Consider the following 56,725-nt stretch of genomic DNA (forward strand, 5'->3'; position numbering starts at 1 on the left):
GGGCGAGGGTGCCGAGGGCGGGCGTGGGATGATCTTGTTGCCGCAACCGGTGAAAAGATCGGGCGCGGGCGGGGCGGAAAGTCTAAGCTTCCGTGCCATGGTCGCGACGGTCCTGCATGAGATTCCCTTGCAGGGCGGGGATGTGACTGACGGGGTGGTGCGCGTCGGTGACACCGTGCGCAGACCGGCCAGTACGTCCACGCCCTCCGTGCATGCGCTGCTCAGGCACCTTGAGGCGGTCGGGTTCGAGGGGGCGCCACGGGTTGTGGGGATGGACGAGTTCGGGCGCGAGGTGCTCACCTACGTGCCGGGCTCGACCGGGTTGCGGCGGGAGAGCGTAAGTGATGAGGCGCTGGCCGGTCTCGCGGTGCTGGTGCGGGAGTTCCATGATGCGACGGCGGGGTTTCCGCTGACGCTGGACGGCTGGGAGGGGGGTTCGAATGACGATAAAGCGCCGGAAGTCATCGGGCATTGTGACTTAACCATGGATAACGTGGTTCTTCGGGCGGGGCTGCCCTGTGCGTTGATCGACTTCGATCTGGCCCGGCCGACCACGCGGCTCTTCGACATCGTCACCGCCCTTCGCCACTGGGCCCCGATCTCCGACCCCGTCGACCGTCCCGCGCTCCTCCGCTCTCTCGACGTGGGCGAGCGCCTGCGCCTGTTCTGCGACGCGTACGGCGTCCTCCCCCGCGACCGGCGCCGCCTCCTCGAACTGGCCAGGCTCCGCTTCCACCGGTCCTACACCGTCATGCGCACCCGCGCCTCGGCCGGCGGCAACTGGGCGAAGATGTGGGCGAGCGGCGCCGGCGAGCGCATCCGCCGTGCCGCCGCATGGCTGGACGTGCACGAAGATGAACTCCATGCCCACCTGGTCTGACCCCCTCGGCCTCGCCCTCGGCGTGGCGCTCGACCGGCTCGTCGCCGACCCGCGGTCCCCCGCCCACCCCGTCGCCCTTTTCGGACGTGCCGCGGCGAAGCTGGAACGTACGCTCTACCAGGACGCGCGGTCGCGCGGAGCCCTGCACGTCGCCGTGTGCGTGGGCGGTGCGACCGCGCTCGGCGTGCTGGCCCAGCGTGTCCCGGGCCGGCCCGCGCGTACGGTCGTGACCGCCGTCGCCACCTGGGCCGTGCTCGGAGGCACCACGCTGGCCCGTGAGGGCGCTTACATGGCCGCCGCCCTGGAACACGGCGACCTCGGCCGGGCCCGGGCCCGGCTCCCCCACCTGTGCGGCCGCGACCCGTCCCGGCTGGAGGCCGAAGGACTGGCGCGCGCCACGGTCGAGTCGCTGGCCGAGAACACCTCCGACGCCGTCGTGGCCCCGCTGTTCTGGGGGGCGGTGGCGGGCGTGCCGGGCCTGCTGGCGTACCGCGCCATCAACACGCTGGACGCCATGATCGGTCACCGCTCCCCGCGTTACGAGCGGTTCGGCTGGACCGCCGCCAGGCTGGACGACGCGGCGAACTACCTGCCCGCGCGGCTGACCGGTCTGCTGACGGTCCTGACCGGCCCGGACCCGCGCGCCGCACTGGCCGCGCTCAGGAGGGACGGCCACCGGCACCCCAGCCCGAACGCCGGGCGCTGCGAAGCCGCGTTCGCCGGCGCGCTGGGCGTCACGCTGGGCGGCACGAACGTCTACGAGGGCAGGGTCGAACACCGCCCGACGATGGGCGACGGGCCGGAACCTGACGTCAAGGACATCCGCCGAGCCGTCCGTCTTACCCGGGCCGTCAGCCTGGCCGCCGCGGCAACGACGGTCCTCGCCGCCTGGGCCCTGTCCCGCCGCCCTGGCCGCCATCGCCGCTGAAACAGCCCAGTCGTCGGTACGCGACCGACCGCCCTCGCGCGCCCTCCCACGTGCCCAACCGCCCCCGTGCCACCCCACCACGTGCGGGAGCGTGCGGGCGCCCGTGCGTGCCCGCATCGATGTTATTCGTAGCAAGGCCGCGCATTCATTGCTCCACCCCGTGCAATTGCGCGGCCTTTTCACATGACGCGATTCAGGTTGAGCACGAGCCAGATGACGATTATCGCGAGCAGAGTAATTCCGATCATGGACTTGGCGGCGTTGTTGGCGACGGTCTTCCTGGCGCTGACCTGCCGGGCGCTCTGCTTCCACACCTGGCGCATGATGACCATGGTCTGGAAGCGGCGGCCGAGGGCGAACACGGCGAAGGCGATGAGGATGAAGAGAATGACACGGCCGTCTGCAGGTTCCACGGAGCTCCCCCTGTGGGCCTTGATGGTTCTGAGCACCCCCGAGACATTCGAGAAGACACAATACTCGGATGGCCGTGATTTGGTATTAGTTCATGGCCGCAGATCCACGACGATGGGCGCGTGGTCGGACGGGCCCTTGCCCTTGCGGGCCTCGCGGTCGACGTACGCCGACCGCACCCGCCCCGCGACGTCCGCGCTCGCGTAGACCAGGTCGATGCGCATGCCCTTGTTCTGGTGGAACATCCCGGCCCGGTAGTCCCAGTAGGTGAACGGGTGCGGCCCTTTCATCGGCGTCGGCACGACGTCGTGGAGTCCCAGGGCGCGGAGGTCGGCCAGCGCCTGGCGTTCTGCCGGGGTGACGTGGGTGGAGCCGGCGAAGAGCGCGGGATCCCACACGTCGGCGTCGGTGGGGGCCACGTTGTAGTCGCCGCAGGCCACGACGGGCCCGGCGGCCAGCTCGGCTTGGAGCGCGTCCCGCAGCGCCGCGAACCAGTCCAGTTTGTACGCATAATGCGGCGAGCCGACCGTACGCCCGTTGGGCGCGTACAGAGACCAGACCCGTATGCCGCCGCAGGTGGCGCCGATGGCGCGGGCTTCCGGGCGGGCGGCGCCGACCCCGTCGAGTTCGGCGAACCCCGGTTCGCCGGGGAAGCTCAGGGTCACCTCGTCCAGCCCGGCCGTGGACAGCAGCGCGACGCCGTTCCACCGCCCGTCGCCGTGGGCGGCGACGGCGTAGCCGAGGGCGCCCACCTCCTCCGCGGGGAACGCGTCCGCGGAGCATTTGGTCTCTTGGAGGCAGACGATGTCGGGCCGGACCTCGGCCAGCCAGTCGAGCAGGCGGGGCAGCCGTGCCTTGACCGAGTTCACGTTCCAGGTAGCCAGGCGCATACTCCCAGCCTGCCACCGCACGGCGTCGGGGGTCCCGGGCGGGCCGCGCCACGCGGGCCGACCCGCCCGTCGCCCGTTCCCGCCGCCGTGCGTCTCCGAGCAACGCATCCCACCGGCCCAAAGCGGACGCCCGTCGCCGTGCGTCCCCGGTCAGCGCATCTTGCTGTTCCAGAGCGGCTTGTTGGCGGCCGAGTAGATGATGACGCGGCCGTCGTTGCTGACCGACAGCCAGGCGCCGGGGTTGCCCGCGGTCTTGGTCGTCCACAGCGCCTTGTCGTTGCGGTCGACGACGACCCAGTTGCCTTCCTTCTGCATGATCGAGCGCGCGCCCGGGTGCCCCGCCGTCGGCGTGGTGAACAGGCTGCGCTTGCCGTCGTACAGGACGGCGTTGCCCTCCTTCTGCTGGAGCAGCTTGTAGCGGCCGTTGCTCGACTGGACCCACTGCCCGGGCCGCAGCACCTGGCCGGAGGGCAGCTTGCTGATGTAGGCGCTGGAGGACCACAACGGCTTGTTGTCCCTGGAGTAGATCACCAGGTTGCCGCTCTGATTGGGCAGCTTGAGGTAGGCCCCGGGGTTGCCGGCGGTCTGCGTGGACCACAGCGGCTTGTTGTCGAGCCCGTAGATGACGAGGTTGCCCTCCTTCTGCATGGTCGCCCGGGCGCCCGGCTTCCCCGCGGTGGGCGAGCTCCACAGCGCCTTGGTGCCGTCGTAGAAGACCAGGTTCCCCTGCGCCTGCTGGATGAGCTTGAACCGGCCGTTCTTCAGCGACTGGCCGGGCAGCAGCCAGTCGCCGGGACCGAGGCGGTCCTTCGCGACGACAGCGGCGTTGCTCGGCTGCGCCATGGCGACGGTGGCCATCGGTCCGGCGACGAGGGCGCCAGCCATGACGGCGATGGCGGCCTTTTTCGTGATCACTCTATTCTCTTCCTGTTCAGCCGAAGATCGTGAAGGGTAGACCTTGACAGAAGCGGTTGGCGTTCTGTTGGTGCGGCGGTGAGGCCCGCGCACCAGCGCGGTGTTTAGCCGTCTTTTAGCGCGCCCCACCAGGCTGGGGGGAATGGATCACTTGGAGTTTCGCCTGCTCGGGTCCATTGACGCCTGTGTTGGGGGACGCCGCCTGGACATCGGGCCGCGTAAGCGTCGTTATGTACTGGCCGCGCTGCTGCTGGACCTGAACCGTCCTGTGCCGGTGGAGCGGTTGATAGACGCCGTGTGGGAGGGTGATCCCCCGGACAGTGCGCGGATGACCGTGCAGGGACACGTGTACCGGTTGCGCAGGACGCTGGTCGGCGCCCGGGTGGAGTCCGACTCGTCCGGCTACCTGCTGCTGGCCGACCCGGAGTCGGTGGACGCGCTGCGGTTCCGCCGCATGGTGGACGAGGCGGCGCGGCGCGACGACAGGTCCGGCGCCGATCTGCTGGACGAGGCGCTCGCCCTGTGGCACGGACCCGCGCTCGGCGACTCGGGGGGCGGCAGGTCGCTGGAGGTGGCGGCGGTCGAGCTGGAGGAGGCGCGGCTGGCCGCGGTCGAGGAGCTGGCCCGCAGGAGGCTGCGGCTGGGCGAGCCGGAACGGCTGGTCGCGCCGCTGCGCGCGACCGTCACGGCCAACCCGCACCGCGAGCGGCTGGTGTCGCTGCTGATGACGACCTTCTACCAGGTGGGGCGGCAGGCCGAGGCCCTGGAGCTGTACGAGCGCACCCGCCGCCTGCTGGCCGACCAGCTCGGCGTGGACCCGGGCAGGGAGCTGCGCAGCACGTTCGAGTCGCTGCTGTCGGCCCAGGCCTGAGGGGCAAGGCAGGCCCGCAGGCCCGAGGCAGACCCGCAAGCAGACCCGCAAGCAGACCCGAGGCAGGCCCGAGCAGACCCGCAGGCCCGAGCGGGCTCACAGTTCGTCGAGCACGGCCCGCGCGGCGGCTTCGTCGAACCGGTGCCCCCATTCCCTGTGCACCTCGGCGGCCCGCGCGGCGCGTTCGCGCGCCGCGTCGAGGCGCCCGTCGAGCAGGTCGGCCCGCGCGAGCAGGGTGAGCGCCAGCCCTTCGAGCCGTCGCAGGCCGTGCCGGGTGGCCGCGTCGAGCGCCTGCTCAGCCGCTTCGACCGCCTCGGCGCGCCGGCCGCCGCGCAGGCAGACCTCGGCCAGCCAGACGCGCGCGCGGGCGTCGAGGTAGGGATAGCTGCGGTGGCGGTAGGAGGCGACGACCTCCTTGAGCGTGGCGATGCGCACGCCGAGCTCGATGGAGTCGTCCACCAGGGCGAGTGTGCTGCGGGCCTCGTCGTACTCGCTGCGCAGCCCGCCGGCCCTGGCCGTCTGCACGGCCCGCCTGGCCAGGTCGGCCGCCCTGGCGGCATCGCCCTTCAGGTGGTTGGCCATGGCCGCGCTCGACAACGTTCCCGGCAGCCGGCTCGCGTGGGCCGACTTCAGGCTCTGCTCGAACGCCTGGACGGCCGCGTCGAGGTCGCCCATCGCCAGCCGGATGTCGCCGACGATGGAGCCGGCCCTGGCCCGCCAGGCGGGCGGCTCGCCGAGCGTCTCGCGCATGCGGTTGGCGCGCAGCTGTTGTTCCAGGGCCTCGCGGGGGCGGCCGGACCACAGCAGCACGATGGCGTGGTTCTCCAGCGTGGCGGCCAGCTTCGTCGAGGGCTCCAGCGCCTCCCACAGCTTGACGATGCGTTCGTGCCTGGCGGCGCCCTCGTGGAAGTCGCCGAGGCTGGAGGTGGCCACGACGAAGTTGGTCAGCGTCAGCAGCGTGCCCGTGCCCCAGCCGATCCGCTCGTAGAACTCGGCGGCGAGCTCGTAGTGGCGCAGGGCGGCGCGGGGTTCGTTGAGGACGAAGCGCGCGTTGGCCTGGGTGTGGTGCATGCTGGCCTGCCCGGCGAGGTCGCCGTCGCGTTCGGCGGCGGCCAGGCCCCTGGCGGCCAGGGCGGCGATCACCTCGGGCTGGTACGTGCCGTACATGAAGGCCCGCAGGGTCTCGATGAGCCGCCAGAGCACGCGCCCGGAGGCGTGGTCCATCACCGCCAGCAGGTTGTGCTGCTCGGCCTCCATCCAGGCGGTGGCAGCGTCGGCGTCGGCGAACTCCTCCGCGTCGTACGGCGGGTCCTCGGGCGTGAGCGGGAGCAGCTCGATGGAGGGCGCGAGGAGCGGCGCGGCGGCCCTGGCGGTGTGCAGGTAGTAGGCGTGCAGCCCGGTGGGGTCGTCCTCGCCGGCCGTGCAGTGTTCGCGGGCGTAGAGGGCGACCAGGTCGTGCAGCCGGTAACGGCCGGGCGTGTGCTCCTCGACGAGGTGGGCGGAGGCGAGCCTGGTCAGCAGCCGGGTGGCCGTGGCCGGGTCGGTGCCGGCCAGCCTGGCGGCGGAGTGCGTGGTGAAGTCACAGCCGGGGACGAGCCCGAAGCGCCTGAAGAGCATCCGCGCGTCGTCGGGGAGCGCGGCGTACGAGCTGGCGAACGCCGTGGCTACCGTGGCCTGCGCGTCGCCTTCGACGGCCAGCGTGCTCCAGCGGTCGGTGTGCAGTTCCTTGATGTATTCGCGCAGGTCGGCCCGGCCGATGAGGTTGGCGCCGGCGATGGCCAGGGCGAGCGGCAGGTGCCCGCAGAGCTCGGCCAGCTCGGCGACGGCCTCGGGGTCGGTGTGGACGACGTCCTTGCCGACCAGGTCGGCCAGCAGGTCGCGGGCCTCGCCGGGGGTGAGCGTGGCCAGCCGTACGCTCTGCGCGCCCTGCAGGGTGAGCCCGCGCAGCGTGTCTCGGCTGGTGACGATGACCCCGCAGGAGCCGCCGGGCAGCAGCGGGCGCACCTGCTCGGCGTCGGCGGCGTTGTCGAGCAGGAGGAGCACCCGCCGGGTGGCCAGCGTCGAGCGGTAGAGGTCGAGTTGTTCGGCGGTGCTGCCCGGCGCCGGCACCCCGAGCGCGCCGAGCAGGCGGGGCAGCACCCGCTCGGGCGGCAGCGGCTCGCCCTGCCCGTAGCCGTTGAGGTCGACGTGGAGCTGGCCGTCGGGGAACTCGGGGGCGACCTGGTGGCCGACGTGCACGGCCAGCGCCGACTTGCCGATGCCGGCCGCGCCGGTCACCACGGCGACGCGGCCCTCGCGGACCAGCTCGCGTACGCGGGTGATCTCGGCCTGCCTGCCGACGAAGCCGGCGACGTCGCGCGGGAGCTGGCGCGGCACCACGGGGCGGTGGCCTTCGACGATGCGCTGGTGGAGGTCGCGCAGCCGGGGCCCGGGATCGACGCCCAGCTCGCCCGCCAGCAGCCGCTGCACCCCGTGGAACAGCTCCAGGGCCTCCGCCGTGCGTCCGTCGTGCCAGAGCGCCGTCATGGCCAGGGCGTGCGGGGTCTCCCTGAGCGGCTCCTCGTCCCTGAGCTCCTGCACCAGCGCGGGCACCTCGCGGTGGCGGCCCAGCTCGATGAGGGCGGAGGCGTACTCCTCGACGAGGTCCGACCGCTCGCGGGTCAGCGGGGCGCGTACGCGCTGGTCGACCCAGGCGGTGCCGACGCCCTGCAGGGGCTGCCCGCGCCACAGTGAGAGGGCTCGCTCCCAGGCCGCTGCGGCGTCCTCGGGCCGGTTCGCCGCCCGCCCCTCGGCGGCCAGGCGGCGGAAGCGGCACACGTCGACCTCGTCGGCGGGCACGGCGAGGGAGTAGCCGGCCGTGGTGCTGGCGATGCGCCCGCCCAGGGTCTTGCGCAGTTGTGAGACCTTGAGCTGGACGATGGTCTTGGCGGTCTTGGGCGGGTCTTCCTCCCACAGAGCCTCGATCAGCCGGTCGACCGGCACGTAGGCGCCGTGCGAGGCCGCGAGGAGCCCGAGCACGCACTGCTGCTGGGCGCCCTCGATCGGGATCTCAGCACCGCTGTCGCACACTTCGACCGGGCCGAGCACGCGGATGTCCATTGCGCCGAGCCTAATGCGTCAAACCTTTGTCATCTTCGCTGTTTACGCGGAGAGCGCGTCCGGCGGCCGGGTTCCGCGGGCGCGGCGGCCTTGCAACGGGTGCGTGCTTTGCCCGCTTTTTACCGTCGGCCGGCGCGCTCGACTTTTACCGTCGGCCGGCGCGCTCGACGCCCACGGTGATCTCGTTGCCGAGCCGGTAGCCCTGCAGCAGCCCCAGGTCGTCGCCGCTCCAGAACCTGCCGGGGTCGTACCAGTTGGGCCGGCGGCCGGCGGGCAGCAGCCCCATCTCCTCGTACGTGACCGCCACGACCTCGGCGCAGTAGGCGCTCTCCAGCGTCTGCTCCCTGCGGCCGCGGCGCGGGACCCGGCCCCTGAACCAGCGGGCGGCCAGCCGGGTGGTGGAGGGGAACGGGGTGCCGTCGAGCCGGGCGACCGTGCGCAGGGCGGCGTCCTCCATCTCGTGCGTCGCCTCGGGGTCGAGCTGGCGCAGCCAGGGCCGCTGGTCGTACCGGTCGGCCCAGACGGTCACGGCGTCGCGCAGGTCGTGCAGCTGCACTCCGCGGTGGTGGGTGCCGGCCCACAGGTCGGGCAGCGACCGGCCGAGCTCGGCGTGCCACATCATGGGCGGCAGGTCCTCGATCACGATGGCCATGCCCACGTGGTTGACCGGGCTGTTGGTCATCGTCTGGATGGCGCGGTCGGGCACCGAACGCCCGCGGAAGATCCACAGGTCACCGGTGCGCGTCACCTTGACGGCCTCGTCGAGAGTCAGCACACCGTTAGCCTAGGCACATGCGCTGGTGGAAGATGCTGGGTCTGGCCGGAATCATGGGAGTGGCGGCCACGGGGGTGGTGATCGCGCGGGCCGAGCGGCGCCGCCGCGCCTACACCCCTGAGGAGATCAGGGCCCGCCTGCGCGATCGGGTCGACGCCGCGCGCGGTGACGACCCCGGCGGGGTCACGCCGACGGCCTGAGGCCGTGGACGAAGACCACGTCGGGATAGGCGGGGTTGTCGTCATAGCCCTCGACCCCGCCCAGGTAGGCGCGCTGGGAGTAGACCACCCAGGGCAGCGCCGCGGCCACCCGCTGGTCGAGCACCCTGTCGGTGGCCTGCTCGTACACCCGCTGCGCCGCCGCCTTGTCCGTCACGGTCAGCTCGGGCACGGAGTCGAGCAGCGCGTCCAGGTGGTGGTCGCGCAGGTAGGACAGGTTGAACTCCGGCTTGTCGGCGCTGTGGAAGACGTTGCCGAAGTAGGAGTAGCCGTCGGCGTAGTCGGGCCACCAGTACATGATGAAGATGTCCTGGCCGCGCTTCTTGCCCAGCTCCCACTGCGCGTTCCAGTTCATGGGGCGGGCGTCGAGGGTGACGTTGAGCGGGCGCAGCGCCGCCCGCAGCTTCGAGACGAGCACGTGCTGGTCGGACTGGCCCCGCCCGTACGTCACGCGCAGCCGCAGCGGCTCCCCGCCGGGCCCGTGGCCGGCGGCCCGCAGCAGCTGGGCGGCGCCTTCCAGGTCCTGCTTCGGCTCCTTGCCCGGCACGTGGCCGAGCAGCCCGTCCGGTACGATGCCACTGGCCGGGCCCACGGCGCCGCGCAGCGCTCGCACCACACCCTGGTAGTCGACGGCCTTCTGGACCGCGCGGCGCACCCGGATGTCCTTCATCGGGCCGCGCGCGGTGTTGAACAACATCATCGCCGTGGTGAACGAGCGCCGCTCCGACGTGCGGATGCCCGCCGTCGCCGAGGCCCTGGCGAACCACGCCGGCGAGAGCCGGTCGACGAAGGTGGCCTCGCCGTCCAGCAACATCTGGTACGCCCGCTTCGGTTCCGGCACGGCACGGTACTTCACCGTGTTGTAGTGCGGCCGGTGCCAGCCGCCCCAGTAGCCGTCGTACGCGGTGAGCGTGAGCTCCTCCTCCGCCCCCTTCTGCCACTGGGCCACGGTGTACGGCCCTGAGCCCGCGTCCTTTCCCTGCGCGAACCACTTCGCCAGGTCGGGGGCGGCCTTGGTGTCGTAGATGTAGGCGGCGTACCCGGCGGAGGCCACGAGGTCGAGCGGGACGGGGTAGCGCAGCGTGAAGGTCACCGTCAGCGGGTCGTCGGCCCTGATCGAGGAGACGGCGTTCCAGATGTAGGAGGCGCCGGTCTTGGCCTTCATGGTGCGCTCGATCGAGGCCTTGACGGCCGCCGCGTCCAGTGGCCTGCCCGTGTGGAAGGTGACGCCCGAGCGGAGGGTGAACGTCCAGGTACGGCCGTCGGCCGAGGTCCGCCAGGACGTGGCCAGGCGGGGGGTGGCGAGTTTGGTGACCGGGTTCCAGAGAGTGAGGGTCTCGTAGATGTTCTGGAAGGCGATGATCTCGTTGGAGTAGGAGCGGCTCGGGTCCCACTCGGTGATCACATCGGTGTTGTAGACGTGCACGAAGGGGGCCGTGCCCTGTGGAGCCTGGCGCACCTCCGTGGCAGGCGAGCACGCCACGAGGAGGACCAGCGCCGCGGCCGCAACGAGACGACTGCGCAACGCGTCCTCCTCCGTCACCGATGTACCCGGGGAAACCTACTGCATGATCATGAAAACATGTCCAAAACTCCCGGAAAATTGGGCAATCTGGTGATCGAATTGCTATCCTCGGGGCTTGTCCCGTCCGGGGTTGCCAGCAGGGGACCGACCGGAGTGAGGTGCCATGGGTCGTAGCCGAACGATCCGCATGAAGATCATCGGAATCCTACTGGTGCCTCTGACCTCCATGGTGGTGTTGTGGGGCGTCATCACCGCCGTCACCGCCACCGAAAGCTTGGAGCTACGGGAGTACAAGACACTCTGGACGAACCTCCGCCATCCAGCGTACAAACTGATCAACGAGATCCAGCGAGAGCGTCTCGTCTCGGCCAAGCACCTGCGTCACATGGCGGCCCAGCCCGCAGTGGAGACGCAGCGCAGCCGTACCGACGCCGCCGAGATCACTTTCCGGCGGCTCTCGGACAACTCCAAGGACCGATCGGAAGAGATCCGCACGCAGGTGAACGCGGTGTACACGCAACTGAACAGGCTCGACGTGATCAGAGGAGAGATCGACACGAGCCTGAGCGACCGCCTGCACGCCGTCGAGTCCTACGACGCGATCGTCGACACCCTGTTCGGCCTGCACCGCCGGGTCGCGCTCATCGACGACATCCCGATCTACGAGCAGTCGCGCGTGGTCATCGACATGAGCTACGCCAAGGAGCTGCTCACCCGCGAGCAGGCCATCGCGCTCGGGCCGACCACGGCGGCGGAGCGCAGGACGTTCACGCAGATCGTCGGCAACCGGCGCTTCCTCGTCGACCAGGCACTCGGTGAGCTCGACCCGCCGCTGCGCGACCCGCAGGTCACCCTGATCACCTCCGCGACCTACCAGCGGATGCGCATGATGGAGGACCAGATCATCTCGGGCCGCTCGCCGAACGACTGGCTGAGCGTCACCGAGGAGCTGGCCGAGTCGTTCCAGGACGTCCAGATGCGGGCCAGCGCCAACCTGAACGCGCGCGCCGACCCGGTGGCCGACGAGGTGCTCAACCGGGCGCACCTGCTGGCGGGCACGGCGCTCGTCCTCGTGATCGTCTCGATCGTGTTCTCGCTGCGGATGGGCAACCGGCTGTCGCGCGAGCTCGGCGCGCTCCGGCTGGCCGCGCTGGAGGTGGCGCAGGAGCGCCTGCCGCACGTGGTCGGCAAGCTGCGCGGGGGCGAGCGGGTCGAGCTGCCCGAGGTGTCGGTGGCGAGCTCCACCGTCGAGATCGACGACGTCGGGCAGGCCTTCTCCACGGTGCAGCAGACCGCCGTCGAGGCCGCCATCGGGCAGGCGCGGCTCAACGACGGCGTCGGCCACGTCTTCCGCAACCTGGCCAGGCGCAGCCAGACGCTGCTGCACCGCCAGCGCATCCAGCTGGAGGACATGCAGCACCGCGCGACCGACCCGGACGCCCTTGAGGACCTGTTCAAGCTCGACCACCTCACCACCCGCATGCGCCGCCACGCCGAGGGACTGATCATCCTGTCGGGCGCCACGCCGGGCCGCGGCTGGAGCCGCCCCGTGCCGCTGCTCGACGTGGCCCGCGGCGCGGCCGCCGAGGTGGAGGACTACCCGCGGGTCACCGTCGAGCCGATGTCGGGCCAGCGCCTGGCGGGCCCCGTCGTCGGCGACGTGATCCACCTCGTGGCGGAGCTGATCGAGAACGCGACCGTCTACTCCCCCGCCCACACCCAGGTCATCGTGCGGGGCGAGGAGGCGGCCAGGGGGTTCGTCTTCGAGGTGGAGGACCGAGGGCTCGGGATGAGCGCAGAAGTGCTGGCCGACCTCAACGAGCGGCTGGCCAGCCCGCCGGAGTTCGACCTGGCCGACAGCGACAGGCTGGGCCTTTTCGTCGTCTCCCGCCTGGCCGCCAGGCATGACATCCGCGTGACACTACGCGGTTCACCATATGGAGGGACCACCGCGATCGTGTTGATCCCGGCTGAGCACGTGGCCGATCCGGACCCGGAGCCCCACGTCAAGGAACCCGCTCGACCCATGCGGGTGGTGCGCAGTGAGTGACAACAGCCCAGAAGAGCGCTGGCTGGACGAGGACGCCGGTCCGATCGTCCCCGCCTATCTGCTGACCAGGGGCCGTACGGTGCCCGCGAGCGAGGCCATCGACCTCATCGCGGTCATCATCACGTCCGGCGGCCTGACGACGCCGCGCGGCCTCGACCCCGAGCACCTGATCATCCTGCAGAAGTGCACCCAGCCGACCCGTCTGGTGGACGTGGCGGCCGAGCTCAACCTGCCCATCGGCGTGATCAGGGTGCTGGTCGGCGACCTGCACGCGCGCCAGCTCGTGCAGGTCGAACACCCGCCTCCCGCGCCCGACGCGAAGGTGCTGCTCGAGGTGATCAGCGGGCTCAAGGCACTGTGACCGCCCGTCGGCCCCGCCACCCGTACGTGGCCGGCCGGCGGGGCCGTCGTGCCGGAGCACCAGCCACAACACCGAACGTGTCGCAAGTCAACTGCCGGCACGAGGCTTCTTGCTGAAACTTTCACCTCCGCGGGAGTACGGCACGATCCTCCGTGGAGGCGTATGTCCAGGCGAGAAGGCGTTGCGGCGACAGCACCCAGGCCGGCAGGACCGGCCCTCGTTGACGCCGGGCCGGACCGTCGGATGTACTCCGCGACAACGCGCTCACCGGAGCAGGCCCATCCATCGACGAAATGTTAACGCTAACCATCCGGCTCGGCACCGTGCGGACAGTCGATGAGGAGAGACATCGATGAGCAGGAAACGACTCGCTTTCACCGTCTCCGTGCTGCTGGCCCTGACGACGGGCACCTCGGCGGCCACGACCCTTCCGGCGCAGGCGCTGGACAACGGCGTCGGCCGTACCCCGCCGATGGGCTGGAACACCTGGAACACCTTCGGCTGCAACATCAACGAAACGCTGATCAAGCAGACGGCCGACGCGCTCGTCAGCAACGGCATGCGCGACCTCGGCTACGAGTACGTCGTGGTGGACGACTGCTGGTTCGACCCCAACCGCGACTCGGCGGGCAACCTCCAGGCCAACCCGTCCCGGTTCCCCAGCGGCATGAAGGCGCTCGGCGACTACCTGCACGCCAGGAACCTCAAGTTCGGCCTCTACCAGGCGCCGCTGGACAGGACCTGCGCCCAGTACTTCGGCAGCTACCCGGGCGCGACCGGCAGCCTCAACCATGAGGTCCAGGACGCCCGGCAGTTCGCCGCCTGGGGCGTCGACTATCTCAAGTACGACTGGTGCTCGCCCACCGGCACCATCGACGACCAGGTGCGCACCTTCGCCAAGATGCGGGACGCGCTGGCGGCGACCGGCCGGCCGATCCTCTACAGCATCAATTCCAACAGCATTCACGAGAAGACCGGGCCGCAGCGGAACTGGGGCGACGTCGCCAACATCTGGCGCACGACCGAGGACATCACCAACGCCTGGAACACGGGTCAGACCAACGGCTACCCGATGGGCATCCAGAACATCGTCGACGTCAACGTCCCTCTGGCGGGCAACGCCCGGCCGGGGCAGTTCAACGACCCCGATATGATGGTCGTCGGCCGGGGCGGCATGAACGACACCGAGATGCGCAGCCACTTCGCCCTCTGGGCCGTCATGGCCGCCCCTCTGATCGCCGGGAACGACCTCCGGAACATGGACGACGCGACTGCGACGATCATGAAGAACCAGAATCTGATCGCCATCAACCAGGATCCGCTCGGCCTCCAGGCCACCCAGGTCGGCAACGACGGAACCCGCCGCGTCCTGGCCAAGCGGCTGAGCAACGGCGACGTCGCGGTCGCGCTGTTCAATCAGGGCGGCAGCACCACCACGATCAGCACCACCGCGTCCGCCATCGGCCTGACCGGTGGCCCGTTCACACTCCGGGATGCCTGGACGAACGCCGTCACCACGACGACCGGAAGCATCTCGGCGAGCGTCCCGCCCCACGGCACCGTCGTGTTCCGGGTCAGCGGCGGCACCCCCTTGCCGCCCCCCACCCGGATCCAGGGTGTCGGCTCGGGGAGGTGTCTCGACGTGTCCGGCGCCTCCCAGGCCAACGGCACCCACGTGGTGATCTGGGACTGCCACCAGCAGAACAACCAGCAGTGGACCTCCACCACCGCAGGTGAGCTGCGCGTCTACGGCAACAAGTGCCTGGACGTCAACAACGCTGCCACCGCCGACGGCACCAGCGTCATCATCTGGGACTGCAACGGTCAGAGCAACCAGCAATGGCGCTTCAACCCCGACGGAAGCATCACCGCCGTCGGGGCGGGCAAATGCCTGGACGCGACGGGCAACGCCACGGCCAACGGCACCAGGCTCCAGATCTGGACCTGCACCGGCGCGTCCAACCAGCGCTGGACCCGCGCGTGAAGGACCGTTCACCCGCCTCCCGCGCCCGGCGCGAAGGTGCTGCTCGAGGTGGTCAGCGGGCTCAAGGCACTGTGACCGCCCGTCGGTTGAGCCACCCGTACGTGGCCGCGAACAGCGCGGCCACCGCCCCGGCCGCCGCGGCCACGCCGAAGACCCACTGGTAGCCCCGCACGCCGGGGCTGGCGGCCAGGATGGCGGCGATCGCGGCGCCCGCGGTGCTGCCGCCCACGATGCGCACGAGCGCGTTCACGCCCGCGGCGACGGCCGTCATGCCGGGCTCGACGTGCTCGACGGCCATGGTGCCGAGCGCCGCGTAGCCGATGCCGAAGCCGATGCCCATCAGTGAGGTCGCCACGTAGAGATCGGCGGGGCCGTCGTGCCGGAGCACCAGCCACAACGCCGCGAGACCCGTCACCGCCGAGCCTGCGGCCACCATGGACGAGGCGTGGAAGTGACGCATCAGCCGGCCCGCGAACAGCGAGATCACCAGCATGAACAGCGTGCTGGGCAGCAGGTAGACGCCGACCTGCAGGGTGGAGGCGGCCAGGCCGTAACCGGAGGCGGCGGGCGCCTGGGCGAAGCCCGAGATGCCGGTCAGCAGCGTGAAGAACGCGAGTCCGAGCAGCATCGAGGCCACCGTCGCGCCGACCGTACCGCGGTGGACCAGCATGGACATCTGCACCAGCGGCTCGGCCACCCGGCGCTCGACCACGACCCACACGCCCGCCAGCACCGCCGCGGCCGCGAACAACCCGAGCACGCCGGGCGAGGTCCAGCCCCACGGGCCGCCCTCGCTGATGGCCAGCAGCAGGGCGACCAGCCAGGCGGCCAGCAGCGCGGCGCCGAGCAGGTCGGGCCGCCCCCTGACGGCGGGCGCGTGGTCGCGTACGAGGAAGGCCACGAAGACGGAGGCCGCCAGGGAGATGGCGGCGGTGATCCAGAAGACCAGGTGCCAATCTCCTGAGGCGAGCCCCGCGAGGATCATGCCGCCACCCGAGCCGAACCCCATGGTCGCGCTGAGCACGCCGATGCCGGTGGCGAGCTGGCGGCGGGGCAGTGTGTCGCGCACCACGCCGATGGACAGCGGCACGAGTGCGGCCACGAACCCCTGCAGCACCCTCGCCACCATCAGCCAGGTCAGCGACGTCGCCAGCGCAGCCATCACAGAGCCCGCGACCAGCAGCGCGAGGGCGCCGAGGATCATGCGGCGCCTGCCGTACATGTCGCCGAAGCGCGACAACAACGGCGTCGCGACCGCGGCGACCAGCAGGCTCAACGTCAGGGTCCAGCTCACGGCGGTCAGAGAGGCGTGCAGCTCGCGTTGCAGCACGGGAAGCAACGGCACGACCGCGGTGTTCTGCAGGGCGGCGATGGACGCCGCGAAGGCCAGTGACACCACGGCCGGCCAGGGGTTGCGCACCGACGACGTGTCAGGGCGCGCGGGTGCGACGGCTGTCGCCATGTTCCGCTCCTTTTAGATACTTTGGGTAAGTAGTCGAGGAACGATGATACATACCTAAGTTAGGTAAGCAACCCGATGGACGACGATCTCATCAAGACGGTCTCCGCCTACCGCCGGCTCGCGGCCACGCTCCACCGTGCCAAGACGCATGAACGGCTGACCGAGGCCGCAGGCGTCCGGCTCGACCGGCCCGACGTGCAGATCCTCGTTCACCTGCTGGACGCGGGCGAGCCGTGCAGGGTCGGTGCGATCGCCCAGGGACTACAGGTGGAGAGCCCTCACGTGACCCGGCACGTCGCCGCGCTGGAAGGGCGCAAGCTCGTCGAGCGGGTGCGCGACCCCGACGACGGCCGCGCCTGGCGCATCGCACTCAGCGAGGACGGCGCCAAGGCCGCGCGCAGGTGCCGCCAGGTGACGGCCGCGTGGTTCGAGGGCGCCATGGCCGGCTGGCCCGCCGAGGAGCGCGCGGAGCTGGCGAGGCTGATGGACAAGCTCAGCGAAGACTTCACCGCGCACCTCAGGGAGCTCTTCCCGGTTACGTGACCAGCACGTCCTCCGCCCGGTGGCAGGCCACCTGACGCCCCCGCACCTCCCTGAGCGCGGGCGGCCGCTCGCACTCGGGCGCGGCCAGCGGGCAGCGCAGCCTGAACGGGCAGCCCGTCTCCGCCGGCACGGCCTCCGTCACGCCACGGGCCTGCGGCGGCGGGCCGCCGAGTTTCGGCACCGCGTCGCGCAGCGCCCGGGTGTAGGGGTGGGCGGGTTTTGCCAGCAGGTCGCGCGTGGGCCCCGACTCGACGACCCGGCCCGCGAACAACACGTGCGAGGTGCGGCAGAGCCGCTCCACGACGGCGAGGTTGTGGGTGATCAGCAGGCGCTCGGTGTCCAGCGAGGCGATCAGGTCGAGGATCCGCGCCTGCACGGTGACGTCGAGCGCGCTCGTGGGCTCGTCCAGGATGAGCAGGCGGGGGCCGGCCGCCAGGGCCCTGGCGATCACCACTCGCTGGCGCTGGCCTCCCGAGAGCTGGTGCGGCCTGCGCGTGGCCAGGCCGGGGTCGAGGCCGACCTGTTCGAGCAGCTCCGGCACCCTGGCTCTGGCGGCGCGGTGCCCTCGCACCGGCAGTGCCTCGGCCACGGATGCGCCGACGCGCATCCTGGGGTCGAGGGCCTCGGCCTGGAAGACGGGCTGGACGTCCTTCCGGAACTTCCGCATGTCCGCCTTTTTGAGTGTTTGGTCGCCGTACCAGATATTTCCGGAGATGGGGGCGAGGAGGCCCAGGAACGCGCGCGCCAGCGTCGTCTTGCCGGAGCCGCTCTCCCCGATCAGCCCGACCCCGCCCGCGGTGATGTCCAGGCTCACGTCGTGCACGACCGCGCGGCCGACGTCGCGCCCCGCGTACCCGAGCGTCACCCGCTCGGCCCTGAGCATGGTCACGGCAGCGCCTCCAGCAACTCGCGCGTGTACGGGTGCGACGGCTCGGTCAGCACCCTCGCGGCGGGCCCCGACTCCACCACCTCCCCCTCCTTCATGACGAGCACCCGGTCGGCGATCGTCGAGACCAGGGCCAGGTCGTGGGAGACGAGCAGGAGGGCCAGGTCGCGTTCCTCCCTGAGCCGGCTCAGCACGCCGACCACCTCGGCCTGCACGGTCACGTCGAGGGCGCTGGTGGGCTCGTCGGCGAGGATCACCTCGGCGCCCAGGGCGATGGCCAGCGCGATGGCGAAGCGCTGGGCCTGGCCGCCGGAGATCTCGTGCGGGTAGCGGCGCAGGATCGCGCGGTCGAGCAGGACCGCCGCCACGGACTCCGCCATGATCTCGTCCAGGCGCTCGCCCTCGCCGCTCCCGACGCCGTGGAGCCTGAGCGCGCGGCGCATCAGCACGCCGAGCCGGGTGGCGGGGCTGAGCGCCGACTGGGGCGACTGCATGACGAGCGCGGCCCTCGCGCCGCGGATCTCGCGCAGCCGGCGCGGCGAGGCGGTCAGCACGTCGACCCCGCAGACCCTGACGTGTCCCGAGACGTCGGCGTTCTCGGTGAGGCCGAGGAGCGACAGCAGCGTGGTCGACTTGCCGGAGCCGCTCTCCCCCACGATCGCGACGCACTCGCCCGCGCCCACGTCCAGTTCGGGAACGCGGGCCACCGGCCGCCCCGCGTAGCGCACCTCGAGATCGCGTACCTCGATCACGTGACCTTCCTCGCCCTGGGGTCGAGCGCGCCGCGCAGCCCTTCCCCCAGCAGATTGAACGCGAACGCCGTCACCAGGATCGCCAGCCCGGGGAACGTGCCGATCCACCAGTTCGTGGTGAACAACGTCTGCCCCTGCTGCACCATCAGCCCCCACTCCGCCGTCGGCTCCTGCGCGCCGAGCCCCAGGTACGACAGCGCCGCCGCGGTGAGGATCACGCCGCCGGCGTCCAGCGACATCTGGACCAGGACGGGCGTGAGGGAGTTCGGCAGCACGTGCCGCAGGACGATCAGCGGCGCGGGCACGCCGAGGCACCGGGCGGCGTCCACGTACGGGCGGGTGGCGATGGAGGCGGCCACGGACGCCGCCAGCCGGGTGTACCACGGCCACCAGGTCACCGCGATGGCCAGGATGACCGTGGTCACGCTCGGCGGCAGCACGACCGCCAGCGCCAGCGAGAGCAGCAGCGCGGGGAAGGCCAGGAACACGTCCGTGACCCGCATGATCACGTCTCTGACCCAGCCGCCCGCGTAGCCGGCCACCACGCCCAGCGTGACACCGGCCAGCGCCGAGACCGCCAGCACGGACACGGCGATGGACAACGACGTGCGGGCGCCGTACAGGATTCTCGTGAGCACGTCGCGGCCGAGCTGGTCGGTGCCGAACCAGTGCGCGGCGCCCGGCGGCAGCGACCCCTCCAGGGGGCGCGGCTCGTCCGGGTACGGGGCCAGCCACGGCGCCATGACCGCGGCCAGCACGATCAGCACGATGAGCACCGCCCCGAGGGCGGCGAACCGGTCGGGGACCTTCGGCAGCCGGCGGCGCGGCGGCACCTCGGCGGTGGCTTCCTGGCGGCTCGTCATCGCGTCCTCGCCCGAGGGTCGAGGAAACCCTGGAGCACGTCCACGACCAGGTTGGCCAGTACGTACACCAGCGCGACCAGGAGGGTGACGCCCGCGATGGCCGGCGTGTCGCGCGCGCGGATCGCCTCGGCGGCGTAGCTGCCCAGGCCCGGCCAGTTGAAGATCGCCTCGACGAGGAAGCCGTTGACGATCGAGTAGGCGAAGACCAGGGCGATCAGCGACAACACGGGGCTCAGCGCCGGCCGCAGGGCGAACTTGGTCAGGATGGACGTCTCGCCGAACCCGAGCGCGCGTGCCAGCTTGGCGTGGTCCTGGCCGGACTCCTCGATGAGGGTCGCCCTGGTCATCTGGGCGATGACGCCGGTGGGGTAGGCGGCCACGACCAGGGCGGGCAGCACCAGATGGTGGAGGGTGCTGGTGAGGATGGGCCAGTTGCCGGTGATGAGGGCGTCGACGACGGTGATGTTGGTCCACAGGGTGAGAGGGCTGGTGGTGTCGAGCGAGGAGTCGTACTCACCGGCCACGGGGAACCAGTCGAGCCGGCCGGCGAAGACGAGCTGGAGGGCGAGGGCCAGCCAGAAGACGGGGACGGAGACGGCCAGCATGCTGCCGAACCGCACCCCGAAGTCCGGAAATTTCGTCTTGTAGCGGGCGGCGAGCACGCCGATCGGGATCCCCACGACCACCGCGATCAGCAGCGCCGCCCCGACGAGTTCGAGCGAGGCGGGGAAGGCGAGATAGAGGTCGTCGACCACGGGCTGCCGGGTGTGCAGGCTGACACCCCAGTCGCCGGCGAACAGGTCGCGCACGTAGGCGACGAGCTGCGCCGGCAGCGGATCGTCCAGCCCGAACCTCTCGCGCGCCGCGTCGAGCTCCCCTGGCGTGGCCTTCGGCCCGGCGAACGCCACCGCGGGATCCCCCGGCACCAGCCGCATGACGGTGAACGTGAGCACGACCACGCCGGCCACGACCAGGAGGGCCTGACCGAGCCGGCGGGCCAGATAGCGCAGCATGCGGTCAGCGCGCGCGCTGGAGGTCGTAGAAGAACACGACGTTGGGATAGGCGGGGTTGTCCACGTATCCCTTGACGTCCGCGGACAGCGCGCGCTGGTAGGTCTGCACGTACGGCACCGCCACCGCCGCCTGCTCCTCGATGATCTTCTTCTGCAGGTTCTTGAACGCGTCGTCCGCCTTGATCGCGTCGGTCGCCATGAGCGCGGGCAGCTTCTCGACGGCGGCGTCGATCTCACGGTCCTTCAGGTACGACAGGTTGAACCGCGGCTCGTCCTCGCTCTTGAACACGTTGAGGAACCACGAGTAGGCGTCCGGATAGTCCGGATACCAGTACATGACGAAGATGTCCTGCCCCCGTTGCTTGCCCTGGTCCCACTGGGCGCTCCACGTCATGGGCTTGGCCTGCAGCGTGATGTTGAGCTTCTTCAGCGCCGAGCTGAGCAACGTGACCAGCATCTTCTGGTCCTCGTCGCCCTGCGCGTAGGTGAGGGAGAGCCGCAGTTCGGGGTTGTCGGGGCCGTACCCGGCCTCGGCGAGCAGTTCCTGGGCCCTGCCCAGGTCGTGCTCGGGCTCCATGCCGCTCACGTGGCCGAGCAGCCCTTCCGGCACCAGGCCGCTGGCCTTCGTCCCCGAGCCCTTCAACGCCGCCGCCAGGCCGTCGTAGTCGATCGCGAGCTGCAGCGCCTGCCGGATCCTGACGTCCTTCGTCGGGCCCGCGGCCGTGTTGAACAGCACCAGCAGGTTCTGGAACGACGGCGACTGCGCGGTCTGGACGTCGTCGGTCATGCCGGCCTGCTCGAACAACTGCGGGTTCAGCCGCTCGACGAAGTTGACCTCGCCCTTCTGGAGCAGCTGCCACGCGGTGGTGATCTCGGGGGTGACCCGGAAGGCGATCTTCTTGTACTGCTCGGGCGTCCAGCCGCCCCAGTAGTCCTCGAACGCCTTCAGCGTGAGCTCGGTCTCCTTGCCCTTCTGCCACGAGTCGATCGTGTACGGGCCGGTGCCGGCGGTCGTCTCGCCGTCGGCGTCCACGGCGCCCACGTCGTAGATGTGGGCCGCGTAGCCGGAGGAGGCGATGAGGTCGAGCGGCGCGGCACGCTTGAGGGTGAACTTCAGCGTGGTCGCGTCCACGGCCTCGATCGTGTCGACCGGGTCCCAGATGTAGGCCGCGCCGCCCTTCTTCTTGATCGTGCGCTCGATCGCCTTCTTCGCCGCCTCGGCGTCCATCGTGGCGCCCGAGTGGAACTTCACGCCCTGGCGGAGCTTGAACGTCCACTCCTTGCCGCCGTCGGCCGAGGTCCACTCCGTGGCCAGGCGCGGTTCGGCCTCGCGGGTCTGGAAGTTGTATCGGGTCAGGCCCTCGTAGATGTTCGACAGGGCGACGATCTCGTTGGAGTAGGAGGTGGCCGGGTCCCAGTCGGTGACGACGTCGAGGTTCGGCGCGTAGACGAACGTGCTGTCGTTGGCCTTCGCGGTCTGCCTGGTGGCCGGTTGGGTGCTGTCCGCGGGCTGCGGTGTGCCTCCGGCGCCGCGCACCTGACCGCCCGCGCACGCGGCCGCGGTCAGGGCCAGGACGCCGGTGAGCCCGGCTACGAGCAAGCGCTTGTGCCAGCGCATGGTGGGGGGATCCTTTCGATCTGTCACCGGGCGAGGGGTCCGGCTGCTTTGACGTGTACGCGTACGGCGGGCTCGGAGAGATAGCTCAGCGGCACCTCGAGAAGATCCACGATCTCGACGCCGGAAGGGTCCGCCCCCGCCGCCACGGCTCGCGCCGCCGCCTCCTCCTTGGCCCTTTCGATCGCTTTCAGCCGACTATCTCCCGCAGGCAAGATCGTATCCACTCGGCCGCTCGCGAGGGCGATCGCGGCGCCCACGGCGTTGGCCACCTCGGCGTGCTCGGGACGGATCACCCTGCTCACGCCCGGGATGCGGCCGGGCAGGATGAACGCGCCGCCGCCCACCGCGACCAGGGGCCGGTCGGTCCTGCCGAGCGTCATGCGGTCCACCGCGTCCAGGACCATCTCGTCGGCCACGAGCACCGCCCTCGCCAGGACGTCCGCGATCGTCTCCCGCTCGTCCCCCGCGTGGGATCGTCCCTCCGGCCAGGAGTGCGCGGCCGCGCGGGCCAGGACGGCCTCGGGCAACCGGCCGCGCCAGCCGGCCGCCCCTGGCGGGGTACGTCCCGCCGCCACCGCCGCGTCGGTCATCGTGGCCGTCTCCCCGCCGAAGACCAGCGCCTCGCCGGCGATCCGGTAGCCGACGGAGTCGGGGCCGACACGTCCGCCGCGCACCACGCTCCCGCCGCCGAGGGCGATGGCGAGGATGTCCGGCATCCGGAAGTTGGTCAGCACCCCGCCGATCTCGACCGCCGCAGCCGACTCGCGGGGGAAGCCGCCGGCCAGCACCCCGAGGTCGGTGGACGTCCCTCCGACGTCCACCACCACCGCGTCCGCCACGCCGGACAGGAACGCGGCGCCGCGCAGCGAGTTGGCCGGGCCCGAGCCGATCGTCGCGACCGGCATCCGCTCGGCGTGCTCCACCGTCATGAGCGTGCCGTCGTTCTGCGCCAGGTACGGGCGCGCGCCCAGGCCGCGCTCGGCCAGGGCGGCGGTCAGCGCGGCGGTCACGTGGGCGGCGACGCCATACAGGGCGGCGTTCAGCACGGTGGCGTTCTCCCGTTCGAGCAGCCCCAGCGTGCCGATCTCGTGGCTGAGCGAGACCGGCAGGCCGTACTCGGCGGTGACCAGTTCCGCGACGAGGCGCTCGTGCTCGTCGCTCGCCGGGCTGAAGACGCTCGTGACGGCCACGGCGTCGGCCTGCACGCCGTCCAGGAAGCGGCGTACGGCTCCGAGGCCGGGCGGGCCGATCTCGCGGCCGTCGACGTAGTGCCCGCCGGGGACGATGGCCTCCCCCGCCGACACGGCCGCGCACAGGTCGCCGGGCCAGCCCGACAGCGGGGGGACGGCGGTGGTGGCGGGGGCGCCGAGCCGGAGCACGGCGACCCGGCCGAGGTTCCTGCGTTCGAGGATCGCGTTGGTCGCGTGCGTGGTGCCCAGCATGACCCTGGCCACCCGGCCGCGCGCGCCGCCGCCCTGCCCGTCCCCCGGGGCGGGCGGGTCCCCTGCGCCTTCCAGGTCCGCCAGCACCGCGTCCATGGCCGCCCGCAGCCCGCCGGTGACGTCCGGGGTCGTCGGGCGCTTGGCCTTGGCCACCACCCGGCCGCCGGGGCCGAGCACGACCGCGTCGGTGTTCGTACCGCCGACGTCGATCCCGATGCCGAGGTCAGGCAGGTCGGCCATGCGCGGTCAGCTCCTCCACGGGTACGTAGTCGTGGTCGTAGCCGAACGCCCTGGGGCCGGCCGTCTCCAGTCCTTTGGGCGTGCGCCAGAGCGGGTCGCACGGCCAGGCGAGCACGCTGACGCGCTGGCCGTACCGCAGGCTCTCGGTCTGGACGGCGGCGGCCGTCTCGGTGTCCACGACGGTGATGAGGTCGGGCACCATGGCCCGCACGGCGCCGTCCTCGACGGCGACGAGGTTCTCGTTCTGCAGTTCCACGGTGAGGCGGCGGCCGCGGTCGTCGCCGGTGCCCTCGATCGTGGCGGTCCCCCTGACGAAGCCGCCGGTGGTGCGCCGGTCCACGTCGGTCAGCTTGCCGGTGATCAGGCGTACGGCGCCGAGGCGGTCCTGGAGCGCGCCGAGCGGGTCGGCCGCGCCCTCGGTGGCCGTGCCGATCTCGATCGCGCGGGTGACCGTGCCCTCGATGACCGCGCCGCGGGCCCGGCCGGCCGTGAGGACGTAGTCGGCCATCAGCGCGTGCGAGCCCGCGGCCACGCACACGGCCCGCGCCAGGCGCTCCGACCAGAGCCCGTCGATCGGGCGGATGGTCACGACGTTCCCCACGATGTCGGACATGATCACAAGGTCGGCCGGCAGCCCGGCCACGTACATCGACACCATCTGCACCTCGGGGAACGCCCGGCCCATGCCGTCGGCGTCGAGCAGCGGCACTCCGAGGCGGGCGGCCCAGGCGACGGGCGCGACCCCGTTCGAGCCGCCGATCTCGGAGGACATGATCGCGCTCGGCGGGCGGCCGAAGAGCCGCTCGACCTCCTCCGCGACGCGCTGGGGCTCGTCCTCCCCGTGGATCATCTCGTGCCCGACCGTCGGCGCCCCGATCCCGGACAGCGGCACGACCAGCGCGTCGTCGGGCAGGTCGGCCAGATCGACCAGCGGCACCTCGCCGTACGCGCGGATGGCCCTGACCGCGGCCAGCGAACCCGCGCGTACGTCTCCCCCGCCACCTGTGCCGAGGATCGCGCACCCGCGGGCGAGCGCGGGGACGTCACTCTCGTCAATTCTCATATGGCTGCACAACCAAGCACATACCGCCTCAATGCGCCAGTCTGACACGTGCCAGACAAACAGGTTGCGCCATCGTACGGGCCGCCGCCATGCTCGATACCGGCACCCGAACCAGCGGAAAGGACCTCCCATGACCACCCGGCGAATGCGCGTGCGGCGCCGTACGGGCGTGTCCTGGGTGCGCCGAGGCTGATCCCCGGCCCCCGGACCGTCTCCCAGGCGGGTGGGGGCGCTGGTGTGCCCGGCGATTTCATACGTCGCTCCAGGCGGGTTCGATTCCCGCACCCGCCACGCACCCTGTTTCCCGGACAGCGGGCCGCTGGTTCGATTCCGGCCGGGGGCGCTGGTACATCTGAAGGTGAGCAACCGGGAGGACGCATGCGGATTTCCGTGGCCGCCGACAGCAAGGACGGCGTGGCCGAGCGGGTCGTCGACGAACTGCGCAGGCGGGGGCACGACGTGGTCACCCACGGCGCGCTCGGCGACGGCGAGCGCGCCGACTGGGCGTGGGCCTGCGAGCTCGCCGCGAGAGACGTCAGCGAGGGGCGGGCCGACCAGGCGGTCGTCTGCTGCTGGACGGGCACGGGCGCCTCCATCGCCGCGAACAAGGTGCCCGGCGTACGTGCCGCGCTCTGCGTCGACGCCTACACCGCCGACGGTGCCCGCACCTGGAACGACGCCAACGTCCTCGCGCTCAGCCTCCGGCTGACCTCCGACGTGGTGCTCGGCGAGATCCTCGACGCCTGGTTCGAGGGGCGGCCCAGCACCGGCGCCGCCGACCTCGCGAACGTCTCTCATCTCGACGAAATCTGACTACGCTTGGGACGCATGTCCATTTTGCGGTGCACGCACTGCGGCGAACAGGCGCTGGAGACCGGGTTCATCATGGACTCCGGCCAGAGCTCCCAGGGATACGTCAGGTGGGTCCAGGGCGCACTCGAACGCGGCGTGTTCGGCGGGGCCAAGCTCTTCGGCCGGCCCAAGTGGCAGGTCGAGGCGTTCCGCTGCCGTAGGTGCCACCACCTCGAACTCTTCGCCCGCCAACCCGGCTGAGCCCGCACACCGGGCTCCTCCGGCAGGCGCCCTTCGGGTTCCGTGCTGATCGCACGTCGCCTCCCCGCGGTCCGGAACCGTCACAGCGGCGACACGGAAATCGTCGGTACGGGCGTTTAGGGTGCTGGGCATGACCGACGTGCTGCTCCGTGGCGGGCTCCCCTGGGGGCGCGGCTCAACCGCCGACGTTCTCGTCCGCGACGGCCGGATCGCCCGCGTCGGCGAGGGCATCGACGCGCCCGGCGCCCGGGTCGCCGACGTCGGGGGCCGGCTGGTGCTGCCCGGTCTCGTCGAGGCCCACTGCCACCTCGACAAGACGCTCTACGGCGGGCCGTGGGTGCCCCACTCCGCCGACGACACGCTCGCGGGCCGCATCGGCAACGACCTCGCCCGCCGGGGCGAGCTGGGCGTGCCGAGCGTCGAACGGATCGGCGCGCTGCTGGAGCGCATGAGCGCGGCCGGCACCACCCATGTGCGCACCCACACCGACATCGACCCCGAGGTCGGGCTGCGCGGTGTCGAGGCCGTGCGCGAGGCGGCCGCGCGGTCCCCGGTCGACGTGCGTCAGGTCGCCTTCCCGCAGCACGGCGTGCTGACCACCCCGGGCACCGCCGAGCTGCTCGAAGAGGCGCTGAAGGGCGGCGTCGAGGCGGTCGGCGGCATCGACCCGGCAGGCATCGACCGTGACCCCGTGCGCCACCTCGACCTGGTCTTCGGCCTGGCCGAGCGTTACGGCACGCATCTCGACCTCCACCTGCACGACGGCGGCTCGCTGGGCGGCTGGGAGCTGGAGCTCATCACCGAGCGCACCCGCGTGCTCGGGCTGGGCGGCCGCGTCACGGTCAGCCACGCCTACGCGCTCGGCCAGCTCGACGAGGCCTACGTCGACCGGCTGGCGCGGGGCTTCGCGGAGGCGGGCGTGGCGCTCGCCACCGGGGCCGTCTACAACTACCCCGTGCCGCCGGTCAAGAAGCTGCGGGCCGCGGGCGTCACGATCGCGTGCGGGCACGACGGCATCCGCGACCTGTGGGGCCCCTACGGCAGCGGCGACATGCTGGAGCGGGCGATGCATCTCGCCTACCGCAGCACGTTCCGCACAGACGAGGACATCGAGCTGGCGCTGGAGGCCGCCACCTACGGCGGCGCCCGCGCGCTGGGGCTGACGGGCTACGGCCTGACCGAGGGTGACCGGGCCGACCTGGTGGTCGTGCCCTGCGCGGGCCCGGCGGAGGCCGTGGTCGTTCACCCTGCGCGCACTCTGGTCATGAAAGACGGCGTAGTCCTGCACAATTGACCGGCGGGACCATCGAAAGGCAACCAAGTGCTCTCTATTCACCAGCGGATCGCGGCAGAGCTCGGCGTACGCGACGGGCAGGTGCAGGCGGCCGTCGATCTGCTCGACGGCGGCGCGACCGTGCCGTTCATCGCGCGATACCGCAAAGAGGCCACCGGCGCTCTCGACGACGCTCAGCTGCGCACGCTCGAGGAGCGACTGCGTTACCTGCGCGAGCTGGAGGAGCGCAGGGCGGCCATCCTGGAGTCGATCGAGTCGCAGGGCAAGCTCGACGACGAGCTGCGCCAGCAGATCATGGCGGCCGAGACCAAAGCCAGGCTGGAAGACATCTACCTTCCTTACAAGCCCAAACGGCGCACCAAAGCACAGATCGCCCGGGAGCTGGGGCTGGAGCCGCTGGCCGACCAGTTGCTCGCCGATCCCTCGATCGACCCGGCCGCCGCCGCCGAAGGCTTCGTCACCGAGGGGGTGGCCGACGCCTCCGCGGCCCTCGAAGGCGCCAGGGCGATCCTGATCGAGCGCTTCGCGGAAGACGCCGACCTCATCGGCGCCCTGCGTGAGCAGCTGTGGAACCGCGGGCGGCTGGTGTCGAAAGTGCGCGAGGGCAAGGAGGAGGCGGGGGCCAAGTTCTCCGACTACTTCGAGTTCGGCGAGCCGTTCACCAAGCTCCCCTCCCATCGCATCCTGGCCATGTTCAGGGGCGAGAAGGAAGAGATCCTCTCCGTCACGCTCGAGCCCGACGACAGCCCCGACTACGAGATGCGCATCGCCTCCCGGTTCGGCGTCTCCGACCAGGGCAGGCCGGCCGACAAGTGGCTGACCGAGACCGTGCGCTGGGCCTGGCGCACGCGCATCCTCGTGCATCTCGGCATCGACCTGCGCATGCGGCTGTGGCAGACGGCCGAAGAGGAAGCGGTGCGGGTGTTCGCGGCCAACCTGCGCGACCTGCTGCTCGCCGCCCCGGCCGGCAGCCGGCCGACGATGGGCCTCGACCCCGGCCTGCGCACCGGCGTGAAGGTCGCCGTGGTCGACGCCACGGGCAAGGTCGTCGAGACGGCCACGATCTACCCCCACGAGCCCAAGCGGCAGTGGTCCGAGTCGCTCGCCGTCCTCGGCGCGCTCGCGCAGCGACACGGGGTCGAGCTGATCGCCATCGGCAACGGCACCGCCTCGCGCGAGACCGACAAGCTGGCCGGCGAGCTGGTCCAGCACATGCCGTCGGTGACGAAGATCATGGTCTCCGAGGCCGGCGCCTCGGTCTACTCCGCCTCCCCCTACGCCTCGCAGGAGCTGCCCGACCTCGACGTGTCGCTGCGCGGCGCGGTCTCCATCGCCCGCCGGCTGCAGGACCCGCTGGCCGAGCTGGTCAAGATCGATCCCAAGTCGATCGGCGTCGGCCAATACCAGCACGACCTCGCCGAGTCCAAGCTCTCCCGCTCGCTCGACGCGGTGGTCGAAGACTGCGTCAACGCCGTCGGGGTCGACGTCAACACCGCGTCGGCGCCGCTGCTCACCCGCGTGTCCGGCATCGGCTCCACACTGGCCGAGAGCATCGTCCGCCACCGCGACGCCAACGGCCCCTTCCGCACGCGCTCGGCGCTGAAGAGCGTGCCCAGGCTCGGGCCCAAGGCGTTCGAGCAGTGCGCCGGCTTCCTGCGCATCCGCGGCGGCGACGACCCGCTCGACGTCTCCAGCGTGCACCCGGAGGCCTACCCCGTGGTGCGGCGCATCCTCGGCGCCGTCAAGAGCGACCTCAAGTCACTGATCGGCAACGCCGCGGCGCTGCGCTCGTTGCGGCCCGGCGACTTCACCGACGACACGTTCGGCCTGCCCACGGTCACCGACATCCTGCGCGAGCTGGAGAAGCCCGGCCGTGACCCGAGACCCGCGTTCAAGACGGCCACCTTCAAGGAGGGCGTCGAGAAGCTCTCCGACCTGACGCCGGGCATGATCCTGGAGGGCGTCGTCACCAACGTGGCCGCGTTCGGCGCCTTCGTCGACGTCGGCGTGCACCAGGACGGCCTCGTCCACGTGTCGGCCATGTCCCGCACCTACGTCAAGGACCCCCGCGACGTGGTCAAACCCGGAGACATCGTGCGGGTCAAGGTCCTCGACGTCGACATCCCCCGCAAGCGCATCTCCCTGACGCTGCGCCTGGAAGACGAGATCACCGGCCAGTCGCCGTCCGACGGCCCCCGCCGCGGCGCCGACCGCCGGGGCACCCGTGGCGCCGACGATCCCAGAGGCGAGACCCGCGACGGCAACCGCGGCACCGGCAACCGGGGCGACGGCGGCAGGGGCAACGCCGGGCGTGGCAACGACGGCCGCGGCCAGGGCGGGCGTGGCGACGGCGGTCGCGGCGGCCAGGGCGGTCGCGACGACCGCCGGGGCGACGACGGCAGAGGCAACGGCCAGCGCGGCGACGGAGGCCAGCGCGGACGCGGCGGCCAGCGCCGCCCCGCACCCACGGGCGCCATGGCCGAGGCCCTGCGCAAGGCGGGCCTCACCGGCGACAACTGACCACCGCAGCGATTCACCGCGCCCCCGGCCAGGAACCATCTGACTCACCGGACGAGCCAACCCCGACCAGTTGACCCGACCGGACGGGGGCGCTCGGCCAGGTGAAGCAGCAGGTCCAGAGCGGCAAGCAGCTATCGCGTCACTCTGCGATGCCCGCACGCCGGCGACTAGAGGTACTTCGAGATTTCGCATTTCGGGTCGCCGGCGTTCGGCACGTCGAAGATGACCTCCAACCGGATCCAGCCCTGGCCGCGGGAGTAGTTCTTCTCGCGAAGATTGCGCACCCCGTCGTTCGAGATGGCGCTGTCGGTGGACGTCTTGGTGGTCGGCGCCGTTCCGGAGTCGCCGATGGTGATGTTGTTCTCCGTACGCCTGCCGTGCGAGTTGTAGATGTAATAGTCGATCTTCGTGATCGTCCTGCCGCCGTTGGTGTAGTAGACGTACGCCGAGGCGTTTCCGGCGCTGGAGACGCACGAGAGGGGCAGCGTCTCGGCGGCGGCTGCCTGGGCTGGGTTCGTCGTGGCGGCCAGGCTGATCGCGGTCACGGCGGTGACGCAGGATGCCGCCAGGCGGGTGGAGAGCTTGGGCACGTGGGTTCCCTTCAACGACTGGCAGATCGGCAACAGCACTCTCGGCGGCCGACCTCGGTGTTCGGCGGGTTGCCAGCTCCAGAGTGCCCAAGCGCGCGTGTGAATTGTTGAGCGACAGCCCACGCTTCTTGGCTCTGCGTTCACCGTCGCTCCGCGGTCTCGCCGCGCGGAACCCTCGTGCTCTGACGTGTGTGCGGGAGCGGGCTGTCGCGCAGCCGCTCGGCCCATGTTCGGAGCGGGAAGTCGGGCTGGGCGGCGGCGCGGGCGGCCATCACCGCCAGGGCAAGGGGAAGCCGCGCGCAGCGAGAGATGATGGCGTCGACGGCCTCGGGCTCGGCGACGACACGATCGTCGCCGAGCCGCCGAGCGAGCAGCCGGCGCGCTTCGACGTCGGTGAGCAGGCCCAGAGAGATGGGCCGGGCGGCCTGGGCCGCGACCAGACGGGAGAGATGGTCGCGGCTGGTGATCAGGGCGACAGCCCGGTGCGGCCGGCAGCAGGGGCCGTACCTGTTCCTCGTCACGAGCGTCGTCCAGGAGAACAAGCATGCGCTTGCCGGCCAGGAGACTGCGGTAGAACCCCGCCTGGGCGTCCGCGTCGGCAGGGATCCGCTGCGGTGGCACCCCGAGTGCGTCGAAACACCGGCGCAGCGCTTCGGCCGGCGTCACCCTGTGACCGAGTGGATCGAAGCCGCGCAGGTTCACGTACAGCTGACCGTCGGGAAACCGGTCCGCGACCCGGTGCGCCCAGTGCACCGCCAGCGCGGTCTTGCCGATGCCGGCCGTACCGGAGACGACCGAGATCACCACGCCCGGCGCGTCGCCGCCCTCGTCGTCGGGCAGCAGTTCGTCGAGCAGTTCGAGCTGGTCGTCCCTGCCGGTGACGTCGCGGGTGGCCGCCGGAAGGTGGCGCGGCACGACCGGCGCGTCCGGTGACCCGTGCCCGCCCAGCGCGACCGCGGCCGGCGGCGGGCCCGGCGGCGGCCCGACCCCCGGATCGGGTACGCCGGCGAGCATCTGCCGATGCAGTTGTTGCGCGCTCGCGCATGGCTGGATCCCCAGCTCCTCGTCGAGAAGGTGGTACAGCCGCTGGTATTCGGCCAGCGCTTCGGCCTGGCGGCCCGATCGGTACAGCGCGAGCATGAGCCGTTCGCGAAAGGATTCGCGCAGTGGATGTTCGGCCACCAGCGCCGTCAGCGCGCCGGCCAGTTCGGTATGACGGCCGAGCGCCAGCTCGGCGTCGATCCTGTCCTGCATGACCCCGAGCCGTCGCTCCTCCAGCCGTGGCCGCTCGAGGAGGATCAGCGGGCCGGTCGTGTCCCCCAGTGCGGGCCCCCGCCACAGGTCGAGCGCGGCGCCGAGATCGCGAGCGGCGTCCGACGGCCGGCCGTCGGCGAGCGCGGCCCGTCCGCGCTCCGCGAAGCGCCCGAAGACGGCGAGATCGCTCGTCGTCTCGTCCAGCCGCAGGACGTAGCCCGGAGCGCGATACACGAGCGGGGACGCGCGGTCGGCGTCCCTGCCCGGTGCTCGGCGGAGTTTCGAGATCATCTGCTGAATCTGGTTGGCGACCGTTGACGGCACGTCCTCGTCCCACAATGCCGTGATCACCCGATCGACGGAGACGACGCCGTTCGCGTTGAGCACCACAAGTGCGAGAGGCGCGCGATGTTTCGAACCGCCAAGCGGCACCGGCGCCCCGTCCCGACGGACCTCGACAGGCCCGAGAATGCGGATCTCCGTGCAGCCCCACTCCTCGCCCTCGATCAGAATAGAGGGCAGGAGCGAGGGACAAGAGGCGCGAGCCCGCAAGGTACGGTCGGATGGTGAGCACTGAGGCGTTTTCCACGGCTGTCGGCCAGGCTCGTGACCTGCTCAGGTGGCGTTCACCGCTGCGGACCGAGCTCTGGGCGGCCAGGATCACGGCCGGGTTGGCGCCGGAGCGGGTGCGACCGTTCCTGGCCGAGCTGGCGGCGGACGGCGGTCCTGAGGCGCGGCTCACGCTGGTCGCTCTGGCCGCGGTCAACGCCGGCCGGCCGTCGCCTCCCACCGGCGCTCCGGATGCGCCGGACGCGGCGTCCGGCCCTCTGGCAAGCGACGGCGAGGCCGTAGATGACGGGCAGGCTGCGGGTGACGGCGAGGCGGTGAGCGACGGCCAAGCGGCGGGTGACGGCGGGTCTGCGGCTGACGGCGAGGCGGTGGTGGGTGCCGGGGTGTACGCCGACGCCGCCCGTGGGCTGGACGAGACGCTCGCCGGGTGGGTGCGCCGGATGGGCCGGGTGACGTGCGAGGGCGCCTGGTACGGCAAGGCCGACCCGTACGGCGAGCAGGTGCTGGCCGTGCTCTCCTTCCGGTATGACAACGGCAAGGAGCCGCACATCCTGGTGGTCGGCATCGACCAGCCGCATGGCGGGCTGGCGGTCGACGCGCTGGTCGAGGAGGCGAAGTTCCTCGACGATCTGGAGCTGGCGGCGGCCGAACCGGGGACGGTGGCCGGGCGGATCCTGGACGCGTTCGAACTGGGTGACCGGATCATGGGGGTGGAGGTCGCGGACACGCTGGCGGGCGTGCGGCCGCTGGCGATCACCCGTGCGCAGGGCGTCCCCGGCCTGGTACACGGAGCGTCCGACGACACCCTGGCCCGGTTCCGGGATCTGCCGGAGATGCCGGGAGCGCGGGAGGCGTTCGAGAAGCTGGCCGAGTTCGTCGGGGATCGGCCGCTGTGGTGGAGTCCGCGGCGGGTCTCGGCGTTCCTGACGTCGTGGTTGCCCAGGGAGGCGATCCTGTCGGAGGCGGCCATCGCGGCGATGCCGGAGGTGGTCCGGGCCTGGAGCCGGTTCAGCGGCGATCACCCCGCGGTGCTGCGCCAGGTCGACGCGGACGCGCCCCGCCTGCCCGCGCTCATGGCCGACGACTCCCTGGCCGGGCTGGGCAAACGCATCGCCCAGAACCGCCTCTGACCCGGCCGCTCCATGTCCTTGCCGAACGGTTCCGGCAAACGTATCGCCCAGAACCGCCTCTGATCCCCGGCCGTACCCCGCCACGCGCCCGGCCCCGGCCAGGTCCCGGGCCGGCGCACATCTCGCGAGAATCCGCCCCTCGGCGGACGCGCCGCTGCGACGCCTGCCCGTAGCCGGTCACGCGCGGGACGCCCCCGCCGAAGAACTTGCGATGATTTTTTCCCGGGCCGGCCAGGTGAAATATCAATCAGCAGCCTGTCACATATTCGATGAATACCGGCCGCATTCCGAGTGCATTCCTCGCCGTGTCACGATTCTCCGGCAATCACCTGCACGAGCCTTTCGAGGAGGTGGACATGTACGAGGAGATCAACGACGCTCCGGCGATGCTGGACGTGACCCGGGGACATCACGCGATGAGCAAGGCGTCCTTCGCGTGGGAGCAGCTTTCCGAGGAAGCTGACGCTTAGTCCTGAGTTCATCAGGGCTGCCAGGGCCGGCACGCCGGTGACAACCGGCGTGCCGGCCCTGTGGAACCGGACAACAGAAGTCGCGAATGGATCACCATGGCCGATTGGGAAGCGCTGAGAATCGCAGACGGCGCAATGGCGGAATTGGGCCGTAAGATAATCGATCGCTTGAGTATCGCCTATCTGGCGACGGTGACGGCGGACGGCTGGCCGCGCGTACATCCGGTCTGCCCCTTCTTCCACGGCACCGGAATTTACGTGGGCCTGATCGAGACCTCACCGAAATGCCGTGACCTGCTGCGCGACGGAAGATATGTCCTTCACGCGCTTCCTGGTCCCAGCGACGCCGAATTCTGGCTCCGAGGGCGGGCTCGCGCAGTGGATGACGGAGAACGCGCCGAACTTGCCCGTGCGGAGCACGGGGCGATACCGGACACGAGCCGGGTGTTCGAACTCCTCATCGCCACCGCGCACACCGCCGTCTATCGTCCGGGGGAGAACGATCTTCCTGCCCCCACCCGCCGTCGGTGGGCCGCCGCCCTAGTGGAAAGGGCGGCCGATGCGTGAACGAATGTCGCCGCCGGATCTCCGCCCGCGGGTCATCTCCGTGGACGTACGGCCGCATCCGGCGGGTGGGTCGCTGCTGTCACTGCCCGCTGGGAAGCTGTGGCGCGTTCCGCCGGCTCCGGGTGAGATCGAGAGTCTGCTGAGGAACTGCGACGGCAGCACACCGCTGAGCACGCTGTGCGCATCCGCCGCCGACCCGGCGGCCATGAACGAGCTGATCACCGCCCTGCTCGACGCCGGAGCTCTGGCCGACGGGGCCGGGTGCGGGCGCGCCGACGCCTCGCTGATCCTGGTCGGGGACGAGACGCTGTGCGACCTCGTCGTGGACAGCGGCCTGGTCCGGGAGTTCCGTTCGGCTGTGCCCTGCTCGCCCGAACACTTCGAGGAGGTCGCGCGCGCATCGTCGCGCGATCATCTGGTGGTCGCCCTCGATGCCGGTCTGAACCCGGACTTCCTCACCGGGATCAACGACATCTGCGCGTTGCTGGGACTTCGGTGGACGCAGTTCCATCTCGACCACGGAAAGGGCTGGCTCGGCCCGCACGTGGACCCCGGACGCAGCCCGGACTACCGGGACCTGCTGGGGAGGCGGCTCGCCGCCGCCGAGGACGCCGCCGTCCAGCGGGCCCTGCTCACCCGAGCGTTCAGCGCGCACGACGGATCGCCGGCCGAGCTGACGTGGATGCTCTCCCTCCTGTTCGCCGACATCGCTCACTGGGTGGCGGGACGGCCGGCCCAAGGATGGTGGCACGAGGTCGAGGTGAACCCGTCGGATCTGACGGTTTCGCGGCATCCGGTGCTTCCCTTGCCGCTTCGAGAGGGGCCCCGGTCACTGCAGCCGCCTGGCTCGGGTGCCGACCTCCTCGTCGACCGGCGTACCGGGATCATCACCGCCCTTCATGAGGCCCACCGCCATCCGTCGCTTCCTGACGCGCTGGTGACCGTACTGAGCCGCGTATCTGACGTGAGCCGGCTTTATCCCCATGTCAACGATCGGATCTGCACAGGGAGCACATTTGCTGACCACGAGGGTGCCCGTGCCGCGGCAATGGGCGAAGCTCTTGAACGGTACTGCGGGAATCTCGTACGGAAGGACCTTCTTGCGCGAGGCTCCTACAGCAGTCTGATCGCTCGCGGGGAACACTGCGTCGATCCGGAGCGACTGGTCCTTTTCTCCGAGCGCCAGTACAACACCCCAGGCTTTCCCTTCGTCCCTTTCACCAGGGAGCACGAGACCTGGTGGGTGGCTGGCCGCTCCCTGTCCAACGATCGCCCGGCGTTTCTTCCCGCGAGCCTCACGTACGTCAACTGGCATATCGGCGACTTCAGCGACGAGCAGCCGACCAACAATCCGTTCTATCCCGGCATAGCGGCGGGGCCGAATCTGGAAGCGGCCATGACGTCCGCCCTTCAGGAGATCGTCGAACGGCACGCGACGATGATCTGGTGGGCCAATGCGCATGCGCTTCCCGCGGTGATCCCGACGTCCCGGTTGGAGGGCCTGTGGCAGCGCGGCAGCGCGCAGCGGGCCTGGCTGATTCATCTGGACAACGAGTTCGGCGTCCCCGTCTTCGCCGGCGTGGTGGAGGACGTCGAGAACGAGCTGTTCAACATCGGGTTCGCTGCGAGGAGCGACCCGGAGGCCGCCGCGGCGAAGGCGTGGACGGAGGCACTGACCCTGCAGGACGTCAGCAGGGACCTGCTCGACCCTCACGGAGACTTTCGCCGGGCGGCGGCCAACGACGAGTTCAGTGACCGGTTCGTGAAACCGTGGCGCCGCGACCGCGCCTACCTCGACGACTATCGGCCGGACTTCCGCGATGCCGGAGATCTCATGTGCCAGCAGCAGATCTTCCTCGACCCTCGGGCCCGTGACGTCGTACGTCCCTGGACCGACGTGCCGGCGACGAGGAGCTTCGAGGACGTCCCGAGCATGCCCGACGGTTCGCTCAACAGCTATCGCAAGGTGCTCGAGAGCCGCGGACTGGAGATTTTCTACGCCGATCTGAGCACGCCGGACGTGGAGGCCACGGGAATGCGGGTGGTCCGTGTCCTGGTCCCAGGACTGGTTCCCAATTTCGCCGCGGCCTTCCCTTTCCTCGGGCGCAAGGCCATCCAGGAAGCGGCCGTCCGCCTGGGCTGGCGTGTCAGCCCTCTCGCCGAAGAAGACATCAATCTCTTCCCCCTTCCTCATGCCTGACCCGAGTCGCCACCTCGTCGGCGAGTCGCTGCCGCGCCTGGACGGGTGGGAGAAGGCCACCGGACGCTTCAGGTACCTGACCGACATGACCATCCCCGGCGCCCTATGGGCGTCCGTCATCCGCTCGCCCCATCCGCGCGCTGACGTCCTGTCGATCGACGATGCCGGCGCCATGGCACTGTTCCGCGCAGCCGACGTCCCCCAGGTCCCCTTCAACCCAGCCGCCGCACCACCCAGCGACCAACTCGATCTGGCACGGGACAAATACCTGCTGACGGACGCTGCCCGGCACGTGGGTGATGGGGTGGCCGTGGTGGTGGCAGGGACGCGGTCCGAGGCGCAGGAGGCGGCCCGTGCCGCCCGAGTGCGCTGGCTCCCCAAGGAGCCCGTCCTCGACATCGACAGCGCGCTCGAACGCGGGCGAGTCCTGGGAACGCTTTCGGCGGGAGACTCCGCAACGGCCGCCTTCACCGCCTCGGATCTGGTGGTGTCGGAGAGGTTCTGGAATCCCGCCGCGCAACACGTCTGCCTGGAGCCGCACGCCTGCGCGGCGGTTCCGGAGGACGGTGGCATCACGCTGTGGAGCAACACCCAGTCCCCTGCTCAGATCAGGCGGCTGTGCGCGGAGATACTGCGGCTGCCCCAAGAACGGATCCGGCTGCGCAAGGTAGCCGAGGGCGGCGGCTTCGGCGGGCGTCAGGAACTGTACGAAGAAGCTCTGGTCTGCTGGCTGGCACTCCGGCTCGGCCGACCGGTCCGGCTGACGTACAGCCGCGATGAGGAGTTGACGGCGGGCCGAGGCCGTCATGGCGCACGGCTCGACGTGCGGATCGGGCTGACCGGCTCCGGCCGCGTGCTCGCCTCGGAGATCGATGTCGTCCTCGACTCCGGTGCCTACGCATCGCACGCCCCCTACGTCCTGGGAGCCATGGCGACCGCTGTTCCCGCCCTGTATCCGTACGCGACTCACCGGTTCACCGGTACGGCCGTACAGACCGACACCCTGCCGGGCGGCGCCTACCGGGGCTACGGAGGCGCCCAGGTCAATTTCGCGTTCGAGCAGGTCATGGACATCGCGGCGCGCCGGCTGGACCTCACTCCCGTCGGGATCAGGCGCGTCAACGTGCACCGCCCCGGCCACGACGGCGCTCCTGCCGCGGTGGGCGGTCGCAGCAGGACGGTGCTCGACCACGGTGAGCGGTTCATGACGGCCCCCACCGTGGGGTCCGACGGCCGGCTGCGCGGGAGCGGCGTCGCCATCGCCACGAAGTCCAGTGTGACCTCACCGGCGGAGGACACCAGTGAGGCACGCGTGCGCTGGAACGCCGACGGCAGCGTGACCCTTTACACAGGCACCTGCGACAGCGGCACCGGCTCGAGCACCGTGCTCGCCCAGATCGTGGCCGAGGAGATCGGGCTTCCTTTCGCCTGGGTGCAGGTGGTGGAGGGGGACACGGCCGCGGGCCCGGCCGACGTGGGAAGCACCGCGCAACGCAGCGTCTTCGTCGGTGGGGAGGCCGCCCGGCTGGCCGCGGCAGCCGCCCGGCGCGCACTCCTTGACCACCTGGTCGGCCGGTCGGACGTTGACGCGGCGGACCTGGATCTGGTGGCGGGAAAGATCATGTGCTTCCGGACCGGTGAAGAGGTCCCGCTCGATCGCGCCGACCTGGCGAACGTGACATCCATGGGCGGCACCGCCGTCCATGCCCCGAGATCCGGTACACCCTCGTTCGCTGCCTGCTTCGTCCGTGTCGCCGTCGATCAGAACACCGGGGTCGTCGAGGTCGAGGACTGCCTCGCGGTGGTGGACTGCGGCCGACCGATCAACCCGCAGGCCGCGGCGGGTCAGGTCCACGGCGGCACCGTCCAGGGCCTCGGGCTGGCTCGCATCGACGCATGGCTGCCGGGAGAGGACGGCCACGGCCCGGGGACCATCCAGGCGCACGGGGCGCCTGGTGCAGTGGATGTTCCTCCGGTGAAGGTCGTGTTCTCGGTCGTGCCGGTGGACGGAGGGCCGTTCGGCGGCAACGGAGTGGGCGAGGTGCCGATCACGCCCGTCGCCGCCGCGGTCGCCAACGCTCTCGCGGACGCCACAGGCGTGCGCTTCACCCGGTTGCCCCTGCGGCCGCAGGAGGTCTGGCAGGTCCTTCGCCGTAAGAGCGCAGAGCAGGAGGTGAGCCGTCCATGAACGTCTCCACCGTCCACCACGTACGTGATGTTTCCGAGCTGGCCGCTCTGCTCCGGTCACGGCCCCAGGTTGTCCTGCTCGGGGGCGGCACGCTCGCGGTGCCCGCCTGCCGGGACCGGAAGGTGGAGATCGTCCCGTTGGCCGCGATCGAGGAACTGCACCGGTACGGGACGAGAGAGATCGGTGCCGCGACCACTCTGGCGAGAATCGCAGCGGACCAGACGCTCCCTGCCGTGTTGCGCGAAGCGGCATCAAGCGTCGCAGGCCCTGCGGTGCGGAACCTGGCGACCGCGGGCGGCAACGTCGGATCACGGCAGCCGGCCTGCCTGGCGGTGGCGCTCCTGGCTCTGGACGCCGCCGCGGGCGAACTCGCCGTGCACGAGGGCGAGATCGCCTGGCATCCCCTGGAGGTGGTTCTGCGCCGACAGCCTGCCCCCGTCATCGCGTTGCGCTGGTCGCCCCCGCCCTTCTCCGCCTTCGAGAAAGTCGGTGTCCGGGCCGCGGGAGGGCCGAACCTCGCAACCGTGGCCGCGGGCTGGTGGGGTGCGGACGACCCGGCCCGGTGCTCGATCGCTGTCGGGTCCACGGGCACCGTGCCCCATCGGCTCAGGCACGCGGAGAAGACCTGGGCCGGTCACGCCGGTGACCTTCGCGAGGCGGCCAGGGCGAGCGGCGCAGCCGCGGCGCGTGAGGTGCGGGTCGGCGTGCGCGACCCGGGCGAGCGGGCCTACCGGCGTCATCTCGTGGCAAGCCTGGTCGAACGTGCCCTGCTCAGATGCGTCGAAGCCACCTAGGGGGAGGCATGAACGAAGAGGTGTACGTCAACGGCGAACGAGTCTCTCTTCCCGCGACGGAGCGCCGGCTGGTCGACTGGCTCAGGGACGATCTGGGACTCACCGGCACCAAGGAGCCCTGCGGTCGCGGACACTGCGGAGGGTGTTCGGTCCTCCTCGATGAGGCCGTGGTACCGGCCTGCTGCGTGCTGACGTCCGGCGTGGCCGGTCGCCGCGTGCTGACCATCGAGGGTCTTGAGACCTTGGGCGACCCGTTGCCCGCCGCGTTCGTCGCCCACGGCGCCGTCCAGTGCGGATTCTGCACACCGGGGATGATCGTCGCGGCGCGAGCCCTGCTCTGCGACGCGGACCCGACGGGGCCGCCTCTCGACCACAGCACGGTCCGGCGGGCGTTGGCCGGAAACCTGTGCCGCTGCACCGGATACGGCCAGCAGGTCTCCGCGATCCTCAGCACCGCGGCTGACGAGGGATTGCCCGTCATTCCTCACGACGCGGAACCGCTGCTCGCCCCGCCGGTCGAACCGGCATGTCAGGAGCCGCTGTGAACTGGTCGAACCAATACTGGGAGACGCTGCGAGGCAGTCCCGCGTTCCGCAGGTTCTGGCTGGGCGTCACCGTCTCTCGCACCGGCGACACCATGACCGTTGTCGCCCTCTCCTGGCTGGTGGTGAACGAGGCCGGTGCGGCCGAACTCGGGCTGGCCCTGATGTTCTTCGGACTGCCGCGCGTGTTGAGCGGCCCGCTCAACGGCATGCTCATGGACCGGTACAGCCGGCGCCTGGTCATCGCCGTCGACAACGCCGGCCGTGCCATCGCCATCGGCGTGCTCGCGCTGTTCCAGTGGTCGGGTGATCTGCAGATGTGGCACGTGTACGGGGCCGCGCTGGCGTGTGCGCTTCTTTCACCGGCCAGCGACATCGGAGAGCGCACACTGACTCCCCATCTGGTGCCTGACTCCCGGCTCGACAGCGCGAACGGCCTGCTCTCGATCAGCTGGGAGCTCTCGACCATCGCCGGGCCGGCCCTGGCCGGCGGCCTCATCCACGCGCTCGGGGTCGCGCCGACCCTGATCGTCGACGCCGGGAGCTTCCTGGTCATGGCTCTCGTCGCGCTGAGACTGCCGCGCGAAAGCGACCTGACCAAAGACTCCTCGTCCCCGGCGCCGGCCTTCGGAGGCTTCCGCCTGCTCGTGACCAACCGCGCGATCCTCCTGCTCACGGTGGCCGCCTTCGGTGTGCTCGTCACGGGGGGAACGATGGAAGTCCTGCTTCCCGTCTACAGCACGCAGGTGCTGCACGCGGGCGTCGTCCAGTACAGCGCGCTGCTCACCGTCTGCGGGGCCGGAGCGTTGCTGGGACTGCTCGTGTACGCACCGCGGCTCCGTGATCGGCCACCGCACCGGGCGCTGGCGTTCGTACTGCTGGCCACGGGGGTCTCGCAGGGCCTGCTCGTACTCGCCGACACCGTTCTCGCGGCGGCCGTCATCCTGTTCGTCGCGAGCGTCGTGGGGGCGCCCTTCTACGCCATGGAACGGACGCTGATACAGCGGACTGTGCCGGATCACCTGCTCGGCAGGGTGGCCGGAGCCCAAAGTGCTTTCAGAACGCTGGGGTTCCCGCTCGGGGCCGCGTCAGGAGGCGCCGCGCTGGGGCTGGTTCCCGTGGCCGCGGTGCTGATCACCGTCTCCGCGATCCTCGTCGCCCTCAGCCTGATGCTCGCCGGAGCACGATCGCTTCATGGGGCCGTGGCGACGTCGTCAGCCCGCTGACGCCCGTACATCATCGGACGCACACCAAAGGAGGACAGATGAACGACATCAGCGCCCTGCTCTACCGCGGGCGGCCGCAATGGGTCACCGACGAGCTCCTCGCTGGGCTTGTCTCGGAGTCGCAGGCTCTCCGTCCGCAAGCACAAGTGGGAGAGCGCCAGTTCTACCGGCGCGGAGGAGACGCGGCCGCGGCGGTCGCGTTCTCGGCCGAACTGCGTGGCCTCGTGGAGCAGCATGTCAAACCCGCCGCACCGACGCACTTCTGCGACTACCTCTACTACGACCGCGAAGGCGACGGCATCGACCCCCATGTCGACACCGAGGAGTTCCCTCTCAACGTCCTCATGATGCTGGTGCACGAAGGCGAGGAGCGTAGTTCGAACCTGGTCCTGTTTCCTTCCGGCGGTCCGGAAACCGCGACTCCTGTCCCTCTGCGGCCCGGAGAACTGGTCCTGTTCCGCGCGAACGAGATCATTCACGCCCGGTCCCGCCTGGCCGCGGGCGAGCGGGTCCACCTGCTGACGTTCGGCTTCCGACGAGCGGCTGCATGATTCACGACTACCTGCTCGACAACGGACTGAGGGTGATTCTTTCCGAGGATCGGCGAACCCCGGTGGTGGCGGTCTGCGTGTGGTACTCGGTCGGCTGCCGCGACGAGGAACCGGGACGGACCGGGCTGGCGCACCTCTGCGAACATCTGATGTTCCAGGGGTCGGCCAACGTGGCGCGCAACGAGCACGTCGAGCGCATCCACCTGATGGGCGGTTTCGCCAACGGCACCACGCATTTCGAGCATTCGCTCTATCTGGACGTGCTGCCTGCCGAGCACCTCGACCTGGCGCTGGACCTCGAGGCTGACCGGATGGCGACGATCGCCGGGAGTCTCACCGAGGAGAAGGTCGCCACGCAGCGCGACGTCGTGGCGAACGAATGGCGCGAGCGTTACGGCGGGCATGGTGACGGAGCACGGTGGCGGGAGCTGATGGCGCGAGCGCACCCGGAAGGGCACCCCTACGCCCATGTGCCCAGTGGAGAGATCCGGGATCTGCCGGCTCTCTCCTTGGAGAACTGCCGCGATTTCTTCCTGACCCACTACACCCCTGACAGGGCCATGCTCTCGATCGCCGGAGGTTTCTCGCCGGACAAGGCAGCCGAAAGCGTCGAGCGGCGCTTCGCAGCCCTGCCCTCGGGCGGAAGGCGTGGTGGACGCGCCCGATTCCCGTCACCGGTCGCCCGCAACGGTCGCGGACAGCCGGCGCTGCGAAGGGCCGATGCGCATGTCCTCTGGGGTTCGGTGTTGTCAGCATTTCGCCTCGCCGCTCCGGGACGTGACTTCCTCGCGCACGAGCTCGCGCTCACGGCGCTGGGCAAGGGACCGGTCAGCCGCCTTTGGCGGCGGCTCATCCAGGAGACTCCGGTGGCTTCGCACGTCTCCATCGGATGCAGCAGGCTCATACACGCGCCGTCCGTCGTATGGCTCGAACTCAAGGCCGCACCGCACGTGAGCATGACGGCCCTGGAAGACGCGGTTGCCACCGAGTTGCTGCGCTTCGCCGGCGAGGGGCCCGATGATGAGGAACTGGAATACGCGCGAACACATCTGGTCCGCGGCTGGATGGAGAAGCTGAGCTCGGTGGAGGGCCGCGCGGAGGAACTGTGCCGGCGGGCCGCGCTCGACGACCGGCCTGAATCCGTCGACCAAGCGGAAGAACTCATCCGCCACGTCTCGTCCGAAGCGGTCCGCGAAGCCGCTGCCGAGTTCCACCCGGACCATCGAACGTCGATCGTCCATGAACCAGCCGCCCCCACCTCATGCGGCGGACCATCATGACGCCGGCATGGACGTTTCCCCAGCCGCGGCGTACCCGGCTCGCCAACGGTGCGACCTTGTTCTCGCACCGTACGCGCGGCTCCGCACTCTCTGCCGTTCATCTCGTTCTCGACCTGCCCAGCGAAGCCGAGCCCTCCGGTCTGGACGGCATCGCTTCCATATGCGCGAAGGCTCTCGCGCTCGGGGCCTGCCACGACGACCAGCGGCACTTTCTCGCCGAGCTCGCGAGATTGGGGGCCACCATGGGCGCACGCTGCGACGACGTCTCGATCCGCCTCACGATGGAGGCTCCCAAGGAGCACATCGCCGCCGCCCTCGCACTGATCGCGCCTGCCCTGGCGGACCCCGCCTTCCCCGGCACGGAGATCGAGCGGCTCGTGCATCAGAGGCTCGAGGCGATCCACCGGAGCGGCAACGACCCGGCCGCGCTGGCCGCACGTGCCGTGAACACCAGACTCTTCACCGGCGCAGGACGGCTGTCCCGGCCCCGGGGCGGCACCGCCTCCACCGTGTCGGAGATCTCCGCTGATCAGGTCCGTGCGTTCTATGCGTCGAACGTCCGGCCCGAGAACACGTCGATCGTTCTCGTCGGCGACCACGATCCCGCCCGGCTCCCGCCGGACCTGGAACCGGCACTCGCGGCATGGCGAGGCAACGGCGTCTCACCCGCCGTACGAAACCACGAGCCTCTTCGGCCAGGCGAACCCGCCTTGGTGCACATTCCAGGCGACCACGCGCAGACGCATGTCGCGATGGCGGGTCTCGTCCCGGGCCAGAGTGCTCCGGAGTGGCCCGCGGTCATGGTCGGCGGCTTCTGCCTGGGCGGGACCGTGACCTCCAGGCTGGACCAGCAGCTGCGCGAGACGAACGGACACTCATTCGGGTTCCGGGCTCGCACCCGGCCGCTGCGGGCACGGGGCGTGCTGACCGTCACGGGGGCGGTCGCGCCCGCGGTGACAGAGGCCGCGCTCGAGGACGTGGTGGCGATCGTCGAACGGATCCGCGAGGAGGGCTTCACCGAGACCGAATGCGAAGCGGCGATCCGCTATCTCCGGGGCTCGGCCCGCGTGCAGTTGCAGACCACGAGGTCGATCGCCGCGGCGCTGGCCGATCAGGCTGCGTACTCGCTGGCCGACGACCACCTGGCCCGCCTGCACGCATCCCTGCGCGGCGTCCGGGCAGACGACGCCTCCAGCGCCGTGGCGTTCACGCTTGACCCTTCGCGCTGTGTCCGGGTCGTGGTCGGAGGTGGTGGGCTGCCCGCCGCGCGCGTGCGAGAAGCGTTCGGAGGAACGAGCGGGCACTAGCTCTGAAGGATCTTCTGGTGCAGGTCGCGGAGTTCGGGGCCCGGTTCCACGCCCAGTTCCTGGTTCATGGTCTGTCTCGCCTGCTCGTACGCCATCAGAGCGGATGACCGATGGCCCAGCCGGGACAGCGCGATCATCCGCTGCGTCCAGAATCGTTCGTGCAGCGGGTACGTCTCGAGATGCAGCGAGAGTTCCTCCACCACCGTCTCGTAGTGGCCGAGTCCCAGTTCGGCCTCCATGAGGCTCTCGATCACGAGGAGCTTCTGGTTCTCCAGCCGGTTGGCCGCCCCTCGCCACGCCGCGCGGCTGGGGAGATCCGCGAGGAGCGGCCCTCGCCACTGTGCCATGCCTCGACGCAGCGCCACGCGTGCGTCCTTGTAGCAACCCAGGCCGACCAGCAGCCGCCCCTGCCGTACCTGCTGTTCGAAGACGTCCGTGTCTCGCTCGGCGGGCGTGATCTTCAGTACGTAGCCAGTGTGCCGGCGCTCGATCCGCTCGCGGCCGAGCAGCGCCCGAAGATGGAAGACGTGGGTCTGGATGTTCTTGGTCGCGGTGGACGGTGGGTCGTCGCCCCACAGGACGTCGGCCAGGCGCTCCTGCGTGACCAGGTGTTCGCCCTCGACTATCAGGGCGGCCAGCAGCATCCGGCGCAGCGGCGGACCGATGGCCAGGTCACCTTCAGGGCCGGTGACCTCCAAGGGCCCGAGAATCTTGAAGAGCATCCAGGCATCACCTCGTCTCTTACGCGATCCACCTCGCGGCTGGAAGACTGTGACGAGCGTAGGTACGAGGGCTTTCGGTTTGATTTACGTCACGTCCCCGGCGATCGCACGACAGGGGTCAGAAGGCGTACCGGATGCGGCAGTACGGCAGCTTGGTGTTGATCAGGTCGGTGAGGGCGGTCACATAGCGGCCCTTGAGTCCGGTGCGGTAGCGGACGTTGTAGCCGCCCGTCTGCGACCGCTTGGCCTGCTGCACGTCCGGCCGCCACAACACCTCCTCCGCCTTCGGATGCCAGCCCAGGTTGACCTCGTGGAGGCGTTCGTTGTGGGTGAGGAACACGATCTCGGCGGCGAGTTGCCGTCGCGCTTCGGCGTTCAGGGCGTCGTCGAGGTGTTGCAGCAGTTCGGCCCAGCTCTCCAGCCAGCCGTCGCGGACGACGACCGGGCTGAGGTTGACGTGCACCTCGTAGCCGGCGGCGACGAAGTCGTTGATCGCCGCGATCCGTTCGGTGATCGGTGAGGTGCGGATGTCGAGGAGTTTGGCGTCGGCGGCGGGCATGAGGCTGAAGCGGATCCTGGTGCTCGACCGGGGGTCCCAGTCGAGCAGGTCGCGGTTGACGTACTTGGTGGCGAAGCTGGCCTTGGCGCCGGGCAGGTCGCGGAACGTCTCCACGAGGTCGCGGACGTTGCGGGAGATCGTGGCGTCGACGGAGCAGTCGGAGTTCTCGCCGATGTCGTAGACCCAGTCGTGCGGGTCGACCTGGTCGGGCTCGGGTTTGACGCCCTGGCGGGCGGCGTGACGCTGCAGGTAGGCGATGATCTTGCCGATGTTGGCGAAGACGGTGATCGGGTTGCTGTAGCCCTTGCGGCGCGGCACGTAGCAGTAGGCGCAGGCCATCGCGCAGCCGTTGGCCGTGGACGGGGCGATGAAGTCGGCGGAGCGGCCGTTGGGGCGGGCCGTCAGCGACTTCTTCACTCCGAGCACCAGGGCTTCGGTCTTGATGCGCACCCAGCGGGCGACGTTGGCCTCGTCGCCGTAGAGCTCGGGGATGCGGTGGTGGCCGGCGATCTCGACGAGCTCGGCGTCGGGATAGCGGGCGAGGATCTCCTGGCCGCGGGGCAGCTCGGCGGCCGCGGGTTCGAGGTAGATGCGCCGGATGTCCAGCAGGTTGTCACGTGTGGTCATGCTCATGTCACTCCCCTTGCCAGGCTACCCGGGCTGGTCCTGTGGGCAGGCATAGGCGGTTCTGGAGGCGAGCTGCCACGTCCGTACGCCGGCCCCGCACCGCCGGCACCGGTCGCGTTTGTAGACCCAGCGTTCGCCGGGTGCGTCCGGGTCGCTGACGACCTGCCCGGCGTCGCGGCCGAGCGGCATGTACGCGGTCGCCGTCTCCCACAGGCGGGCGGCGGCGTCGGGGCCGATGCCGCGCTCACCCGGGTGCAGGCCGGTCAGGAACAGCAGTTCCGCCCGCCACGCGTTGCCGATGCCCGCCCACACGCCCTGGTCGAGCACGGCCGCGCCGACCGGGCCGCGGAAGGAGGTGAGCCGTTCGACGGCCTCGGCGGGCTCGGCGTCCCGGCGGAGCGGGTCGGGGCCGAGTGAGGCGCGCAGGCCGGCGAGGGCCTGCGGATCGAGCGGTTCGCACCGGATGGGGGCGATGAGGTCGTACGCCACCTCGTCGGTGGCCAGCCGGAGCCGGGTGCCGCCTCTGGGAGCGGTCGCCGGGTCGGCGTGGCGCAGGAAGAGGCCGCGCATCCCGAGGTGCACGTGGATGGTGGGGGCTCCGTCGACGTGGTAGAGAAGGTGCTTGCCCACGGCCTCCACCTCGGTGACGGCCCTCCCGTCGTAGGGGCGGGCGTCGAAGCGCCCCTGGGGGCTGGTGGCGCGCACGACCCGGCCGGACAGCGCCGCGTGCTGCTCGCCGGCGTGGCGGTGGATGAGATGGCCTTCGGGCATAGCTCCGATCTACCCGCTGAGCTGGGCCGAAGCGCTGGACAGCAACATGTCGAGCGCCGTCGGGTACGCGCTGTCGTTCATGTGGGCGACGAGCAGCGGCGCGGTGGCGGCGATGTGGGGATGGGTGGCGGCGGGCAGCCGGGCGTACGTGTCGCGCCACACCTCCTCGTCGGCCTCCCGCGCGGCCTTGGGCAGGGCGAGGGTGGCGGCGTCGAGGATGGCGAAGGCCAGGCTCTGGTCGATGAAGGCGTGGTAGATGCGTACGGCGTCGTCGTCGGGGAAGCCGGCGCCGCGCAGGACGCCGAGGATCGTCTCGTCGCCCGCCACCTCGTTGGGCCGGCCGGTGACGCGGCTGGCGGTGAGCAGGGCGGCCTGCGGGTGGGCGAGGTAGGCGTGGTGGATGCGCAGGCCGAGGTCGCGCAGATCGGCCCGCCAGTCGCCGGTGGCCGTCCAGCCGGCCATGGCGTGGCCGTACAACTCGTCGGCGATGGCGAGGATCAGGTCGTCCATGCCGCGGAAGTAGCGGTAGACGGTGCTGGCGTCGGCCCCGAGCGCGTGGCCGAGACGGCGCGCGGTGAGCCCGGCCGCGCCGTGCTCGCGCAGCATCCGCAGCGCGGTCTCGACCATGAGCCGGTGGGTCAGGACCTGTCCGTGTTTGGTGGGGCGCCGCCGCCTGCGTGACGCCTCGTCGACCACCCGTTTTGCCACCGTACGCCCCTTATGCCAACGCCATTGACGTTGATGACCCTAAGGCATTGGATAAACGACACACCCCTCAAATCCACATAAAAGGGGACCTATCGTCATGCGTATCCTCCTCGTCGGCTCCGGCGGCGTCGGCACCGCCATCACCAGGCTCGCGGCACGGCGCCCGTTCTTCGAGCACATGGTCGTCGCCGACCACGACCTCTCCCGCGCCGAGGCGGCCGTCGCCACACTGGGCGAGCGGGCGGGCAGGTTCACCCCGGCCAGGGTCGACGCGGGCGACGGCGCCGCCGTCACCGCGCTGCTCGCCGGGCACGGCTGCGACGTCCTGCTGAACGCCACCGACCCCCGGTTCGTGTTGCCGCTGTTCGAGGCCGCGCTCGCGGCCGGGGCCGGCTATCTCGACATGGCGATGTCGTTGTCGCGGCCGCACCCCGACCGGCCGTACGAGGAGGTGGGCGTGAAGCTGGGCGACGAGCAGTTCGCCCGCGCGGACGCGTGGGCCGCGTCCGGCAGGCTCGCTCTGGTCGGTATGGGCGTGGAGCCGGGCCTGTCCGACGTCTTCGCCCGCTACGCCGCCGACGAGCTCTTCGACGAGATCGAGGAGATCGGGGTCAGGGACGGCGGCGACCTGACCGTCGAGGGGTACGCGTTCGCGCCGTCGTTCTCCATCTGGACCACCATCGAGGAATGCCTCAACCCGCCCGTCGTCTACGACAGAGAGCGCGGCTGGTACACCACGGAGCCGTTCAGCGAGCCGGAGATCTTCGACTTCCCCGAGGGCATCGGCCCGGTCGAGTGCGTCAACGTCGAGCACGAGGAGGTCGTGCTGGTCCCCCGCTGGGTGGACGCCGGCCGGGTCACCTTCAAGTACGGTCTCGGCCAGGACTTCATCGACAAGCTCAAGGCCCTGCACGCCATGGGCCTGGCCGGCACCGAGCCGATCGAGGTCAGGTCCGGCCACGGGACCGCCCTGGTGGCCCCGCGCGACGTGGTCGCCGCCGCCCTCCCCGACCCGGCGGGGCTGGGCGAGCACATGCGCGGCAGGACCTGCGCCGGCACCTGGGTGAAGGGCGTCAAGGACGGACGGCCGCGCGAGGTGTACCTGTACCACATCGTGGACAACGCCTGGTCGATGCGCGAGTACGGCTCCCAGGCCGTGGTCTGGCAGACCGCCGTCAACCCCGTCGTCGCGCTGGAACTGCTGGCCGGCGGGGTGTGGAAGGGCGCGGGCGTGCTGGGGCCCGAGGCGTTCGACGCGCGCCCGTTCCTGGACCTGCTGGCCGCGTACGGCTCACCGTGGGGCCTGCGCGAGCAGTGAGGGGGCCGGAGGAAAGCGCAGGAAACGGACACAGGATCATTGAGGTGCGACGACCCGTACATCGGAGGTTGACCCCTTGACCATCGCCGACGATCCCGACCGCGCACCCGCCCGCTCCCACCTCTACGCCATGGGCCTGTCGGACGAGGACATGCGCCGCCCCGTGGTGGGCATCGCCTCCACCTGGACCGGCACCATGCCGTGCAACCTGAACCACCGCGAGCTGGCCGCCCACGTGGCCGACGGCGTACGCGCGGCGGGCGGGCTGCCGATGGAGTTCAACACCATCGCCGTCTCCGACAACCTGACCATGCACACCCCCGGCATGCGCACCTCGCTGATCAGCCGCGAGGTGATCGCCGACTCCATCGAGCTCATGGGCCGGGCGCACTCCTTCGACGCCCTGGTGGCCATCGTCGGCTGCGACAAGACCGTCCCGGCCGCCATCATGGCGCTGGCCCGGCTGGACGTGCCCGCGGTCGTCCTCTACAGCGGCAGCATGCTGCCGGGCCGCTGGCGCGGACGCGACGTCACCATCCAGGACATGTGGGAGGCGCTCGGCGAACGCGCCGTCGGCCGCCTCGACCAGAGCGAGCTGGACGACCTGGCCCGCCACGCCTGCCCCGGGGCCGGCACCTGCGCCGCCCAGTACACCGCCAACACCATGGGCAGCGTCGCCGACTTCCTCGGCCTGGCCCCCTTCGGCATCGGCGACATCCCGGCCGTGGCCCCGGAGAAGGACGCCGCCGCCCGCCAGGCCGGCCGGATCGCCATGGAGGCGCTGGCCCGTGACGCGCGCCCGTCGCGCATCCTGACCGAGGACGCCCTGTACAACGCGATCGTCTCGGTCGCGGCCATGGGCGGCTCCACCAACGCCGTCCTGCACCTGCTCGCCATCGCCCGCGAGGCGGGCCTGCCGCTCGGGATCGACACGATCGGCGAGGTGTGCCGCCAGGTGCCGATCATCACCGGGCTCAAGCCGAGCGGCGGCCCCCACACCGCCGTCGACCTGTGGCGGGCGGGCGGCACGTCCCTCGTGGTCCGCCGCCTGCTGGAGGCCGGGCTGCTCAGGAAGAACGTCGCCCTGGTCGACGGCCGTACGCTCGCCGACGTCGCCGCGCAGGCAGAGGAGAGCCCGGGGCAGCAGGTCGTGGCCGACGCGGGGCAGCCGTTCAAGGCCCGCGGCGCGCTGGCCATCCTGCGCGGCTCGCTCGCGCCCGACGGATGCGTGCTCAAGCTGGGCGGCAAGGACGACTTCCGTCACGAGGGCCCGGCCAGGGTGTTCGACTCGGAGGACGCGTGCATCGCCGCCATCGAGGCGGGCCTGATCGTGCCGGGCGACGTCATCGTGGTCCGCTACGAGGGCCCGGCGGGCGGGCCGGGCATGCGCGAGATGCTCTCGATCACCGGCCCGCTGGTCGGCCGGGGCCTCGGCACCTCGGTGGCCCTCGTGACCGACGGGCGCTTCAGCGGCGTCTCGCACGGGCGGGTGATCGGCCACGTGGCCCCGGAGGCCTACCACGGCGGCCCGATCGCGCTCGTACGCGACGGCGACCCGATCGTCGTCGACAGCGCCGCCTCCACCCTGGACCTCCTGGTGCCCGAGGCCGAGCTGGAACGCCGACGAGCCGCCTGGCGACGCCCGGAGCGCGAGGTCGAACGCGGCGTGCTGACCAAGTACGTGGCCACCGTGCGCTCCGCCTCCGACGGCGCGGTCACCGCCTGAACCCGGCGGCGACCTCCGGGACCTCGGCATGGCCGGCGGGCGGCTATGCTGCCCATTGACGTGTGGCCGCCCCCGAGAAGGAGATTCGCGCGATGTACAAGGAGTTCGCTGTCGAGGCCGTGATGTGGCTGGTCCCGGTCGTGGTGCTGATCGGGCTGGCGCTCCTCGTCACCGCGTAGGCCCGAGGGCCGGCCAGGACACGGCCGGCCCTCGAAGCGTCATCTAGCGGTAATACCTGTACGCCACGGACGTGTTGGCGCGGTAACGGAAACCGGTGTACCCGTCGAGGTAACGGTTGTAGAGCCGGTTCAGCGTGCTCGTCCGCACGGTGCAGCTGGCGTAGCGGACCTTACGGGCCCGGATGCTGCCGACGTAGTCGTAGCAGCTCCCCGCCTTCCTGCCGTTCACCGTGAGCCTGACGTTGAGCTTCACGTTGAACAGGTTCTTGCGTGAGATGTTCTTGATCCTGACCTTGACCCGGCAGGTGTTCCGGCACCTGCCGAAGGACGCCTTGGTGCGGATCAGCTGAGGCCGGGCGGTGACGGCCGCCTTGGACGCCGCGGCGGCCACGGACGTGCTCGCCGAGGTCGACGCGTTGGCGGGCGCCGCCATGAGCGACGTCGCGGCAGCGGCGACTAAGACCGTTCCAGCAAGACTCCTGATCATGCATGCCCCCTGTGCAAGCACAGCCGCTTCCCCCTGTGGCAGCGGCCGGTATCCCGTTGATTACATCAAGAATCCGGAAGCACCAACATTTCGCCAAGGCAATCTGATATGGAACGGTTATTCTTTTATGCCCGGCTTATACGGGGATGCCTATGCCGCTGAGCAGGGACAGCACGGGGGACGGCCTACGCGGCCTACGGTGAGGAAGCTCGCGGCACTCAGTCGGTGAACGGCGGCTGGTCGCCGACCTCGTTGAGCTCGGCGATGGCCAGTTCGGCCGTGCTGCGGATGTCGAAGAACTTGTCGAGCGCGGTGATCGCGAACAGGTGCTTGCAGCGGCCGTTGAGCCCCGACAACAGCAGCCGGCCGCCCGAAGCGGTGACCGCTTTGTGCAGGTAGACCAGCACGGACAGGCCTGAGGAGTCGCAGACGCTGACCGCCTGCATGTCGATGACGAGCATCGGAGGCTGGGTCAGGTCGAGAGCTTTGGTGACGCGGTCGCGCACCTCCGCGGCGGAGCCGAAGTCGAAATCCCCCGTCAACCGCGCGATGACACAGGGTCCCTGGAGTCCGAGGCTTATCGACAAGGCCTGCTCCGAAGTCACCCAGCTCCACCTACCTGCGTTGCTTGCCCGATCCAACCACTCTACGAGAAGTAGCGCTTCGGGTTGAACACCAGCATCTGCTCAATCTGGCCATCGGTCACACCCGAGTCGAGCAGTGCGGCCAAGACGTCGTCGTGAATGTGATCGTAGCGCCAGTTGGGCGCGAGCGTGCCGCGGGCGTCGTCCCACGCACCGCCGAAATAGTCCATGAAACAGGCGGTGTCGTGGCTGAGGACCATCCGGTCAGCGTATCCGCGCTCACACAGCGCCGCGATCGTGGCCACCCGCTGCGCGGTCGGGTTGTACACGTCCAGCCCGAACCGGTCCATTCCGAGCGTCGCGCCCGTGTCGGCCATGCGCATGAGGTAGTCGAGGTCGTTGCTGTCGCCCGCGTGCCCGACGATCACCTTCTCCAGGTCGGCGCCCTCGTTGGCGAACAGGTCGAGCGCGATGAGTCCGCTCTGGGTGAACGCGTTGGTGTGCACCGTGACCGGCGCGCCGGTGAGGGTGTGCGCCCGCGCGACGGCCCGGCAGATGCGCTCCACTCCCGGCGTCAGGCCCTTGGCCTCGACCACGCACTTCAGGAACGCCGCCTTGACCCCCGTGCCGGCGATGCCCTCGGTGAGGTCGCGGACGAAGTCGTCGATCATCGGGTCGGGCATGTCGAGGAACAGGCCGGGGCCCCGGTGCTCGTACTGGTGCGGCAGTTCCTCGAAGGCGTACAGGCCGGTGGCGACGATGATGTTCAGGCCGGGCACCTGCTCGGCGACCCGCTGGATGCGGGGGATGTAGCGCCCCAGCCCCCACACCGTCGGGTCGACGAGCGTACGTACCCCCTTCGCCGCCACCGCGTTGAGCTTGACCGCCGCGTCCGCCACGCGGAACTCCTCGTCCCACCACCCGCCTCTGCCGTAGCTCTCCAGGTGCTCCGGGGACACGACGAAGATGTGCTCGTGCATGAGGGTCTGACCGAGCTCATCGACGTCCACGGGACCGCGCAGGGTGTCGACGGTGGGCATGCCGCGCCTCCATACCGGTGGGTCGGATGCGCGCCAACCTACACCGGCTGCCGGGGCCCGGCCAGCCGCCGGAACAGCGGCTCGGGCCGGGGCAGCCGCCCCTCCGCGTTCGTGCTCACGGCCGCGGTCACGCGCGCCGCCGCCGTGGGCAGGAAGGGCTCCAGCTGTACGGCCAGCGTCCGGCAGGCGTGCACCAGCGTGGCCAGGGCCACCTCCTGACCGGCAGGCGGCAGCGTCCAGGGCCGGGTGCGCTCGACGTACCGGTTGGCCTGCTCGACGAGCGCCTGCACGGCGGTCGCGGCCCGCCGGAAGTCGAACGCCTCCAGCGCCTCGTGCACCGCCTCGTCCGCCTCGAACGGCTCCTCTTCCCGGGCCTCCACGGGCACCCGGCCGTCCAGGAAGCGGTGCGCCATGGTGACGACCCGGTTGACCAGGTTGCCCAGCCCGTTGGCGAGGTCCTCGTCGGCGCGGGCGACCAGGCGTTCCTCGGTGAAGTCGGCGTCGCCCACGCGCGGCACCTCGCGCAGCAGCCACCACCGCACGGCGTCGACCCCGTACGCGTCCACCAGCACCGCCGGGTCGGCGGCGCCGCCGGACGACTTGCTGAGCTTGCGGCCGTCCGCCGTCAGGTAGTCGTGCACGAAGATCCCCGTGGGCAGCGGCCTGCCCGTGGACAGCAGCATGGCGGGCCAGTAGACGGCGTGGAAGCGGATCACGCCCTTGCCCATGAGGTGCACCTTGCGCGGCTCGGCCACCCACCAGCGCTCGTAGTCGCCGCCTTCGAGCGCGGTGACGTAGTTGGCCAGCGCGTCCCACCACACGTAGACGACTTGGCCGGGATCGCCGGGCACCGGGATGCCCCATCCCCTGGCGCGCGCGGCCGACCGCGAGACGCTGATGTCGTCCAGCCCCGCCTCGACGAACGCCAGCACCTCGTTGCGCCGGGCCGCCGGCTCGATCCTCAGCCGCCCGCTGCGGATGAGGTCGAGCAGGGCGTCCTGGTAGCGGGAGAGCCGGAAGAACCAGTTCTGCTCGGAGACGAGCTGCAGCGGCGCCTCATGACCGTCGGGACAGGGCCCTTCCGGATAGAACTGCTCGCAGCCCACGCAGTAGAGCCCCTCGTAGTGTCGCTGGTAGAGGTCGTGCCGGGTGGCTTCCCAGATCCGCTCCACGCCCGCGCGGTGCCCGGGATGGCTGCTCGTCCTGATGAACGCGTCGAACGACAGGTCGAGCGGCCCCCGCAGCGCCTCGAACGCGGCGGCGTTCCTGTCCACCAGTTCCCGCACCGGCACGCCCTCCGCCTCGGCGGCCAGCACGTTCTTCAGCGAGTTGTCGTCGGTGCCGGTCTGGAACCGTACGGGCTCGCCGCGCCGCCGGTGGTGCCGGGCCAGCACGTCGGCCTGGACGAGCTCCAGCGCGTGCCCCAGGTGGGGGCGGGCGTTGACGTAAGGGATGGTCGTCGTGATGTACATCGGATGCCTCCATGGGGCCCCGGACACGACGAGAGGCCCCGCTCGCAGGGCCTCAACAAGACGTCGCCGGTGAAAGCCCCTAGGGGCTCATCATCACCAGGTATGTCGTCATGCCGTCGATGGTACACGGCGGGCTCAGGAGAATCCGGCGAGTTTGTGAGCGAACCATCGGCATGTCGGCCAGCCGGATGGCCTCCTCGGCCAGTTCGACGCCGAGCACCCGCTCCTGCCTGCGGGCCAGCCAGTCCAGCGGGCGCACCCAGTGCACGCACGCCCCCTTGCGCAGGGTGTTGCCCCTGGCCAGCGCCTCGGGCACCCAGGGCAGGCGAGGCACCGCCAGGCACGCCCCGACCGCGTCGCACGTGCGCAGGAGGGTGCCGAGGTTGGCGTCGTGCATCGGCCAGAGCGGGGCGACGGTGAGGTGACCGAGACAGCGGGGCGGCCTGCGCCGCCGTCAGTCCTTGCCCTCGGCCGCGGCGGCAGGGGCGGGCACCACCAGCACCGGCCTGCCCGCGTGGTGCAGCACCCGGTCCGACGTGCTGCCGAGCAGGAGCGACCGCACGCCGCCGAGCCCGCGGGTGCCGGTCACGATGAGCTTGGCGTCGATCTCGTTGGCGACGTCCACGATCGTCGACCAGACGGCCACGGAGTCCACGTCACACCGGGGCACGGCGTTCAGCCCGCCCTGCCTGGCCCGGTCCGCACCGCGATCGGCCAGCTCGCGCATCGCCTTGGCGATCGCCTCGTCCTCGATGCCCGACTGGTCCATGGTCATCATCAGTCCCACGGAGGCCCTGGCCGAGGTCATCACCAGCCGCTCCCACACCGTCAGCACGACCGCGTCGGCGCCGCGGAACATCTCGGCCGCGAACGCGATCGCGGCATCGGCGTCGTCGGAACCGTCGTACGCGATCAGAATCGTCATTCCAGCCACTCCTCAAGCGAGATCGGAACCCTCATCTATCCCGAGGGGCGGCTTTCACTCCTCGCGCTAGGCCATGATCGGCGTGACGCCGGGGCCGGAGGCCCGGGCCGACGGCTTGAGCATCGACAGGCCGGCCAGCGCCAGCACACCGAGCTCGGTGATCACCACGGCCCGCTGGGTCAGGCCGGCCGGGATGTCCTCGCTGGCCAGCGGGATGCCGAACATGCGGACCACGTACGGGACCACGACGAGCAGCAGCGCGCCCAGCGCCACCCCGCTGAGGGCCCGTACCGTTCTGGCGAAGCGCACGTTCGCGCGGGCCAGCAGCATGCCCGCCACGGGCATCACCAGGAAGGCAACGAAGGCGGCATAGCGGTGGATGCCGCCCGACAACGACAGCGGCACCCCGGGCCGGTCGGTGGGGAAGGCCCCGACCAGGAACATGCTCGCCCCCCACACCAGCAGCAGCACGACGACCCAGCGGTTCGTCCCCGACCGGCGCAGTGCCTCGGCGATCAGCGCGGAGCCGGCCGCGAACAACGTCAGCGACGCGGGCAGCAGCCATCCCGCCGACTGGTACGCGTACTCGCTGATCACGCTGTGCAGCGGGTCCAGGTCGGAGCCCGCGTGCAGGGTGAGCATGGCGGCGCTCCCTGTGCCGATGGCGGTGAATCCCGTGGCAAGCAATCCCTTCATGCCTCCAAGCTCGTGGAATGCGAGCTTTGCGACTATCGGAGATAGACCCGAACCGGCCCTGAAGGATCCCTTAATCCCTTGGTCTCACCGGACCCTGACCGACCCTGATGACCTGCCGGGACGTGACCCTGGGTAGGGCGTTCCCCCTCAGGGTGGGTGGCCCCGGCCGGACCCCGGTTTGACTTGGAGCGCGCTCGAGGGGCCAACGAAGAGCTCGTCGGCCGCGCCATCAAGGACCGCCGCGGCGAGGTGGTGCTGGCCACCAAGTTCGGCGTCAGGCGCGAAGGCGACGGCCGCTCGATCGAGAACAGCCCCGCCTACATCAAGGCCGCCTGCGACGCCTCGCTCAAGCGGCTCGGCGTCGACCGCATCGACCTCTACTACATGCACCGCCGCAACCCGGCCGTCCCGGTCGAGGAGTCGGTGGGCGCCATGGCCGAACTGGTCGAGCAGGGCAAGGTAGGCCATCTCGGCCTGTCAGTGGTGAGCGCGCGTACGCTGCGGGAGGCGTGCGCCGTGCATCCGATCGCCGCGCTGCAGAGCGAGTACTCGCTGTTCACCAGGGGCATCGAGCACGAGATCCTGC

51 protein-coding genes and 1 tRNA gene (1 of these 52 cut by a window edge) are annotated in these 56,725 nt (G+C 70.7%); 26 read left to right on the forward strand and 26 right to left on the reverse strand.

The genetic code is table 11. The features are described 5' to 3' along the window. Positions 1-880, forward strand: an 880-nt coding sequence (locus tag E1295_RS07980; protein ID WP_342775845.1) for a phosphotransferase, incomplete at its 5' end; no start/stop codon positions are given. Beyond that, entirely contained in the window at positions 864-1,808 is a 945-nt protein-coding gene (locus tag E1295_RS07985) for a cobalamin biosynthesis protein (protein ID WP_132629106.1), read from the forward strand. The genes E1295_RS07980 and E1295_RS07985, both read left to right, overlap by 17 nt. Positions 1,809-1,987: 179 nt before the next feature. Here the strand turns inward: E1295_RS07985 and E1295_RS07990 are convergent, their stop codons facing one another. The 3 genes from E1295_RS07990 to E1295_RS08000 form a co-directional block, all read right to left on the reverse strand. After that, the gene (locus E1295_RS07990) at positions 1,988-2,221 is read right to left on the reverse strand and encodes a hypothetical protein (protein ID WP_132629108.1); all 234 of its coding nucleotides are present in this window, start codon (positions 2,219-2,221) and stop codon (positions 1,988-1,990) included. A 90-nt stretch (positions 2,222-2,311) separates the two neighbouring features. Then, positions 2,312-3,109, reverse strand: coding sequence for an exodeoxyribonuclease III (locus E1295_RS07995; protein ID WP_132629110.1), 798 nt, complete (start codon positions 3,107-3,109; stop codon positions 2,312-2,314). Positions 3,110-3,259: 150 nt separating this feature from the next. Then, positions 3,260-4,024, reverse strand: coding sequence for a hypothetical protein (locus E1295_RS08000; RefSeq protein WP_132629112.1), 765 nt, complete (start codon positions 4,022-4,024; stop codon positions 3,260-3,262). Between the two features lie 142 nt (positions 4,025-4,166). On the opposite strand from E1295_RS08000, the gene E1295_RS08005 reads away from it, so the two are divergent. After that, entirely contained in the window at positions 4,167-4,895 is a 729-nt protein-coding gene (locus E1295_RS08005; protein ID WP_132629114.1) for an AfsR/SARP family transcriptional regulator, read from the forward strand. Between the two features lie 96 nt (positions 4,896-4,991). Here the strand turns inward: E1295_RS08005 and E1295_RS08010 are convergent, their stop codons facing one another. After that, complete coding sequence (locus E1295_RS08010; RefSeq protein ID WP_132629116.1) at positions 4,992-7,994, reverse strand: AfsR/SARP family transcriptional regulator; 3,003 nt, start codon at positions 7,992-7,994, stop codon at positions 4,992-4,994. Between the two features lie 145 nt (positions 7,995-8,139). Further along, positions 8,140-8,769 (reverse strand): hypothetical protein, encoded by a 630-nt coding sequence (locus E1295_RS08015; RefSeq protein WP_132629118.1) that lies wholly within the window; start codon positions 8,767-8,769, stop codon positions 8,140-8,142. A 17-nt stretch (positions 8,770-8,786) separates the two neighbouring features. On the opposite strand from E1295_RS08015, the gene E1295_RS08020 reads away from it, so the two are divergent. Continuing rightward, complete coding sequence (locus E1295_RS08020; RefSeq protein ID WP_132629120.1) at positions 8,787-8,969, forward strand: hypothetical protein; 183 nt, start codon at positions 8,787-8,789, stop codon at positions 8,967-8,969. On the opposite strand, the gene E1295_RS08025 is transcribed toward E1295_RS08020, so the two are convergent. Further along, positions 8,953-10,512: an ABC transporter substrate-binding protein gene (locus tag E1295_RS08025; RefSeq protein WP_132629122.1), complete on the reverse strand. Its 1,560-nt coding sequence runs from the start codon at positions 10,510-10,512 to the stop codon at positions 8,953-8,955. The genes E1295_RS08020 and E1295_RS08025 overlap by 17 nt on opposite strands. Positions 10,513-10,699: 187 nt before the next feature. On the opposite strand from E1295_RS08025, the gene E1295_RS08030 reads away from it, so the two are divergent. The 3 genes from E1295_RS08030 to E1295_RS08040 all read left to right on the forward strand — a co-directional run bounded on the left by E1295_RS08030 (position 10,700) and on the right by E1295_RS08040 (position 14,907). Continuing rightward, positions 10,700-12,562 (forward strand): sensor histidine kinase, encoded by a 1,863-nt coding sequence (locus tag E1295_RS08030; protein WP_132629124.1) that lies wholly within the window; start codon positions 10,700-10,702, stop codon positions 12,560-12,562. Next, the gene (locus E1295_RS08035) at positions 12,555-12,923 is read left to right on the forward strand and encodes a DUF742 domain-containing protein (RefSeq protein ID WP_132629126.1); all 369 of its coding nucleotides are present in this window, start codon (positions 12,555-12,557) and stop codon (positions 12,921-12,923) included. The genes E1295_RS08030 and E1295_RS08035 overlap by 8 nt, the downstream gene beginning before the upstream one ends. Positions 12,924-13,275: 352 nt before the next feature. Then, positions 13,276-14,907 carry a glycoside hydrolase family 27 protein gene (locus E1295_RS08040; RefSeq protein WP_220448601.1) on the forward strand — a complete coding sequence of 544 codons (1,632 nt, stop codon included), beginning with the start codon at positions 13,276-13,278 and terminating at the stop codon, positions 14,905-14,907. A 61-nt stretch (positions 14,908-14,968) separates the two neighbouring features. On the opposite strand, the gene E1295_RS08045 is transcribed toward E1295_RS08040, so the two are convergent. Beyond that, positions 14,969-16,369 (reverse strand): MFS transporter, encoded by a 1,401-nt coding sequence (locus E1295_RS08045; protein ID WP_132629128.1) that lies wholly within the window; start codon positions 16,367-16,369, stop codon positions 14,969-14,971. A 75-nt stretch (positions 16,370-16,444) separates the two neighbouring features. On the opposite strand from E1295_RS08045, the gene E1295_RS08050 reads away from it, so the two are divergent. Then, the gene (locus E1295_RS08050; protein WP_132629130.1) at positions 16,445-16,912 is read left to right on the forward strand and encodes a MarR family winged helix-turn-helix transcriptional regulator; all 468 of its coding nucleotides are present in this window, start codon (positions 16,445-16,447) and stop codon (positions 16,910-16,912) included. On the opposite strand, the gene E1295_RS08055 is transcribed toward E1295_RS08050, so the two are convergent. Genes E1295_RS08055 through E1295_RS08085 form a run of 7 tightly spaced genes read right to left on the reverse strand, consistent with a single transcriptional unit; the run spans position 16,905 to position 24,789 of the window. Then, positions 16,905-17,795, reverse strand: a complete 891-nt coding sequence (locus tag E1295_RS08055) for an ABC transporter ATP-binding protein (protein WP_246079916.1) — start codon at positions 17,793-17,795, stop codon at positions 16,905-16,907. The genes E1295_RS08050 and E1295_RS08055 overlap by 8 nt on opposite strands. Before the next feature lie 2 nt (positions 17,796-17,797). Continuing rightward, complete coding sequence (locus E1295_RS08060) at positions 17,798-18,550, reverse strand: ATP-binding cassette domain-containing protein (RefSeq protein ID WP_132629134.1); 753 nt, start codon at positions 18,548-18,550, stop codon at positions 17,798-17,800. Beyond that, positions 18,547-19,413 (reverse strand): ABC transporter permease, encoded by an 867-nt coding sequence (locus tag E1295_RS08065; RefSeq protein ID WP_132629136.1) that lies wholly within the window; start codon positions 19,411-19,413, stop codon positions 18,547-18,549. Before E1295_RS08065 ends, E1295_RS08060 begins: the two co-directional genes overlap by 4 nt. Beyond that, positions 19,410-20,426 carry an ABC transporter permease gene (locus E1295_RS08070; protein WP_132629138.1) on the reverse strand — a complete coding sequence of 339 codons (1,017 nt, stop codon included), beginning with the start codon at positions 20,424-20,426 and terminating at the stop codon, positions 19,410-19,412. The genes E1295_RS08065 and E1295_RS08070 overlap by 4 nt, the downstream gene beginning before the upstream one ends. 4 nt (positions 20,427-20,430) lie before the next feature. Next, positions 20,431-22,044, reverse strand: a complete 1,614-nt coding sequence (locus tag E1295_RS08075; RefSeq protein ID WP_132629140.1) for an ABC transporter substrate-binding protein — start codon at positions 22,042-22,044, stop codon at positions 20,431-20,433. A gap of 23 nt (positions 22,045-22,067) precedes the next feature. Then, positions 22,068-23,726: a hydantoinase/oxoprolinase family protein gene (locus E1295_RS08080; protein ID WP_132629142.1), complete on the reverse strand. Its 1,659-nt coding sequence runs from the start codon at positions 23,724-23,726 to the stop codon at positions 22,068-22,070. After that, positions 23,710-24,789: an S-methyl thiohydantoin desulfurase family protein gene (locus E1295_RS08085; RefSeq protein ID WP_132629144.1), complete on the reverse strand. Its 1,080-nt coding sequence runs from the start codon at positions 24,787-24,789 to the stop codon at positions 23,710-23,712. Before E1295_RS08085 ends, E1295_RS08080 begins: the two co-directional genes overlap by 17 nt. A 218-nt stretch (positions 24,790-25,007) precedes the next feature. On the opposite strand from E1295_RS08085, the gene E1295_RS48575 reads away from it, so the two are divergent. From E1295_RS48575 to E1295_RS08105, 5 genes are all read left to right on the forward strand, one after another. Continuing rightward, positions 25,008-25,080, forward strand: a tRNA-Met gene (locus E1295_RS48575). A gap of 87 nt (positions 25,081-25,167) precedes the next feature. Further along, positions 25,168-25,602, forward strand: coding sequence for an RpiB/LacA/LacB family sugar-phosphate isomerase (locus tag E1295_RS08090; RefSeq protein ID WP_132629146.1), 435 nt, complete (start codon positions 25,168-25,170; stop codon positions 25,600-25,602). A 15-nt stretch (positions 25,603-25,617) separates the two neighbouring features. Beyond that, entirely contained in the window at positions 25,618-25,842 is a 225-nt protein-coding gene (locus E1295_RS08095) for a hypothetical protein (protein WP_132629148.1), read from the forward strand. Between the two features lie 130 nt (positions 25,843-25,972). Beyond that, positions 25,973-27,136 (forward strand): amidohydrolase, encoded by a 1,164-nt coding sequence (locus E1295_RS08100; RefSeq protein ID WP_132629150.1) that lies wholly within the window; start codon positions 25,973-25,975, stop codon positions 27,134-27,136. Positions 27,137-27,163: 27 nt separating this feature from the next. Continuing rightward, positions 27,164-29,656, forward strand: a complete 2,493-nt coding sequence (locus E1295_RS08105) for a Tex family protein (RefSeq protein ID WP_132629152.1) — start codon at positions 27,164-27,166, stop codon at positions 29,654-29,656. Between the two features lie 167 nt (positions 29,657-29,823). On the opposite strand, the gene E1295_RS08110 is transcribed toward E1295_RS08105, so the two are convergent. Beyond that, positions 29,824-31,890, reverse strand: a complete 2,067-nt coding sequence (locus E1295_RS08110; protein ID WP_132629154.1) for an AfsR/SARP family transcriptional regulator — start codon at positions 31,888-31,890, stop codon at positions 29,824-29,826. A gap of 173 nt (positions 31,891-32,063) precedes the next feature. On the opposite strand from E1295_RS08110, the gene E1295_RS08115 reads away from it, so the two are divergent. The 10 genes from E1295_RS08115 (at position 32,064) to E1295_RS08160 (ending at position 44,325) form a co-directional block, all read left to right on the forward strand. Then, complete coding sequence (locus E1295_RS08115; protein ID WP_132629156.1) at positions 32,064-33,200, forward strand: hypothetical protein; 1,137 nt, start codon at positions 32,064-32,066, stop codon at positions 33,198-33,200. Between the two features lie 530 nt (positions 33,201-33,730). Further along, positions 33,731-34,237, forward strand: a complete 507-nt coding sequence (locus E1295_RS08120) for a pyridoxamine 5'-phosphate oxidase family protein (RefSeq protein WP_220448602.1) — start codon at positions 33,731-33,733, stop codon at positions 34,235-34,237. A 205-nt stretch (positions 34,238-34,442) separates the two neighbouring features. Further along, entirely contained in the window at positions 34,443-36,437 is a 1,995-nt protein-coding gene (locus E1295_RS08125) for a YcaO-like family protein (RefSeq protein WP_166427137.1), read from the forward strand. Next, positions 36,430-38,625 carry a xanthine dehydrogenase family protein molybdopterin-binding subunit gene (locus tag E1295_RS08130; RefSeq protein ID WP_132629160.1) on the forward strand — a complete coding sequence of 732 codons (2,196 nt, stop codon included), beginning with the start codon at positions 36,430-36,432 and terminating at the stop codon, positions 38,623-38,625. The genes E1295_RS08125 and E1295_RS08130 overlap by 8 nt, the downstream gene beginning before the upstream one ends. Further along, positions 38,622-39,419: an FAD binding domain-containing protein gene (locus E1295_RS08135; RefSeq protein WP_132629162.1), complete on the forward strand. Its 798-nt coding sequence runs from the start codon at positions 38,622-38,624 to the stop codon at positions 39,417-39,419. Before E1295_RS08130 ends, E1295_RS08135 begins: the two co-directional genes overlap by 4 nt. Positions 39,420-39,427: 8 nt before the next feature. Beyond that, positions 39,428-39,964, forward strand: coding sequence for a (2Fe-2S)-binding protein (locus E1295_RS08140; RefSeq protein ID WP_132629164.1), 537 nt, complete (start codon positions 39,428-39,430; stop codon positions 39,962-39,964). Continuing rightward, positions 39,961-41,187, forward strand: a complete 1,227-nt coding sequence (locus E1295_RS08145) for an MFS transporter (protein ID WP_166427138.1) — start codon at positions 39,961-39,963, stop codon at positions 41,185-41,187. Before E1295_RS08140 ends, E1295_RS08145 begins: the two co-directional genes overlap by 4 nt. Before the next feature lie 38 nt (positions 41,188-41,225). After that, positions 41,226-41,738, forward strand: coding sequence for a 2OG-Fe(II) oxygenase (locus tag E1295_RS08150; protein ID WP_132629168.1), 513 nt, complete (start codon positions 41,226-41,228; stop codon positions 41,736-41,738). Beyond that, positions 41,735-43,018, forward strand: coding sequence for a M16 family metallopeptidase (locus E1295_RS08155; protein WP_132629170.1), 1,284 nt, complete (start codon positions 41,735-41,737; stop codon positions 43,016-43,018). The genes E1295_RS08150 and E1295_RS08155 overlap by 4 nt, the downstream gene beginning before the upstream one ends. Continuing rightward, a complete protein-coding gene (locus E1295_RS08160) occupies positions 43,015-44,325 on the forward strand; it encodes a M16 family metallopeptidase (protein ID WP_166427139.1) in 1,311 nt (436 codons plus the stop codon). Before E1295_RS08155 ends, E1295_RS08160 begins: the two co-directional genes overlap by 4 nt. Here the strand turns inward: E1295_RS08160 and E1295_RS08165 are convergent. The 4 genes from E1295_RS08165 to E1295_RS08180 all read right to left on the reverse strand — a co-directional run bounded on the left by E1295_RS08165 (position 44,322) and on the right by E1295_RS08180 (position 47,712). Beyond that, positions 44,322-45,047: an AfsR/SARP family transcriptional regulator gene (locus E1295_RS08165; RefSeq protein WP_132629174.1), complete on the reverse strand. Its 726-nt coding sequence runs from the start codon at positions 45,045-45,047 to the stop codon at positions 44,322-44,324. The genes E1295_RS08160 and E1295_RS08165 overlap by 4 nt on opposite strands. Positions 45,048-45,165: 118 nt before the next feature. After that, positions 45,166-46,239: a spore photoproduct lyase family protein gene (locus E1295_RS08170; protein ID WP_132629176.1), complete on the reverse strand. Its 1,074-nt coding sequence runs from the start codon at positions 46,237-46,239 to the stop codon at positions 45,166-45,168. Positions 46,240-46,257: 18 nt separating this feature from the next. Next, the gene (locus E1295_RS08175; RefSeq protein WP_132629178.1) at positions 46,258-47,004 is read right to left on the reverse strand and encodes a DNA-formamidopyrimidine glycosylase family protein; all 747 of its coding nucleotides are present in this window, start codon (positions 47,002-47,004) and stop codon (positions 46,258-46,260) included. Between the two features lie 9 nt (positions 47,005-47,013). Next, positions 47,014-47,712: a TetR/AcrR family transcriptional regulator gene (locus tag E1295_RS08180; protein ID WP_132629180.1), complete on the reverse strand. Its 699-nt coding sequence runs from the start codon at positions 47,710-47,712 to the stop codon at positions 47,014-47,016. A gap of 97 nt (positions 47,713-47,809) precedes the next feature. Between E1295_RS08180 and E1295_RS08185 the strand changes: the two genes are divergently transcribed. After that, entirely contained in the window at positions 47,810-49,030 is a 1,221-nt protein-coding gene (locus E1295_RS08185; protein WP_132629182.1) for a saccharopine dehydrogenase family protein, read from the forward strand. Between the two features lie 76 nt (positions 49,031-49,106). Beyond that, the gene (ilvD, locus tag E1295_RS08190; RefSeq protein ID WP_132629184.1) at positions 49,107-50,756 is read left to right on the forward strand and encodes a dihydroxy-acid dehydratase; all 1,650 of its coding nucleotides are present in this window, start codon (positions 49,107-49,109) and stop codon (positions 50,754-50,756) included. A gap of 222 nt (positions 50,757-50,978) precedes the next feature. Here the strand turns inward: ilvD and E1295_RS08195 are convergent, their stop codons facing one another. From E1295_RS08195 to E1295_RS08225, 7 genes are all read right to left on the reverse strand, one after another. Further along, complete coding sequence (locus E1295_RS08195; RefSeq protein ID WP_132629186.1) at positions 50,979-51,422, reverse strand: hypothetical protein; 444 nt, start codon at positions 51,420-51,422, stop codon at positions 50,979-50,981. A gap of 218 nt (positions 51,423-51,640) precedes the next feature. Next, positions 51,641-52,027: an STAS domain-containing protein gene (locus tag E1295_RS08200; RefSeq protein WP_281284723.1), complete on the reverse strand. Its 387-nt coding sequence runs from the start codon at positions 52,025-52,027 to the stop codon at positions 51,641-51,643. Positions 52,028-52,068: 41 nt separating this feature from the next. Beyond that, positions 52,069-53,046: a phosphotriesterase family protein gene (locus tag E1295_RS08205; protein ID WP_132629190.1), complete on the reverse strand. Its 978-nt coding sequence runs from the start codon at positions 53,044-53,046 to the stop codon at positions 52,069-52,071. A gap of 38 nt (positions 53,047-53,084) precedes the next feature. Next, positions 53,085-54,518: a methionine--tRNA ligase gene (gene metG / locus E1295_RS08210; protein ID WP_132629192.1), complete on the reverse strand. Its 1,434-nt coding sequence runs from the start codon at positions 54,516-54,518 to the stop codon at positions 53,085-53,087. Between the two features lie 79 nt (positions 54,519-54,597). Then, positions 54,598-54,915, reverse strand: coding sequence for an RNA methyltransferase (locus E1295_RS08215; protein WP_246079907.1), 318 nt, complete (start codon positions 54,913-54,915; stop codon positions 54,598-54,600). Between the two features lie 57 nt (positions 54,916-54,972). Continuing rightward, on the reverse strand, positions 54,973-55,443 hold the full coding sequence (locus tag E1295_RS08220; RefSeq protein WP_132629194.1) for a universal stress protein: 471 nt from the start codon (positions 55,441-55,443) through the stop codon (positions 54,973-54,975). 66 nt (positions 55,444-55,509) lie between these two features. Further along, positions 55,510-56,139 carry a DUF998 domain-containing protein gene (locus E1295_RS08225; RefSeq protein ID WP_132629196.1) on the reverse strand — a complete coding sequence of 210 codons (630 nt, stop codon included), beginning with the start codon at positions 56,137-56,139 and terminating at the stop codon, positions 55,510-55,512. A 183-nt stretch (positions 56,140-56,322) separates the two neighbouring features. Here E1295_RS08225 and E1295_RS08230 point away from each other — a divergent pair, with 183 nt between their 5' ends. Beyond that, positions 56,323-56,725 carry the 5' portion of an aldo/keto reductase gene (locus E1295_RS08230; protein ID WP_246079908.1) on the forward strand. 413 nt of this gene lie beyond the right edge of the window, so the window shows 403 of its 816 coding nt (coding positions 1-403); it begins with the start codon at positions 56,323-56,325; the stop codon falls past the right edge of the window.

The organism is Nonomuraea mesophila (genome assembly GCF_004352805.1).
GTDB classification, from domain to species: domain Bacteria; phylum Actinomycetota; class Actinomycetes; order Streptosporangiales; family Streptosporangiaceae; genus Nonomuraea; species Nonomuraea longispora.

Excerpts from the sequence above, each read along its gene's own strand:
- E1295_RS07985 (WP_132629106.1), top strand. The coding sequence starts at position 864 with ATGCCCACCTGGTCTGACCCCCTCGGCCTCGCCCTCGGCGTGGCGCTC.
- E1295_RS07995 (WP_132629110.1), bottom strand. The coding sequence starts at position 3,109 with ATGCGCCTGGCTACCTGGAACGTGAACTCGGTCAAGGCACGGCTGCCC.
- E1295_RS08005 (WP_132629114.1), top strand. The coding sequence starts at position 4,167 with ATGGATCACTTGGAGTTTCGCCTGCTCGGGTCCATTGACGCCTGTGTT.
- E1295_RS08010 (WP_132629116.1), bottom strand. The coding sequence starts at position 7,994 with ATGGACATCCGCGTGCTCGGCCCGGTCGAAGTGTGCGACAGCGGTGCT.
- E1295_RS08020 (WP_132629120.1), top strand. The coding sequence starts at position 8,787 with ATGCGCTGGTGGAAGATGCTGGGTCTGGCCGGAATCATGGGAGTGGCG.
- E1295_RS08030 (WP_132629124.1), top strand. The coding sequence starts at position 10,700 with ATGAAGATCATCGGAATCCTACTGGTGCCTCTGACCTCCATGGTGGTG.
- E1295_RS08040 (WP_220448601.1), top strand. The coding sequence starts at position 13,276 with ATGAGCAGGAAACGACTCGCTTTCACCGTCTCCGTGCTGCTGGCCCTG.
- E1295_RS08045 (WP_132629128.1), bottom strand. The coding sequence starts at position 16,369 with ATGGCGACAGCCGTCGCACCCGCGCGCCCTGACACGTCGTCGGTGCGC.
- E1295_RS08050 (WP_132629130.1), top strand. The coding sequence starts at position 16,445 with ATGGACGACGATCTCATCAAGACGGTCTCCGCCTACCGCCGGCTCGCG.
- E1295_RS08055 (WP_246079916.1), bottom strand. The coding sequence starts at position 17,795 with ATGCTCAGGGCCGAGCGGGTGACGCTCGGGTACGCGGGGCGCGACGTC.
- E1295_RS08065 (WP_132629136.1), bottom strand. The coding sequence starts at position 19,413 with ATGACGAGCCGCCAGGAAGCCACCGCCGAGGTGCCGCCGCGCCGCCGG.
- E1295_RS08070 (WP_132629138.1), bottom strand. The coding sequence starts at position 20,426 with ATGCTGCGCTATCTGGCCCGCCGGCTCGGTCAGGCCCTCCTGGTCGTG.
- E1295_RS08075 (WP_132629140.1), bottom strand. The coding sequence starts at position 22,044 with ATGCGCTGGCACAAGCGCTTGCTCGTAGCCGGGCTCACCGGCGTCCTG.
- E1295_RS08080 (WP_132629142.1), bottom strand. The coding sequence starts at position 23,726 with ATGGCCGACCTGCCTGACCTCGGCATCGGGATCGACGTCGGCGGTACG.
- E1295_RS08085 (WP_132629144.1), bottom strand. The coding sequence starts at position 24,789 with ATGAGAATTGACGAGAGTGACGTCCCCGCGCTCGCCCGCGGGTGCGCG.
- E1295_RS08090 (WP_132629146.1), top strand. The coding sequence starts at position 25,168 with ATGCGGATTTCCGTGGCCGCCGACAGCAAGGACGGCGTGGCCGAGCGG.
- E1295_RS08095 (WP_132629148.1), top strand. The coding sequence starts at position 25,618 with ATGTCCATTTTGCGGTGCACGCACTGCGGCGAACAGGCGCTGGAGACC.
- E1295_RS08100 (WP_132629150.1), top strand. The coding sequence starts at position 25,973 with ATGACCGACGTGCTGCTCCGTGGCGGGCTCCCCTGGGGGCGCGGCTCA.
- E1295_RS08115 (WP_132629156.1), top strand. The coding sequence starts at position 32,064 with ATGGTGAGCACTGAGGCGTTTTCCACGGCTGTCGGCCAGGCTCGTGAC.
- E1295_RS08125 (WP_166427137.1), top strand. The coding sequence starts at position 34,443 with ATGAACGAGCTGATCACCGCCCTGCTCGACGCCGGAGCTCTGGCCGAC.
- E1295_RS08130 (WP_132629160.1), top strand. The coding sequence starts at position 36,430 with ATGCCTGACCCGAGTCGCCACCTCGTCGGCGAGTCGCTGCCGCGCCTG.
- E1295_RS08135 (WP_132629162.1), top strand. The coding sequence starts at position 38,622 with ATGAACGTCTCCACCGTCCACCACGTACGTGATGTTTCCGAGCTGGCC.
- E1295_RS08140 (WP_132629164.1), top strand. The coding sequence starts at position 39,428 with ATGAACGAAGAGGTGTACGTCAACGGCGAACGAGTCTCTCTTCCCGCG.
- E1295_RS08150 (WP_132629168.1), top strand. The coding sequence starts at position 41,226 with ATGAACGACATCAGCGCCCTGCTCTACCGCGGGCGGCCGCAATGGGTC.
- E1295_RS08155 (WP_132629170.1), top strand. The coding sequence starts at position 41,735 with ATGATTCACGACTACCTGCTCGACAACGGACTGAGGGTGATTCTTTCC.
- E1295_RS08160 (WP_166427139.1), top strand. The coding sequence starts at position 43,015 with ATGACGCCGGCATGGACGTTTCCCCAGCCGCGGCGTACCCGGCTCGCC.
- E1295_RS08165 (WP_132629174.1), bottom strand. The coding sequence starts at position 45,047 with ATGCTCTTCAAGATTCTCGGGCCCTTGGAGGTCACCGGCCCTGAAGGT.
- E1295_RS08170 (WP_132629176.1), bottom strand. The coding sequence starts at position 46,239 with ATGAGCATGACCACACGTGACAACCTGCTGGACATCCGGCGCATCTAC.
- E1295_RS08175 (WP_132629178.1), bottom strand. The coding sequence starts at position 47,004 with ATGCCCGAAGGCCATCTCATCCACCGCCACGCCGGCGAGCAGCACGCG.
- E1295_RS08185 (WP_132629182.1), top strand. The coding sequence starts at position 47,810 with ATGCGTATCCTCCTCGTCGGCTCCGGCGGCGTCGGCACCGCCATCACC.
- E1295_RS08195 (WP_132629186.1), bottom strand. The coding sequence starts at position 51,422 with ATGATCAGGAGTCTTGCTGGAACGGTCTTAGTCGCCGCTGCCGCGACG.
- E1295_RS08205 (WP_132629190.1), bottom strand. The coding sequence starts at position 53,046 with ATGCCCACCGTCGACACCCTGCGCGGTCCCGTGGACGTCGATGAGCTC.
- metG (WP_132629192.1), bottom strand. The coding sequence starts at position 54,518 with ATGTACATCACGACGACCATCCCTTACGTCAACGCCCGCCCCCACCTG.
- E1295_RS08215 (WP_246079907.1), bottom strand. The coding sequence starts at position 54,915 with ATGCACGACGCCAACCTCGGCACCCTCCTGCGCACGTGCGACGCGGTC.
- E1295_RS08220 (WP_132629194.1), bottom strand. The coding sequence starts at position 55,443 with ATGACGATTCTGATCGCGTACGACGGTTCCGACGACGCCGATGCCGCG.
- E1295_RS08225 (WP_132629196.1), bottom strand. The coding sequence starts at position 56,139 with ATGAAGGGATTGCTTGCCACGGGATTCACCGCCATCGGCACAGGGAGC.